General features: G+C 62.4%; 55 protein-coding genes and 1 pseudogene. 27 read left to right on the forward strand and 29 right to left on the reverse strand.

Annotated elements, in window-relative coordinates:
• The 6 genes from ACZ3J7_RS36420 to ACZ3J7_RS36445 all read right to left on the reverse strand — a co-directional run.
• A partial coding sequence (locus tag ACZ3J7_RS36420) for a TMEM164-related integral membrane acyltransferase (protein WP_366054215.1) occupies positions 1-699 on the reverse strand: 699 nt, incomplete at its 3' end.
• Entirely contained in the window at positions 585-1,004 is a 420-nt protein-coding gene (locus ACZ3J7_RS36425) for a QcrA and Rieske domain-containing protein (RefSeq protein ID WP_011331647.1), read from the reverse strand. The genes ACZ3J7_RS36420 and ACZ3J7_RS36425, both read right to left, overlap by 115 nt.
• Positions 1,001-2,263: a ZIP family metal transporter gene (locus ACZ3J7_RS36430; RefSeq protein WP_011331646.1), complete on the reverse strand. Its 1,263-nt coding sequence runs from the start codon at positions 2,261-2,263 to the stop codon at positions 1,001-1,003. Before ACZ3J7_RS36430 ends, ACZ3J7_RS36425 begins: the two co-directional genes overlap by 4 nt.
• Positions 2,260-3,321: a multicopper oxidase domain-containing protein gene (locus tag ACZ3J7_RS36435; RefSeq protein ID WP_011331645.1), complete on the reverse strand. Its 1,062-nt coding sequence runs from the start codon at positions 3,319-3,321 to the stop codon at positions 2,260-2,262. The genes ACZ3J7_RS36430 and ACZ3J7_RS36435 overlap by 4 nt, the downstream gene beginning before the upstream one ends.
• Before the next feature lie 244 nt (positions 3,322-3,565).
• Complete coding sequence (gene lspA / locus ACZ3J7_RS36440) at positions 3,566-4,093, reverse strand: signal peptidase II (protein ID WP_011331644.1); 528 nt, start codon at positions 4,091-4,093, stop codon at positions 3,566-3,568.
• The gene (locus ACZ3J7_RS36445; RefSeq protein WP_003944635.1) at positions 4,090-5,010 is read right to left on the reverse strand and encodes a cation diffusion facilitator family transporter; all 921 of its coding nucleotides are present in this window, start codon (positions 5,008-5,010) and stop codon (positions 4,090-4,092) included. The genes lspA (ACZ3J7_RS36440) and ACZ3J7_RS36445 overlap by 4 nt, the downstream gene beginning before the upstream one ends.
• 179 nt (positions 5,011-5,189) lie before the next feature.
• Here ACZ3J7_RS36445 and ACZ3J7_RS36450 point away from each other — a divergent pair, with 179 nt between their 5' ends.
• The 6 genes from ACZ3J7_RS36450 to ACZ3J7_RS36475 all read left to right on the forward strand — a co-directional run bounded on the left by ACZ3J7_RS36450 (position 5,190) and on the right by ACZ3J7_RS36475 (position 11,940).
• Positions 5,190-7,118 (forward strand): bifunctional copper resistance protein CopD/cytochrome c oxidase assembly protein, encoded by a 1,929-nt coding sequence (locus ACZ3J7_RS36450; RefSeq protein ID WP_011331643.1) that lies wholly within the window; start codon positions 5,190-5,192, stop codon positions 7,116-7,118.
• Between the two features lie 108 nt (positions 7,119-7,226).
• Positions 7,227-8,159, forward strand: a complete 933-nt coding sequence (locus ACZ3J7_RS36455) for a M23 family metallopeptidase (RefSeq protein ID WP_003944586.1) — start codon at positions 7,227-7,229, stop codon at positions 8,157-8,159.
• Positions 8,160-8,191: 32 nt separating this feature from the next.
• Positions 8,192-8,551, forward strand: a complete 360-nt coding sequence (locus ACZ3J7_RS36460; protein ID WP_003944627.1) for a BlaI/MecI/CopY family transcriptional regulator — start codon at positions 8,192-8,194, stop codon at positions 8,549-8,551.
• Positions 8,552-9,502, forward strand: coding sequence for a M56 family metallopeptidase (locus ACZ3J7_RS36465; RefSeq protein ID WP_003944663.1), 951 nt, complete (start codon positions 8,552-8,554; stop codon positions 9,500-9,502). It begins immediately after the preceding gene.
• A 117-nt stretch (positions 9,503-9,619) separates the two neighbouring features.
• On the forward strand, positions 9,620-11,371 hold the full coding sequence (ctaD, locus tag ACZ3J7_RS36470; RefSeq protein WP_011331640.1) for an aa3-type cytochrome oxidase subunit I: 1,752 nt from the start codon (positions 9,620-9,622) through the stop codon (positions 11,369-11,371).
• A 44-nt stretch (positions 11,372-11,415) separates the two neighbouring features.
• On the forward strand, positions 11,416-11,940 hold the full coding sequence (locus ACZ3J7_RS36475; RefSeq protein WP_011331639.1) for a hypothetical protein: 525 nt from the start codon (positions 11,416-11,418) through the stop codon (positions 11,938-11,940).
• Between the two features lie 122 nt (positions 11,941-12,062).
• Here the strand turns inward: ACZ3J7_RS36475 and ACZ3J7_RS36480 are convergent, their stop codons facing one another.
• The 3 genes from ACZ3J7_RS36480 to ACZ3J7_RS36490 form a co-directional block, all read right to left on the reverse strand.
• Positions 12,063-12,254 carry an antitoxin gene (locus ACZ3J7_RS36480; RefSeq protein ID WP_003944616.1) on the reverse strand — a complete coding sequence of 64 codons (192 nt, stop codon included), beginning with the start codon at positions 12,252-12,254 and terminating at the stop codon, positions 12,063-12,065.
• 142 nt (positions 12,255-12,396) lie between these two features.
• Positions 12,397-12,969, reverse strand: coding sequence for a vitamin K epoxide reductase family protein (locus tag ACZ3J7_RS36485; RefSeq protein WP_352101723.1), 573 nt, complete (start codon positions 12,967-12,969; stop codon positions 12,397-12,399).
• 80 nt (positions 12,970-13,049) lie between these two features.
• Entirely contained in the window at positions 13,050-13,706 is a 657-nt protein-coding gene (locus ACZ3J7_RS36490; protein ID WP_003944626.1) for a DsbA family protein, read from the reverse strand.
• A 183-nt stretch (positions 13,707-13,889) separates the two neighbouring features.
• Between ACZ3J7_RS36490 and ACZ3J7_RS36495 the strand changes: the two genes are divergently transcribed.
• Complete coding sequence (locus tag ACZ3J7_RS36495) at positions 13,890-14,432, forward strand: copper resistance CopC family protein (protein ID WP_229757319.1); 543 nt, start codon at positions 13,890-13,892, stop codon at positions 14,430-14,432.
• A gap of 44 nt (positions 14,433-14,476) precedes the next feature.
• Positions 14,477-15,412 (forward strand): cytochrome c oxidase assembly protein, encoded by a 936-nt coding sequence (locus ACZ3J7_RS36500; RefSeq protein WP_037131609.1) that lies wholly within the window; start codon positions 14,477-14,479, stop codon positions 15,410-15,412.
• A 50-nt stretch (positions 15,413-15,462) separates the two neighbouring features.
• Here ACZ3J7_RS36500 and ACZ3J7_RS36505 read toward each other — a convergent pair whose 3' ends face one another.
• The 7 genes from ACZ3J7_RS36505 to ACZ3J7_RS36535 all read right to left on the reverse strand — a co-directional run bounded on the left by ACZ3J7_RS36505 (position 15,463) and on the right by ACZ3J7_RS36535 (position 22,363).
• Positions 15,463-16,206 carry a DUF305 domain-containing protein gene (locus tag ACZ3J7_RS36505; protein ID WP_003944664.1) on the reverse strand — a complete coding sequence of 248 codons (744 nt, stop codon included), beginning with the start codon at positions 16,204-16,206 and terminating at the stop codon, positions 15,463-15,465.
• Entirely contained in the window at positions 16,199-16,993 is a 795-nt protein-coding gene (locus ACZ3J7_RS36510) for a DUF3105 domain-containing protein (RefSeq protein ID WP_041814189.1), read from the reverse strand. Before ACZ3J7_RS36510 ends, ACZ3J7_RS36505 begins: the two co-directional genes overlap by 8 nt.
• A 61-nt stretch (positions 16,994-17,054) precedes the next feature.
• Positions 17,055-18,656 carry an apolipoprotein N-acyltransferase gene (gene lnt / locus ACZ3J7_RS36515; RefSeq protein ID WP_003944595.1) on the reverse strand — a complete coding sequence of 534 codons (1,602 nt, stop codon included), beginning with the start codon at positions 18,654-18,656 and terminating at the stop codon, positions 17,055-17,057.
• On the reverse strand, positions 18,653-20,179 hold the full coding sequence (gene resB, locus ACZ3J7_RS36520) for a cytochrome c biogenesis protein ResB (RefSeq protein ID WP_229757318.1): 1,527 nt from the start codon (positions 20,177-20,179) through the stop codon (positions 18,653-18,655). The genes lnt and resB overlap by 4 nt, the downstream gene beginning before the upstream one ends.
• Before the next feature lie 101 nt (positions 20,180-20,280).
• On the reverse strand, positions 20,281-21,087 hold the full coding sequence (locus tag ACZ3J7_RS36525) for a cytochrome c biogenesis CcdA family protein (RefSeq protein ID WP_003944619.1): 807 nt from the start codon (positions 21,085-21,087) through the stop codon (positions 20,281-20,283).
• Complete coding sequence (locus ACZ3J7_RS36530; protein ID WP_003944594.1) at positions 21,084-21,728, reverse strand: TlpA disulfide reductase family protein; 645 nt, start codon at positions 21,726-21,728, stop codon at positions 21,084-21,086. The genes ACZ3J7_RS36525 and ACZ3J7_RS36530 overlap by 4 nt, the downstream gene beginning before the upstream one ends.
• On the reverse strand, positions 21,725-22,363 hold the full coding sequence (locus tag ACZ3J7_RS36535; protein ID WP_003944602.1) for a TlpA family protein disulfide reductase: 639 nt from the start codon (positions 22,361-22,363) through the stop codon (positions 21,725-21,727). The genes ACZ3J7_RS36530 and ACZ3J7_RS36535 overlap by 4 nt, the downstream gene beginning before the upstream one ends.
• Before the next feature lie 128 nt (positions 22,364-22,491).
• Here ACZ3J7_RS36535 and ACZ3J7_RS36540 point away from each other — a divergent pair, with 128 nt between their 5' ends.
• Positions 22,492-22,857, forward strand: a complete 366-nt coding sequence (locus tag ACZ3J7_RS36540) for a DUF4229 domain-containing protein (protein WP_019747393.1) — start codon at positions 22,492-22,494, stop codon at positions 22,855-22,857.
• A 364-nt stretch (positions 22,858-23,221) separates the two neighbouring features.
• On the opposite strand, the gene ACZ3J7_RS36545 is transcribed toward ACZ3J7_RS36540, so the two are convergent.
• The 3 genes and pseudogenes from ACZ3J7_RS36545 to ACZ3J7_RS36555 form a co-directional block, all read right to left on the reverse strand.
• Positions 23,222-23,560, reverse strand: coding sequence for a hypothetical protein (locus ACZ3J7_RS36545; protein WP_003944633.1), 339 nt, complete (start codon positions 23,558-23,560; stop codon positions 23,222-23,224).
• Positions 23,547-23,972 carry a DUF3703 domain-containing protein gene (locus ACZ3J7_RS36550; protein ID WP_087503898.1) on the reverse strand — a complete coding sequence of 142 codons (426 nt, stop codon included), beginning with the start codon at positions 23,970-23,972 and terminating at the stop codon, positions 23,547-23,549. The genes ACZ3J7_RS36545 and ACZ3J7_RS36550 overlap by 14 nt, the downstream gene beginning before the upstream one ends.
• Before the next feature lie 95 nt (positions 23,973-24,067).
• Positions 24,068-24,562: pseudogene (locus ACZ3J7_RS36555) on the reverse strand (HAD-IC family P-type ATPase); the annotation flags it as partial.
• Positions 24,563-24,959: 397 nt separating this feature from the next.
• On the opposite strand from ACZ3J7_RS36555, the gene ACZ3J7_RS36560 reads away from it, so the two are divergent.
• The 6 genes from ACZ3J7_RS36560 (at position 24,960) to ACZ3J7_RS36585 (ending at position 30,397) form a co-directional block, all read left to right on the forward strand.
• On the forward strand, positions 24,960-27,116 hold the full coding sequence (locus ACZ3J7_RS36560; RefSeq protein WP_037131615.1) for an MMPL family transporter: 2,157 nt from the start codon (positions 24,960-24,962) through the stop codon (positions 27,114-27,116).
• Between the two features lie 26 nt (positions 27,117-27,142).
• Positions 27,143-27,394 carry a YgaP-like transmembrane domain gene (locus ACZ3J7_RS36565; protein WP_003944652.1) on the forward strand — a complete coding sequence of 84 codons (252 nt, stop codon included), beginning with the start codon at positions 27,143-27,145 and terminating at the stop codon, positions 27,392-27,394.
• Between the two features lie 44 nt (positions 27,395-27,438).
• A complete protein-coding gene (locus ACZ3J7_RS36570) occupies positions 27,439-27,855 on the forward strand; it encodes a DUF302 domain-containing protein (RefSeq protein ID WP_011133463.1) in 417 nt (138 codons plus the stop codon).
• Entirely contained in the window at positions 27,855-28,628 is a 774-nt protein-coding gene (locus tag ACZ3J7_RS36575; protein ID WP_003944622.1) for a sulfite exporter TauE/SafE family protein, read from the forward strand. The genes ACZ3J7_RS36570 and ACZ3J7_RS36575 overlap by 1 nt, the downstream gene beginning before the upstream one ends.
• Positions 28,629-28,706: 78 nt before the next feature.
• Positions 28,707-28,976, forward strand: a complete 270-nt coding sequence (locus ACZ3J7_RS36580) for a metal-sensitive transcriptional regulator (RefSeq protein WP_003944639.1) — start codon at positions 28,707-28,709, stop codon at positions 28,974-28,976.
• Positions 28,977-29,029: 53 nt separating this feature from the next.
• Positions 29,030-30,397 carry an MBL fold metallo-hydrolase gene (locus ACZ3J7_RS36585; protein WP_003944677.1) on the forward strand — a complete coding sequence of 456 codons (1,368 nt, stop codon included), beginning with the start codon at positions 29,030-29,032 and terminating at the stop codon, positions 30,395-30,397.
• 362 nt (positions 30,398-30,759) lie between these two features.
• Here ACZ3J7_RS36585 and ACZ3J7_RS36590 read toward each other — a convergent pair whose 3' ends face one another.
• From ACZ3J7_RS36590 to ACZ3J7_RS36605, 4 genes are read right to left on the reverse strand one after another with little or no spacing between them, the layout of a single operon-like run.
• Positions 30,760-31,362: a cadmium resistance transporter gene (locus tag ACZ3J7_RS36590; protein ID WP_003944587.1), complete on the reverse strand. Its 603-nt coding sequence runs from the start codon at positions 31,360-31,362 to the stop codon at positions 30,760-30,762.
• A 49-nt stretch (positions 31,363-31,411) separates the two neighbouring features.
• The gene (gene lspA, locus ACZ3J7_RS36595) at positions 31,412-31,888 is read right to left on the reverse strand and encodes a signal peptidase II (protein WP_003944608.1); all 477 of its coding nucleotides are present in this window, start codon (positions 31,886-31,888) and stop codon (positions 31,412-31,414) included.
• 44 nt (positions 31,889-31,932) lie between these two features.
• Positions 31,933-33,885 (reverse strand): heavy metal translocating P-type ATPase, encoded by a 1,953-nt coding sequence (locus tag ACZ3J7_RS36600; RefSeq protein WP_003944623.1) that lies wholly within the window; start codon positions 33,883-33,885, stop codon positions 31,933-31,935.
• Entirely contained in the window at positions 33,878-34,258 is a 381-nt protein-coding gene (locus tag ACZ3J7_RS36605) for an ArsR/SmtB family transcription factor (RefSeq protein ID WP_003944657.1), read from the reverse strand. Before ACZ3J7_RS36605 ends, ACZ3J7_RS36600 begins: the two co-directional genes overlap by 8 nt.
• Before the next feature lie 303 nt (positions 34,259-34,561).
• Between ACZ3J7_RS36605 and ACZ3J7_RS36610 the strand changes: the two genes are divergently transcribed.
• Entirely contained in the window at positions 34,562-35,020 is a 459-nt protein-coding gene (locus tag ACZ3J7_RS36610; protein WP_003944650.1) for a heavy metal-responsive transcriptional regulator, read from the forward strand.
• Positions 35,021-35,380: 360 nt separating this feature from the next.
• Here the strand turns inward: ACZ3J7_RS36610 and ACZ3J7_RS36615 are convergent, their stop codons facing one another.
• From ACZ3J7_RS36615 to pstS, 6 genes are all read right to left on the reverse strand, one after another.
• A complete protein-coding gene (locus tag ACZ3J7_RS36615; protein WP_011331631.1) occupies positions 35,381-36,445 on the reverse strand; it encodes a helicase associated domain-containing protein in 1,065 nt (354 codons plus the stop codon).
• A 52-nt stretch (positions 36,446-36,497) separates the two neighbouring features.
• Positions 36,498-37,247 (reverse strand): winged helix-turn-helix transcriptional regulator, encoded by a 750-nt coding sequence (locus ACZ3J7_RS36620; RefSeq protein WP_003944618.1) that lies wholly within the window; start codon positions 37,245-37,247, stop codon positions 36,498-36,500.
• A 91-nt stretch (positions 37,248-37,338) separates the two neighbouring features.
• A complete protein-coding gene (pstB, locus tag ACZ3J7_RS36625) occupies positions 37,339-38,115 on the reverse strand; it encodes a phosphate ABC transporter ATP-binding protein PstB (protein ID WP_003944636.1) in 777 nt (258 codons plus the stop codon).
• Between the two features lie 21 nt (positions 38,116-38,136).
• The gene (pstA, locus tag ACZ3J7_RS36630; protein WP_003944617.1) at positions 38,137-39,039 is read right to left on the reverse strand and encodes a phosphate ABC transporter permease PstA; all 903 of its coding nucleotides are present in this window, start codon (positions 39,037-39,039) and stop codon (positions 38,137-38,139) included.
• Positions 39,036-40,016 (reverse strand): phosphate ABC transporter permease subunit PstC, encoded by a 981-nt coding sequence (gene pstC, locus ACZ3J7_RS36635; RefSeq protein WP_298782896.1) that lies wholly within the window; start codon positions 40,014-40,016, stop codon positions 39,036-39,038. The genes pstA and pstC overlap by 4 nt, the downstream gene beginning before the upstream one ends.
• 98 nt (positions 40,017-40,114) lie before the next feature.
• A complete protein-coding gene (gene pstS, locus ACZ3J7_RS36640) occupies positions 40,115-41,242 on the reverse strand; it encodes a phosphate ABC transporter substrate-binding protein PstS (RefSeq protein ID WP_003944624.1) in 1,128 nt (375 codons plus the stop codon).
• A 231-nt stretch (positions 41,243-41,473) separates the two neighbouring features.
• Here pstS and ACZ3J7_RS36645 point away from each other — a divergent pair, with 231 nt between their 5' ends.
• Genes ACZ3J7_RS36645 through arsA form a run of 11 tightly spaced genes read left to right on the forward strand, consistent with a single transcriptional unit; the run spans position 41,474 to position 49,891 of the window.
• Positions 41,474-42,166: an arsenate reductase/protein-tyrosine-phosphatase family protein gene (locus ACZ3J7_RS36645; RefSeq protein ID WP_003944613.1), complete on the forward strand. Its 693-nt coding sequence runs from the start codon at positions 41,474-41,476 to the stop codon at positions 42,164-42,166.
• Positions 42,163-42,834, forward strand: coding sequence for an arsenate reductase ArsC (locus ACZ3J7_RS36650; protein ID WP_011331629.1), 672 nt, complete (start codon positions 42,163-42,165; stop codon positions 42,832-42,834). The genes ACZ3J7_RS36645 and ACZ3J7_RS36650 overlap by 4 nt, the downstream gene beginning before the upstream one ends.
• Positions 42,835-42,870: 36 nt before the next feature.
• Positions 42,871-43,197, forward strand: coding sequence for a DUF3349 domain-containing protein (locus ACZ3J7_RS36655; RefSeq protein WP_003944646.1), 327 nt, complete (start codon positions 42,871-42,873; stop codon positions 43,195-43,197).
• A gap of 24 nt (positions 43,198-43,221) precedes the next feature.
• Positions 43,222-43,605, forward strand: a complete 384-nt coding sequence (locus tag ACZ3J7_RS36660) for an ArsR/SmtB family transcription factor (protein ID WP_037131620.1) — start codon at positions 43,222-43,224, stop codon at positions 43,603-43,605.
• Positions 43,602-44,690, forward strand: a complete 1,089-nt coding sequence (gene arsB, locus ACZ3J7_RS36665; RefSeq protein WP_003944591.1) for an ACR3 family arsenite efflux transporter — start codon at positions 43,602-43,604, stop codon at positions 44,688-44,690. Before ACZ3J7_RS36660 ends, arsB begins: the two co-directional genes overlap by 4 nt.
• Complete coding sequence (locus ACZ3J7_RS36670; RefSeq protein ID WP_003944644.1) at positions 44,687-45,103, forward strand: arsenate reductase ArsC; 417 nt, start codon at positions 44,687-44,689, stop codon at positions 45,101-45,103. The genes arsB and ACZ3J7_RS36670 overlap by 4 nt, the downstream gene beginning before the upstream one ends.
• A gap of 41 nt (positions 45,104-45,144) precedes the next feature.
• Positions 45,145-46,131 (forward strand): thioredoxin-disulfide reductase, encoded by a 987-nt coding sequence (gene trxB, locus ACZ3J7_RS36675; protein WP_003944628.1) that lies wholly within the window; start codon positions 45,145-45,147, stop codon positions 46,129-46,131.
• A gap of 27 nt (positions 46,132-46,158) precedes the next feature.
• Positions 46,159-46,566 (forward strand): arsenate-mycothiol transferase ArsC, encoded by a 408-nt coding sequence (locus ACZ3J7_RS36680; RefSeq protein ID WP_003944607.1) that lies wholly within the window; start codon positions 46,159-46,161, stop codon positions 46,564-46,566.
• A gap of 53 nt (positions 46,567-46,619) precedes the next feature.
• On the forward strand, positions 46,620-47,702 hold the full coding sequence (locus tag ACZ3J7_RS36685) for an ArsO family NAD(P)H-dependent flavin-containing monooxygenase (protein ID WP_003944597.1): 1,083 nt from the start codon (positions 46,620-46,622) through the stop codon (positions 47,700-47,702).
• Between the two features lie 31 nt (positions 47,703-47,733).
• Positions 47,734-48,141: an arsenite efflux transporter metallochaperone ArsD gene (arsD, locus tag ACZ3J7_RS36690; protein ID WP_003944649.1), complete on the forward strand. Its 408-nt coding sequence runs from the start codon at positions 47,734-47,736 to the stop codon at positions 48,139-48,141.
• 16 nt (positions 48,142-48,157) lie between these two features.
• Positions 48,158-49,891 (forward strand): arsenical pump-driving ATPase, encoded by a 1,734-nt coding sequence (gene arsA / locus ACZ3J7_RS36695; protein ID WP_298782917.1) that lies wholly within the window; start codon positions 48,158-48,160, stop codon positions 49,889-49,891.
• Positions 49,892-49,970 lie beyond the last annotated feature (79 nt).

The following is a 49,970-nucleotide window of genomic DNA, read 5'->3' on the forward strand; positions in this document are numbered from 1 at the left end:
GGAAAAACAACTGGCCGCCACCGGGGAGAACCCGTGGCCACCAGCGGGGAGAACTACTGGCCGCCTACGGGGAGAACTTCGTGGCCATTGACAGTGAATCGCCCAGAAGGCAAGAAACTCGTAACCGGGGAAGTCGGGCCCGGCCAGAGCCGGTGAAATCAACGCCTGCGTACTCAATACAAGCCCCCAGTAGTAGGTGAGGGCGAACGGCCAATGTCGGTGCGACCACAATGCGTAGATCGCGGACACTGTCGCGAGATCGGTGAGTTGTAAGGGTACGGATCCTCCTAGCGTGGGTGAGGACAGCGAGTAGAGCACCGCCGAGCCGTATATCACCGCCAGTATTCCGCCGAGGGCGCGGCTGAGGTGGCGAGCTTGCGCTTCGGTCTGTCTACGTCCCGCCCAGATCAGAAACACCGAACCCGCGACAAACAGAGCGATGGCTGCCCAATGCGATGGGCCGTACGCCGAGAACTCGGGTTGTGCAGAATACACATCTCTCACTTCCTCAGCGCCGCCGAACGCACTGTTCCATAACAACCTTCGCAGATAGCTGTCCCAGTTCGGAAGTGCCGTTCTCCGGCTTAGTTGACGATGATCGTGTCCGCGGTGCGAGAAAGGGCGTAGCTGTGCAGTGGCTTCTGAGCAGGTCGTTGCACGACCGAGCCATCGACGATGGAGTATCGGCTGCCATGACATGGGCAGTTGATCGTTCCATCGCTGACCTCGGAGACTACGCATCCCTGGTGGGTACATACCGCAGAGAAGGCTTGGAACACGCCTTCCTGCGGCTGGGTGATCACGACTTGCTCGTCCGCCAGAATGACTCCGCCGCCGACAGGAACCGCTGATATCGGAACCTCGGCACTGCCCAGGGTTACGCCGGGTGCATTGCTGTTGTTCTGGGTGCTACATCCGGCAACGGCGAGACAAGTTGTCGCGCAGGCTGTGAGGAGGACCGTTCTGCGCCCGACCTTGATGTCGGATGGATCGATCGTGCTCATGCGGGGACCACCAAACCAGTGAGAAACATCAGGAGTATTCCGACACCGACGCCGACGAGAACCATCGGATCCAGATCCGAGCGGCCTTGTGTGCGCAAGGACGGTGCAATTTGGATGACGACCTGGATGATTGCGCCGACCCCGACTCCGAGCAGCAACGCAGATACTTCACGGTTGTCGACGCCCGCCCCGATAACAGCACCGAGAATTGCCGGCGCACCCGCGATCAATCCCAACCCCAACAAGGTCAACAGGGGGGTACGTCGCCGAGCCAACGGTGCGATGATCGCGAGTCCCTCTGTTGTGTTGTGCAGGGTGAATCCGATAACGAGGAACGCGCCGAGCGCAAGCTCACCTACCGCATACGCGGATCCGATCGCGAGGCCTTCTCCGAGATTGTGCAATCCGATGCCGATGGAAATCATCAGTGCCAGTCTGAGTTCGGATGCACCTGTCGTACCGGCTGGGCGTCTTCCGCGTAGGTAGCGGTCGATGCACGTGAGCGTCAGGAAGGCGATCGCCGCGCCGAGAACGACGAGAGTGCCGCCGCCGAAGGCTCCGCTCGAGGCTGCTGCCAGCTTGAACCCCTCGCTCGTGCCGTCGAAGATCAAAAAGGCGAGCAGACCGACCGTGACGGCCAGCACGAATCTGACTGCCCTGACGCCGGCGCCCCGCATCACAGGTAGCAAGAGCATCCCGAGCAGGACCGGGATGACTCCGACGTATGTGCCCAATAGAGCCATCAAGCCGAAGAACGCCACTCCCGGGACGGGAGTTGCTACGGCAGCGGGAATTTCGTGTTCGATGACCAACCCTGTGGAGGTGAGCATCGAGACGAGGTACGGCTGTCCGGTGATCCACGGGTAGTCGAGGGTGATCGTCTGGGACTCGAGTCTGCCGATGGGATCTGCAGCGCCTACCAAATCGACGAATGTGTCGTTCACGGCAACTTGCGCGACGGTCACCGCGTCGGGGCCGGTGTTGCGTAGCGTCAACGTGATTCGGCCTGGTTCGAGGGCCGTTCGTTCGACGGAGATGTTCTCGATCGGTGGGCCGGTGCGTTCGGGGAGGCTTTGTCCGGCGAGCATTGCCAGCGCAGTCAGGGCGATGACGATGATCGCGAGTACTGCGGCGCCTCGGAGCCAAAGGCCGGTGCGAGATGCGCCTGTTTGATCGGACTCTGTATGCGCGGAACCCGCAGTGTCAAAGGAATTCTCATGAGTGCTCGTAGGAGAGGGAGGATCTGGGGTGCCGGTCATTCGGTCACCTCGAAGAATCCCATCCAGCCCAGATCGGCGAATTCGGTCTTGTGGGCGTGGAACATGTACTTGCCCAGGTAGGGAAAGCGCAGTTCGCATATTCCGCGCTGACCTTGGGCCTGGATGATCGTGTCCGTGAATTCGCTGGACTCGAGCCGAGTCCCGGTCGGGTAGTAGTCGAAGAAGTTCCCGTGCACGTGGAAGCTGTTGATCGGATCGTATTCGAGGACGTTGACCAGGTAGATGCGAACCAGCTCGCCTCGTTTCACCTGTACCGGTTCGTGCATGTGATGGAACGGGATGCCGTTGACCGCGTAGAGCTGGTTTCCTTGCCCGTCGAATGTGGTGTTGTAGCCGTGCATCACCATCACCATTTCGTCAGCCGCCGGGCGCCCCTGAGCTGGATCGACGATGAATGTGCCGTACATGCCGCGGGCAATGTGCTCTGCAAGTGGATTGACGTGGCAGTGATAGAGATGCAATCCGAAAGGGGTTGCATCGAATTCGTAAGTGAATGATTCGCCCGGCTCGATGATGCCCCGACCTACCCCGGGAATTCCGTCCATGTCAGCGGGATGGATTCCGTGAAAGTGCATCGTGTGAGGGTGCGCGGAACCGTTGACGAACCGCACCCGGAGCCGGTCTCCCTCACTGCATCTCAAGGCGGGACCTGGAATGCGGGAGTTGAAGGTCCACGCGGGAAAATAGACTCCGGGTGCTACCTCGATCTCCTCGTCGGCTGCGAAGATCTCCCACTCGCGTAGCGTTCGACCGTCAGGCAATTCGGAAGTCGTCCCGTAGTCGAAGTCACGCAGCATTGCCGTGGGATGAAACCCGTTGGCAGTGTGGTTCACCTGCTGACCGGCCCGAAAGGTCGCACCGCTCGTGCCGCCGTGACGGACTCCGCCGTCTCCGTCAGGTGCGGCGGTACCCGGGTTGGTGTTTCCGGGATGCTCGGTAGGCGATGCGCCCGCAACTCTTCCTGCGTTCATCATGAGTCCGGCTGATCCGGCGAGCGCCCCACCGATCAACAATTGTCGCCGCGACGGTGCGCTCATGGCCACCCGACCGAAGCATCGACATTCCTGGCAGTCAAAAGAGTCACACCTCAAAGTTTGTCATGCCGAACTTTATTTTCATAGCCCCCAAACTATCCGAACGCATTCGACCGAAAACAGGCGGACCGCGGAAATTTTCGACGAGTGGGGCGTCGTGGTTTCGCCACCTCGAACCGCAGAAGTTCGCAGAGATGGACTGCTTCCCTGTCGACAGCGCTCCGGCTCCCTCCTCGCTCGAATCAGGTCACACGGATTGCGGACGCTGAATCTCACGTTCGGACCCGCGCGCGGATTCGAACAGCAGCGACACGGCGACCAGGATGAATCCACAGGTGAGGTAGGTATCGGCAAGATTGAAGGTGGGCCACCAGCCGGTGTGGAAGTAGTCGGTGACCTTCCCGTCGAGGGCTCGGTCGACCACGTTGGAGGCAGCTCCGGCGACAATCAGAGCGAAACCGATCACGGCCACCCCGCGACTTTGCGGGACACTCCGCCAGGCGTATACGGCGATTCCCATGGTGGCGAGGCCGGTAAAGGCGATGATGACGGCACTCGGCAGCTGATTGCCCAGGCTGAAGGCGACACCACTGTTGTAAGCCAGCCTCAAACTGACGACGCCCAGATCCATCTCGTTGGCCCCGGACAGGTGCTTCCGCGCAACGGGCTCAATCGTCAGGGCGACGACGACCGAAACGAGCACCGTCGTAGCGAAGAGAATTCGTTTCTTGCGATGGGGGGATTTGTCGTTCGTGGTCACCTCGTTGGTACTCACCACGGAAGCTCCTGGCAACGCCCGTCACCCGCGGCGGGTTCTACCTGCAGGGTCGCGTGTACGAGATTGAACTGGGTGGCCAATAGATCCTGGGCAGCAGCGAGAACCTTGGTCGGATCGGACTCCTCGTCGATCGTCAAATGCGCCGACGCAACTTCCATGCCCGATGTGAGCGTCCAGATGTGAAGGTCGTGAGCGTCCTTGACTCCGGGGATCCCCTGCAAGGCTTGCGTCACCTCGGTGATGCTCACGCCGGCGGGGGCGTGCTGGAGCAGGATCCGCAGGGCATGGCGGCCGAGATTGTATGCACGCGGTAGGACGAACAAGCCGATCGCAACACCGATCACCGGATCCGCATACCGCCATCCGAAGATCAGTGTGACCAATCCGCTGATCAGGACTCCAACGGACCCGAGCATGTCAGCCATGACCTCGAGATAGGCGCCCCGGACGTTGATGCTTTCCTTCGCCCCGCTGCGAAGCAGCAAGAATGCCGCGATGTTCATCACGAGGCCGACGACAGCGACGATGCTCACCGGGAGTCCAGGGACCTCAGGCGGATCGGAAAGTCGACCGAGAGCTTCGTAGAGAACCCATCCGGCGACACCGAACAGGAGTAGAGCATTGAACAAGGCAGCGAACACCTCCGCCCGGTACATACCGAACGTGCGATCCGGGCGCGATCGCGCTCTTTGCGCAAGCAAGATAGCGGTCAATGCCATGAGGATGCCGAACACATCGGTGAAGACGTGTGCGGAGTCGGAGAGCAGGGCGAGTGATGACGTGGACAACCCCACGATGACTTGCGTGACGAACGTGACCAGACCGAGCCCGACGGCTATCCATAATTTGCGGACATGTTTACCCGATGCACTCGCAGCTTGTTCCGCAACGCCGTGCCCATGGCCGTGACCCATCTCGATATGCCCTTCTCGCCGATGACTGGAGCGTCGTATTCTCATATGCGCATATTTGCCAACGAGAGAGTTTCAGTAAACCCTGGCTGAAGCACCCATGCAACTATCCGTCATAGTATTTTGGTCCGGAGCACCGATCGCGCGGGCGAGATCCACAATGCTGAGAGGTCCACCCGCAAATGATCGAAACCGAACCGTCCGGCGCCGATACCCTCGTCGTCGGACGACCCATACGGAAAGTATTGGGATGGGGTGTCATAGCTGCAATCACTGCGGCGGCATTGGCGCGCGCATCAACTTCCGAGGCGCTGCGATTGCTCGGACTTCCAGATCCGGGGCCCTTGACGATTTACGGACTCCCGGCGGTGATGGCGTTCGGCGAGGTTGCCGCCGTGATGACCGTAGGCAGTCTACTTTTGGCTGCCGTTCTCGTTCCGCCTCAAGCCTCAGGTGTACTCGATGTCGACGGATATCTGGCGCTACGAACCGCAAGCGTCGCCGCCGCTATCTGGGCGGTATGCGCGGCGCTGCTCGTTCCACTCACCCTCTCGGACAGTTCAGGCCAACCTCTCTCCGTCGTGTTCGCCGATCCAGGGCTGTTCGCTCGCGCGATCTCGGACATCGATGTCACAACTGCATGGGCATGGACCGCAGGACTCACACTCGTACTCGCGATTGCGTGTCGTCTGACCCTGCGATATTCGTGGACACCGTTACTTCTCGCATTCGCTTTGTTCAGCCTGCTCCCCAGGGCATTGTCGGGTCACTCCTCCTCGGGCGGATCCCACGACATCGCCACGAACAGTTTGGTTCTGCATATCCTTGCGGCGTCGATCTGGATGGGAGGAATAGCGGCTCTCGTGCTGCATGCCCGCAGAAAGGGGAGCTATCTCGACTTCGCCGCGCGCCGCTTCTCGGCCGTGGCACTCATGGCGTTCGTCGTCATAGCGATCAGCGGTGTGGTCAACGCTGCCGTGCGGGTGCCGCTCACCGCGGTGTGGAGTAGCACCTACGGTGTCTTGATTCTTGCCAAAGTCGCCGCCTTGGTCCTCACCGGACTGGCAGGTTGGCGCCAACGGACAATCGCGATCGCCGAACTGACGAAGGACCCTAGCGACGGTCGCACCTTCATTCGTCTGGCAGGGGTGGAGTCGGTGGTTCTCGCAGTAACCGTCGGTATCGCCGTCGCCCTGGGCCGCACGCCGCCCCCGGCGCCCACGGAACGACAGGATCCGAGCAGAGTCGAGGAGGTACTCGGGTATGCGCTCGATGGCGTACCGACTGCGGGCCGCTTGCTCGTCGACTGGCGATTCGATCTCATTTTCGGAACTCTCGCCGTGGTGTTGGCTGCGTGCTACGTCGTCGGCGTTTTTCGCCTCCGACAGCAGGGCGTGCAGTGGTCGACGTTCCGATCGGTCAGCTGGGCTCTGGGGTGCCTGGTGTTGCTTGTCGCAACATCGTCGGGAGTGGGTAGATATGCACCCGCAGTGATGAGTATGCATATGGCCGCAACGTCCGCCGTGGCGGTCCTTGCTCCACTCTGTCTGGTCCTGGGCGCCCCGTTCACGCTGTTTAGGCTCTCCGTTCGACGATCGTCCGGAGATGCGCCCGGCCTCAGGGAATGGGCGCAGAGCGTGTACAGAGGCTCCTGGTTCCGATTCATGTCCCAGCCCTATGTGATTGCTGTGATTTTCGCCGGAGCCCTGCCTCTCCTTTACCTGGGGGGGATGTACAGCTCTGTCGCCGGCTCGCACGTCCCCCATCTGGTGATCAACGGAACCCTGCTGATCTGCGGTTTCATGTTCTTCTGGGTCATGGTCGGCGTCGATCCCTTGCCGAGGCGGGCGAGCCTCGCGGTCAGGATGGCCCTGCTCCTGGTGGCGTTCTTGGCCTACGGGGGCCTCGCAGCAGCACTGATCACCACTGACACGGTGATTGCTGATCAGTACTTCGCGTCGTTGCAGCGCGGCTGGCTCGACGACCTCTCGCGAGATCAACGGTTCGGTGCCGGACTGATAATCGCGATCGGAGCAATGCCCCTGGCAATCGCGACAGGGTTCCTCACCGCGTGCTGCTCGCCGAGATGCCACCGCGCGGCACATGAGTAGGAGAAGGTGCATTCGCAGGGGACGTTTCGTCGAGATTCTGAACTTTGTCAACGCTCGCCCAAAAACTATGCGAAATAGTAGTACGCTGTCTGGGACCGTCACCATTCTGTGACCTTCCGCGACGCAAGGAATGCGATCTTGGCCCGACACCGCAAGCCCGACACCGACGATCTCGACTGCCCACTTCGGGAAAGTTATCTTTTCGGCACGCCACACAGCGATCGAGACCTGCCAGTCGACACGATGTATATCTCCACCGCATCTGCAGTCGACCGTGAATCCGTCGCTGGAAGCGTTCAGGCGCGACGCGGCGGTGCTCATCGCCGACAGTCCCGCAGTCGTCCTGGTGGACGGGCTTTGGTTCTCTCTGTCGCCACCGGCGCTTTGCTTGCCGCCGGCACATCCGCCTCACATGCATCGGCAGGGAGCGTCAGTGCTCCCGTCGAGCTCGACCAACAACCGCTGGCACCTCTCGACCAGGCACTGGCATCGGCTCCGGAAATTCTCCAGGTTCCCAAACTGGCCGACCTGGGGAGGCTGGCCGAACAGTTGGCTCGAGGCACCGAACGCGACACCGATCGCGCGTCGAGAGAGGCAACCGATCGCGCGTCGAGAGAGGCAGCTGCACGCCAACCGCTGACGATGGCTCCTGTCAGCGGAACATTGACGTCGAACTACGGGCCGCGTTGGGGGTCGACTCATTACGGGTTGGACATTGCCAATGAGATTGGTACACCTATCGTGTCCGTGACCGACGGTACGGTACTCGAGTCCGGACCTGCGTCGGGTTTCGGACTGTGGGTCCGTATCCTGCAGGATGACGGGACAATCGGGGTCTTCGGACACATCAACGAGACTCTGGTAACCGCGGGTCAAAAGGTGCGTGCCGGAGAATTGATTGCGACGGTAGGAAACAGAGGACAATCAACAGGGCCACATCTGCATTACGAGGTGTGGCAGGCAGACGGCCAGAAGGTCGATCCCATGGCATGGTTGGACGCGCGCGGGGTACAGATTCAGCCTCCGGCCATCAGTGACTGACGCAATCGACGATTTTCGAAGGGGGAAGGAAGATGAAGAGGCTCGGCGGGCTCGAATCCGAAGTGATGGATCTCCTGTGGGATGCAGAAGAGCCGCAGTCTGTGCGGGATCTGGTCGACCGCTTCGAGGGCGGCGCCCCGAAGGCATACACCACGATCTTGACCGTCGTGACGCACCTTCACGAAAAAGGTTGGGTGCAGAGGGAAAAACGAAGCCGCGCGTACATCTATTCGCCATCGCGTAGCCGCGATGAAGCGACCTCACTGGCCATGCGCGAATTACTCGACAACAGCAACGACTCTGTTTCAGCGCTTCTGCACTTCGCGCAAAACGTCTCGGATGACGAATACGAGGCACTGCGGCGAGCGCTGGATCACGGCAAGGTTCGGTAGATGACTCTCGCCGCAGTCCTCTTTCTCGGGGCCGTGCTCATCGGAGCGTTCATGCCCAAGGTGTTGCGGCGTTTCGAATCGACCACTCTGGCTCCTGCAGCGATTCTCGCGGCATGGATCGGCAGTATCGTGGGTCTGGGATTCCTTGCCGTATCGGCAGTAGTGATCCTTCTGTGGCCGAGCCATGCACCAGCGGAAGGGCTCTCCGAGGCCCTCGTGCGATGCTTCACTGCCTTCCAGCACGCGATGGCTCCCTGGATCGGGGAAGCGCTCGCTGTCGGCGGAGTTGCGGTTACCGCGCTCATCGCCGCTCGGAGCTTGTTCTTGGCTCATCGACAACATAAGGGCCGAGCGAAGGTCCGCGACTACCACCGTGATGTCGTATCGATCATCGCCCGCGCAGATCCGGCATCGGATGACGTTCTCTGGCTTGATCATCCGATGCCGATGGCCTACAGCGTCGCTGGACGGCCGGGATTCGTCGTAGCGACCAAAGGTCTCTCCGATTGCTTGACTGCATCCGAGCGTGAAGCGGTGATCGCGCACGAGCGGGCACACTTGCGAGGGCAGCATCACCGGATCATCAATGTGTGCGAAGTCTTCGCGAAGGCGCTGCCGGTGATCCCGCTGTTCAAAGCGGCTCCCGCTGCGGTGCGGCGGCTGGTCGAGCTCGCTGCCGACGATCGAGCTGCACAAGCCACCAGCCCCGATGCCGTCCGGTCGGCATTGCGCGTGGTGGCGACGTCGCCGCTACCTCAGCCGGTGTGGACTCTCGGGCTCGGTGACGACGAGATCGCGGTGCGTTTGGTCAGGCTGCAGGCCGATTCCCGGATTCGCGCCACCAAACTGGTCTGTATCTCTGCTGCGATGCTCCCGATGATCGTTCCCGTCATCGCCGCGTTGACCACCATGGTCGTCTTCTCCGCGTCCGCTCATGCCCTCGTGACCTAAGGCGGCACCGGAGGAACACTCGATCGGTACCTCGAACCCAAAAACTATGCAACGTAGTATTTGGGTTATGCTTCTGTCGCACACTCTATTTGCGTCTCGACAGGAAGCGGGCTGACCATGACCGCAATTGCATCACCCCCCATCGCCGCCCGGCCGTACCCCGCGCGACGGGCGCCGAAGGGATCGGTGCTGCGGAACCTTGTGACGACGACCGATCACAAGACGCTCGGCTTGATGTATTTGGTGACTTCGTTCGCGTTCTTCCTCATCGGCGGGCTCATGGCGCTGATCATGCGCAGCGAACTGGCGATTCCGGGCATGCAATTCCTGTCGAACGAGCAGTACAACCAGTTGTTCACCATGCACGGCACGATCATGCTGCTGCTGTACGCGACGCCGGTGGTGTTCGGATTCGCCAATTTCGTTCTCCCCCTGCAGATCGGTGCGCCGGATGTCGCCTTCCCGCGACTGAACGCGTTCAGCTACTGGCTCTACCTTTTCGGTGCGCTCATCGCTACGGGCGGCTTCGTCACTCCCGGCGGTGCCGCAGATTTCGGCTGGACGGCCTACACACCTCTGAGTTCGGCAGTCAGCTCACCTGGGGTCGGTGCGGATCTGTGGATTGTGGGGCTTCTCGTCTCCGGTCTCGGCACCATTCTCGGCGCGGTCAACATGATCACCACCATTGTCTGCTTACGCGCTCCGGGGATGACGATGTTCCGCATGCCGATCTTCACGTGGAACATCTTCATCACCTCGGTCTTGATTCTGTTGGCCTTCCCGCTGTTGACCGCGGCACTCTTCGCACTGCTTTACGACCGTCGCCTCGGTGGCAACATCTTCGACCCCGCGAATGGCGGAGTCCTGCTGTGGCAGCACCTGTTCTGGTTCTTCGGTCATCCCGAGGTCTACATCATCGCGCTGCCGTTCTTCGGTATCGTCTCGGAGATATTTCCGGTCTTCAGCCGCAAACCGATCTTCGGCTACAGCGGCCTGGTCTACGCGACGCTCGGTATCGCGGCGCTGTCGATCGCAGTGTGGGCGCATCACATGTACGCGACGGGCGCGGTCCTGCTGCCGTACTTCTCGTTCATGACGTTCCTGATCGCCGTGCCGACGGGTGTGAAGATCTTCAACTGGATCGGAACGATGTGGAAGGGGCACTTGACGTTCGAGTCACCGATGCTGTTCTCTCTCGGATTCTTGATCACCTTCCTCTTCGGTGGCCTGTCCGGTGTGCTGCTGGCGAGCCCTCCGCTGGATTTTCAGGTCACGGATACTTACTTCGTTGTCGCCCATTTCCACTATGTGGTTTTCGGTACGGTCGTGTTCGCGACGTACGCCGGTATCTATTTCTGGTTCCCGAAGATGACCGGTCGCATGATGGACGAACGCCTGGGCAAGTGGCACTTCTGGACCACGTTCGTCGGCTTTCACATGACGTTCCTCGTCCAGCACTGGCTCGGTGCCGAAGGTATGCCCCGTCGTTACGCCGACTACCTACCCGCGGATGGATTCACCACCCTCAATACAGTCTCGACCATCGGATCCTTCATTCTCGGAGCCTCCACTCTCCCGTTCATCTGGAACGTCTTCAAGAGCTACAGATTCGGCGAAGTGGTCACCGTCGACGATCCGTGGGGCTACGGAAACTCGCTGGAGTGGGCGACCACTTGCCCGCCGCCGCGGCACAACTTCACGGAGTTGCCGCGCATTCGTAGCGAGCGTCCGGCCTTCGAGTTGCACTACCCGCACATGGTGGCTCGGATGCGGGCAGAAGCACACGTCGGGGTCGGTCATCGGCCGGAGACGACCTCAGAATCGGAGAAGGTACTTACCGGCATGCCCGACGATGACGAGAAGAAGTAGTTCGGCGACGAAGTCCGATGGGAAAGCCAATGTCAACACGAACAATGCCAGTGGTCATCGTCCCGGCAACAGATGCCGCTGCCGCCCTACTGACGGACTGGTTGATCCGAGACGTACTGCCCACCGCTCTCGACGGCGGAGTGGCGAACCATGCCGCTGACCACTTGCGGACCTTGCCGCCGATATCTCGTCGCCACGTCCGACACCCCCGCAAACTTCGGGTCCACACCCGCCGGGTCGGCGAAGCAATCGCGACAATCGAGAACCATCTCCACACCGTCGCGGTTTCCGTCGACGCAGAACGGACCTTCACGCCTTCGATCACGGTCCTTCCCGACCCCGTGCTGAACGCCGCAGCCAGTATCAGTGGTGCCGTGATGGATATCGGGAGTTCCGCGGCGGCATTGGCCAATCGTGCACTCCTTCTGGCTCCGACGACAATCGAGTCGCCGGAAGCGGCGCTCACGACCCAATCGAGGGTAACCGAATCCTATTACGCACTCCTTGCGCGGCTGTGGCACAGCGATTTTCACGCGAGCATCGTCATCCCTCCACCGACCGAACCCTGAGCGCTCCTCGCTTCGGTGTGCTTTTACGAGGGGGGGCACACCGAAGCGAGATTATTCGACACTCATCCTCAGTCGTACGCCTTGGATTCGACGACAATCAGGCGGCACGACAAAGGGGGTGACTACTTCTTCGGAGGGATCGCTCTCTTCGCGGCAAAGGCGGCCCTCTGAATCTGGCTGGTCAGTTTTCCACCGGTTTTGGTTTCGGCCGCAGCGGCGGTTTTGTCGATTGCATTTTCGATCTTGTCCGCGTTCTTCGAGGCGGCCTCCATGCCTTTGTCGACCAGCGCTTTCGCTGCACCCGTGAGTTTCATGTTCGTCTCCTTCTCCTGGCCTCAATTGCCGATGTGCCCGTGGATTGCCGAGCTAAAAACTAAGATCCATAGTAGTTGCGTTGAGCGTGGCTGATCGTGCACCTGCCGAGTTCGGCGGCGGTGGCCCTTTTGCGTCAGACCCTCAGATCAACGTCGACCAATAAGTCCAGAATGCGCTGAGAATCATGCTCGCGACGGACAAGATCCAGATGGTAGGCACGAGAGTGTGATTCTGGGCGCCGACCGTCACGATTCTCGTCACGGGTCGAGAGGAGGCTGAGGCGCTGCGGGTGCAAAGGTGCAAAGAGGCATACCAGAGTGCTGTGATCGTCACCACCCACACGACCATGCAGTACGGGCACAGCGCCTGGATTCTGTACAAGCTTTGGAATATCAGCCAGTGGACCAGTACCGCGCCGGCGAACAATCCGATGACGAGAGACCGCCAATACCATTGAGGAAGTCCGCTTTTCGCGGAAAGCGTTACGATTCCCGTGGTCAGCAAGACGGTGAATGCCACCACGCCGAGGATCGAGTTCGGAAAACCGAAGACCGACGCCTGGGGAGAACTCATCACCGATCCGCAGCTGAGGACGGGGTTGATGCTGCAGGACGGACGATACGAGGGATCGGAGAGAAGTCGAAACTTCTCGATCGTCAGTATCAGAGACGCGATCAATCCGAGCACGCCAGCACCTGAGAGGATCCAACCGATCGCGTAGGAAGAACACGCTGCAGGGAAGGAACCAGCAGTGCGAGCCCCCCTGGTATCGGTCCGGGTGCCACCCGTTGACGTCATCGGGCCAGCGCTGCGTCGATGCGCCCGGTGAGCTCCTCGTATGTGGGCATGGCTGGCAACTGGACGCCGTCGAGGAAAAGTGTCGGCGTGCCCTGCACCCCCAAGTCGATCCCTTCGTTGAAGTCTCGTTCAACCCGCTCGGCAACAGTGGGATCCTTCAGATCCGCTTCGAAGGTAGCCATGTCGAGCCCCAGATCCTGTGCGAACGTACGAAAGAGGGGTTCTTGAGATTCGGACGATTCACCCCACTCGGTCTGTGTGTCGTACATGCGCTGATACATCTCGACGAACTTCCCTTGCCGAGAAGCTGCCTCGACCACTCGCGCTGCGAGTCCGCTGTTCGTGTGGCTGGGGATAGGGAAGTACCGCACGCCAAAGGTAATGCGGTCCGCGTACTCGGTACGTATCCGTTCCATCGTGGGATACATAGCCAGGCATGCCTCGCACTCGAAGTCGAGGAATTCGACCAGAACGACATCGTTGTCGGGGGCAGTGGAAAGCAGATGGGTGTCGGCTCGGAGCACCGTCGCGTCCGAAGCGCCGGCGCTGGTGGTCCCTGTCCCGCTGCGGTTACCGAGCAACAGTGCACCGAGGACGACAGCGAAGACAGCTACCAGGGCTATCGAAAATTTCGCGTTGGTGGTCAACTTCATGGATCCGCCTACCGGGTCGATGTTCGTTCGTGCGCGCAGCCTTCCGGCGACCACACACCCTGACTACTATGCAACATAGTAGTCGGAGGTAGTCTCTCAGCGAGATGCCGGTGTGCATCGATCGCCGGACTCCGCACCGTGATGGTGTGAGCCGAGTAGGAGGAACAGATTTTGAGGCGTGCAATGGTTGTGCTGCTGGTGGCTGCAGGGTGTGCGCTCATCGGCGCAGGCACCGCGCAAGCCCACAGTGCGCTGGTCGGATCGACTCCATCCGCGGATGCAGCTCTCGATGCTGCACCTGTTTCCGTGGAATTGGTGTTCAACCAAGAGATTCAGACGAGTTTTGCGAACGTGACCGTCAGTACGGCCGACGGAACGCAGGTCGGGGCCGGGGATCCGTCAGTGCAGGGAGAGCGCGTCTCTCTCTCCACGACCCCGCAGATGCCTTCGGGCACCTACACCGTGGGGTATCGCGTGATTTCCGAGGACGGCCATCCGATCACAGGGTCCTATACCTTCACGTTGAACGTGGCACCGAACGCGGCGGCACCGTCTCCTGCAGGTGCTCTTCCCTCTGTCACAGTCGCCCCGTCGGCAGCCACCGGTGAAACCGGCGCCGCCGACGGATCCCCACTGCTGCTGCCGATTCTCGGTGGCGCCGTGGCGTTGCTGTTCGTGGTCGGAATGGTGATCGTCCTGCGCGGAGAGAAGCGCTCGAAGCGCTGAACCTGCAGCACAGTCGAGCGAGGACGGAAAGGCCAGGTCAGGTGATGGACTGGATACGACTTCCCGAGGCCGCACCCTCGTTCGGTGAGATGGTCGGCTGGGCTCCGCAGCCATTGCCGATGCTGCCGGTCATCGGAATCTTGATGGCGGCGTGGTACTGCTGGGGCGTCCATCGGGTGAAAGCGTCCGGAAGAGCATGGCCGTGGACGAGGACGGCCAGTTTCGTCTTCGGCTGCGTGCTACTGATTCTCGTCACGGGCCTGGCGGTCGAGGGGTACGGATACGAACTTTTCAGTATCTGGATGTTCCAGCATCTGACCCTCTCCATGGCCATTCCGCCACTTCTGGTTCTGGGCAGTCCTGGACTTCTTTTGCTGCGCTCCACGCCTCATTCAGGTTGGGGAATTCCGATTCTCACAGTTTCCCTGACGGCGCTTCGAAGCCGGACCGCGAAGATCCTGCTGCACCCCGGCGTCACAATTCCACTGTTCCTGTTCAGCTACTACGGCATTTACCTCTCGCCGGTCTTCGACCTGGTAGCGCGGTCCTGGATCGGTCACACAGGTCTCGAGCTCTTCTTCCTGGCCACCGGAGTACTGTTCATCGTCCCGGTGCTCTCCTCGGGGCCGTTGCCCGTCAAACAAAGCAACCTGGGTCGATGTTTCGACCTGTTCGTCGAAATGCCTCTCCACGTTTTCATCGGCGTGATCCTGATGATGGCAACTTCGCCACTCCTGAGTACCTTCACCAATCCGCCAGCCTCCTGGAATGTGGACCTGATGGCGGATCAACAAATGGCCGGCGCACTGGCTTGGTCCTACGGAGAACCGATCGCCTTGATCATCATGGTGGTTTTCGCGATGCGGTGGAAACGCGACGAATCCTTCACCAACGCCGCAGTCGACAAGAAGGTCGCACGCGAAGGCGATGTCGACCTCGATGCCTACAACGAGTTCCTGAGAACTCTTCCGCGCCGGTAAAGGTTTTCGACACGCCACGGTTCCGAGTGGTCCGCGGACGCCTATGGGGTTCAGTTCATCGGGATTGGTTGAGCATCCCTGTCCGCGAGGAGATTTTGCAGAGCTGTCGATTCCGCCTGCTGCGTGACAGCGATTTGTCGCGCGAGATTCGTCACGGCCGGGAGAGCGGCATTGTCGGCGGCGTACTGGGCCATGGGGATACCGCCCTGATGGTGGCGCAACAACAACTGTAGGTAGCGAATCTCGAAGGCAGGGCCGGTTAACGCACGTAGTTCGGCGAGCTCGGCAGAAGTTGCCATACCTGGCATCGATACAGCAGTCGCTTCGGCATCACTTTGCGCGGTGCTCATCCCTGGCATCGAATGATCCATCGATACCGAAGGCATCGGCATCCACTCCATGTACCCACCTGAACTACGGGCGGGGCGGTCCCACAGCGTCAGCCACCCCTGCATCATTCCTATCTGGCTTTGCTGAGTGGTGACGACGTCGAAGGCGAGAGTTCGAATGGCCGGGTCGGTGGCGTTGACCAGGGCAAGAGAGGACATCTCGACTGCTTGCCCGTGATGAACGGACATGTCCTGCGCGAAGCCGATATCCACGGACTCGGCGGATGACGTCCCGGATGAGGTGTCGGCGATCTTCCCTTGTACCCACAGTCCAATGACGATGCCGAGCAGCAAGGCGATGACGATACCGACGACCAACACCGCAGGCGGCGTGTGTCGGCGATCTGCGGGAGAGGCAGCCACTGGCTGGCGTTCGATCTGGTCCGTATCGCGTTGTTCAGCCATTGCCGCGATCTCCGGCTGTGGGCATCGGGGCGGGCGAAGCGGGGGCGACGCCGGCGGCTGGCGGATCCGCCGCGGGGATGGCGTCGGGACCCGGAGGGGATGGATCGAACGGGAAGGGTTCCTTCGGGTCGAATCCGCCCGGAACCGTCGCACAACTGGCACCGGGTTCCGGATGGGTGTTCGGATTCTGTCGGAGTGCGGTGATGAATTGCGCGATACGGGGGTCGTCGGCGCTCTCGACCTTGAGTTGGTGCCCCCATGACTGAAGAGAGATGGGTGCGCCGATGCCGGGGAAGGGGGACATCAGCGAATACGGTTCCCCGTCGACCCGGGAGGCGAGAGTGTCGATGTCGGACGAGTTCAACGCTTCGGGGTCGTACGACACCCAGATCGCGCCGTGTTCGAGGGAGTGCACCACGTTCTCGGTGCGTATCGGCTCCGGATAGACGACTCCGGTACACGTTGCCCAGTACTGATCGTGAGCACCTCCCGATGGCGGATTTTGATCGTATGCAACGCGCTGCGGCGCTTGAATATGACTGCCGGCTGCGTATTCGATCTCGCTCACGCCGTCGATCGACGTCGACGGGTCGGGATTGTCGGCACTCGGAGCGTACTTTTGGGCCTCGTTCTTATCGATTGCGCGAGGCACCACGTTGTACGCGATGACCGAGACCAAACCGACGATGACCAGGACTGCCAGCGATATCGCCCACGGAAATCCTCGGCCACCAGGCACCACGCCGCCTCGCGGCCGTGTGGGGGACTTTTTGCGGCTCTGGGTCATTGGTGAACTCGTTTCGCTTGTGCACTGGCACCGACACTGAATTACTATCATGCATAGTAATTCATGTTCTCGTTCTTTCACCCCGCCGAACCCGGTACATGCCTCTGAAGAGTGCCGAAGTGGCGAGAGAAAGCACGATCGCAGACAACGCGAGTTCCGGAATCGAACCCACACGTGTTGCCAACGTGAGATCGGAGCGAACGGCGATCTCGTCGGTCAATGCTTGTGCTGTGAAGATCTCGCTCTGTTGACGCACCACACCCGTTGGCGTGATGATTGCGCTGACACCGCTGGTTGCTGCGATCAGCACACTGCGGCCGTGTTCGACCGCCCGCACCCGCGACATGGCCAGCTGCTGAAAGGTCATCTCGGTCCGGCCGAAGGTCGCGTTGTTGGTGGGAACCGCGATGACGGTGGCTCCTGCCTTGACGGACTCGGTCACCAGATCGTCGAAGGCCACCTCGTAGCAGGTGGCAACAGCTATGTGGACGCCGTTGAGGTCGACGACGCCGTTCCCGTTCCCGGCAATGAAATTGCCTGCTGCATCGGCATACGACGACACTGCACGAACGATCGATCGGAGCGGCAGGTACTCCCCGAAGGGCACAAGCTGCCGTTTGATGTGTTGCTGCCCAGGGCCGTCCGTCGGATCCCAGACCATGGCACTGTTGATCGATGTTCCTGGCTCGCCCTGCAGGACCGTACCGACCAGGATCGGGGCGCCGATAGAACGGGCTGCTCGGTCCAGTCGATCCGCCGCATCCCGATTCGTCAAAGGATCTATATCCGAAGCGTTTTCGGGCCAGATGACAAGTCGTGGCCGGGCTGCTCGGCCCGCTGTGACCTCAGCTGCGAGTTGTTCGGTGCGGGCAACATGATTGTCGAGCACCGCTCGGCGTTGGGCGTTGAAATCCAGGCCCAGGCGCGGCACATTACCTTGAACGACGGTCGCCGTGACGACTTCGTCCGGGGTTACTTCAGGAGAACTCACCACGAAGGCACTCACGAACACGAGGACGATGGCCGTTCCACCCTTCATCAATGCCTGCCATCGAACACGGGAGGTTCCGGCCAGGGACCAGGCAAGGAGAGTTCCGGTCAGCGCGGTCACAAAGGACAACCCTGGTGCCCCGGCTATCGCCGTCAACGGTAGCAACGGACTGTCTGCTTGCCCGAAAGCTAAACGCCCCCAAGGGAAACCGCCGAACGGAACTCGACTACGAAGCGCTTCTGTGGTTACCCATGCGCCCGCAATCCACACCGGGTAGAGCGGAGCGCGACCGACCGCCACTGCCAGGACGCCGAACACTCCGAATGCGACCGCTTCTATCGACGCCAACGCCAACCACGGGATCGGACCCACGTACGCCCCGACCCACGGAAGCAAGGGCATGAAGAAGCCCAGCCCCGCCGCATAGCCGAATCCGAAACCTGCCCGGAGACTTCGCCCCCGGAGAACAACCGTCAGCAGGGCGATGGCGACAGGTGCGAGAAACCACAGCGTGCGCGGCGGGAAGCTGAGAAACAGCAGCCATCCAGCGCCCACCGAAAACGCGAAACGCAGAGCAATTCCGCCGCTGCGCCGCGCGGGCCGGACATCTTTGGGGCCTGAATCAGTGTGACCGTCGCTGACAAGTGCACATTCGAGGGAAGGGACCTTCACATGCTCACTCTCATCGGCGGAGAACTTCGCTGATCTGCCACCAACTTCTCGCGAAGGTCGTCGAATTCGCCGCCCCACCCGGCATGATCGGTCCTCGCCAATCCGCCGAGTTCGAGATCAACCTGCTCTGGTCCCGCCCCCGGGCGTAGACGGACCCACATCCGTCGCCTCCTGATCACGAGCGAGATCAGAAGTCCGAGCATCATCGTGACCGCAAAAACGAGAACCCACTGTTGCACAGGGTCGTACGACACCTGCAAATTGGCGAATTCCTTTGCGCCGTCGAACCGAACCTGTGTTCCATCGGTGAGAGTCCGCGTCTCTCCAGGGCGGAGGTTCACACGATCTTGTTTGACCAGCCTTCCTTGGTTGATCATTTCCTTGTTCAACGAGAAGATCGATTGCGGGATGCCGGTGTCCAGACCCGTATCGCCCTTGTAGATGTCGATCGCGACCGCAGGGTCACGCGCATCGGGAAACGACGAAGTCAGAAGCGTCCCGCTGAAGGAAGCGGTCGGCGCGAAGAGTCCCTCGATGGCGATCTGATTCTTCCGGCGCTCGTCCGGATTCGGAAACGATCCACCTGGCGGATCGAACCGCAACGCCCCACTGCTCAGGAACGTGACCGCATCGTCCGGTTGAAACTGCATCGTCTCGGTACGGGACTGTCCGTCGGGAAAAGTGACGGTGAACTGCGGCGCGTACCCATGGCCGGTCAGATAAACACGGGCACCGTCGGTACGCAGCGGTTCGTTGACCCGAAGACGATAGTCTTTCCAGGTATTGGTCGCGATATCCTGCCCGCTCTGATACGAAATGTTGGAGGTGAACATTTCGGCCTGACCAGTATCGAGATAATCTGCGGAAAAGTCGTTGACCTTGATGCAAAAGGGCGCGAGACCCGTGCCGTCAGTAGCACTTCCCGCGCGGAACGAGTCGTACACGGCAGGTGACGTATTACAGAAACCGGGGCCGCCGTCGGCAATGACGATCACCGAACCCTCGTACCCCACCAACTTGCCGATCGCGACGGTGACGAGCAACCCGATCAGCGAGAAGTGGAACACCAGATTCCCGGCCTCACGCAGATACCCCTTTTCCGCGGAAACCGATACCTCGGAATCCTTTTCGGACCTGACGGCTACCCGCCAGCCCTTGAGCGACTGCCGCACTCTGGTGAGGGCCTCGTCATGCGAGATGTCAACTACGCCGTGGAAATGGTGCGGCAACCTGGACAGATTCCGAGGTGCTCGTACAGGTTGGCTCCGAAGCGCGCCGAGATGCGCCTGCAGGCGTGGAACAAGACAGCCGATGAGAGAGAGAAACAGCAGGACGTAGATCGCAGTGAACCAGAAGCTGGAAAAGACGTCGAACAACTCCAGCTTGTCGAATAGCGGGCCGAGGGTTGGCTGCGCCGCGATGTACTGGGAAACTTTCTGTACGTTGAGATTTCGCTGAGGCAACATAGCACCGGGAAGTGCTGCGAGTGCCAAGAGGAACAGGAGCACGAGCGCGGTGCTCATCGACGTCAACCGGCGCCAATTGTGGCGCAGTAGTCGAACGCTTTCTCGGATAATCAGTCTCGGTAGGCGGCGGATGCGACCTCCCGCGGTGGCGTTATCTGTCATATCGGCAGCACGACCGAACTGACGAATTCGTTGCGTAACCAGCCGACGAACATGCCCCACACGCCGGTGACCAGTGCGAGCCCGACAGCGACGAGCATTATTCCGCCGACGATCTGAATCGTCCGTGAATGGCGTTTGAGCCACCCGACGCCGCGGAGAGCTTTCGCCGACCCGAACGCAAGCACGATGAACGGCAGTCCCAATCCCAGACAGTAGGCGACAATCAGTATCACGCCCCGCGCTGCTGTCGTGCCTTCAGTTCCGGCCGCCACCGAAATAACTCCGGCGAGGGTGGGGCCGAGACATGGTGTCCAACCCAACGCGAACACGCCCCCCAACAAGGGCGCGCCGGCAAGGGAGGAGATACGCCGCGGGGCGAACCGTGTGTCTTTCTGCAAGGCAGGAATCAAGCCGATGAAGGTCAACCCCATCACGATGGTGATCACACCACCCACCCGTTGGAGCAGGTCTTCGTTGATGCGCAGGGTTCCGATCACCCCGAACACCGACGCGGTGGCGAGAACGAACACCACGGTGAATCCGGCAACGAACATCGTTGCCGCGCCGGTAACCCGCCATCTGCCTGCAGGTTCCGAGGTCTCGTCGCCACGGGTCACCGCTGGAGAATCAGCTCCGGAAATGCCGGCCAGATACGACAGATATCCGGGAACGAGCGGCACCACACACGGCGATGCGAACGACACCAGACCGGCCAGAATGCACGCTGCTACGGCGAGCAGTAACGGGCCGCTCGCGGCGGCGGTCTGGAAGCTGGAGCCGACACCTTGGGCGAGTTCGTTCACCGCTCGGCCGCCACGCGCTCGATGACCGGTTGCAGATCCTCGGTGAGAAGTGCGCGAAGAAACACAGCGGCGACGCGCTGTCTGCGATCCAACACCAAGGTGGAGGGAATCACGCTTGTCGGATAGTTTCCGCCGAGCGCTGTCAAAGTTCTCATCGACGGGTCGTAGATCGAGGGGTAGCTGACGTTGTTGTCGACGACGAAGTCCTGGGCCTTGTCTCGTTGAGGATCTCGAACGTTGATCCCGAGAAACTGAACACCGAGACTTTCGGTTGCTTCGTACGCGCGCTCGAGATCGTCGGCCTCGGACCGGCACGGGGCGCACCATTGCCCCCACAGATTGATCACGACGACCTGACCGGCGTAATCAGTGAGTGAAATATCGCTACCGTCGGCCATGAGGTCAGGTCCGGCCAATACACCGATCATGTTTCGCGATTCGGGCGGGTCGTACAAAATATCGGTTTGTCCTCCCGGTGACACGAAATCGAAATTCGCACCCGAAGCGACTGCATCGGTGCCGGTTGCACATCCACTCGCGGCGACGACGATCGCAGTGAGAATAGCGACCAGTGGGAGGATGCGGGTCGGTTTTCCGAGTACGCGTTGTCTCGATTTGCGAGGGAGTGCGGGGGCATTCATTTCATCAACTCACTTACAGCGGAGCGTATTTGGTCAGTGTTTTCGAAAACCATGGGGGTTGTAATCTGTTCGACGGACCCGTCTTGTTGGACGAGAAAGCTCAGCGGCAGAACTGGCGGCGCCGATAGCGCAATTCCGATGTCGTCGACCGCAGCGAACGAGGGATAGTGCACGCCTGCAGCGGTGAGAAGCGCTAGTGCTGTGGACATGTCGTCCTGGACGTTGATCCCGACTACTCGGATGGAGCCCGGAGTACCTGCATAGTCATTCAGGACCGGGATTTCCGATCGGCACGGCCCGCACCACGAGGCCCAGAGGTTGATCAGGGTCGGCTCCCCGGACAGCGCTGCACCGAGGTCGACCACAGTATTCTCGCCAAGACACGTCGCTTTGATTCCCAGGAGTTCTCCTCCAGCGGGCGGTACTGCCGGGGCCACAGGACAGGGAACCGCTGCTGCCGCGGACTTCGAGGAAAACCCCGAGTCGACGCGATCTTCATCTGCCTGGGCGGCCGGAGGCACTTGAGGCCGGGTCGAGGAATGGGTCTCGGTTGACGTTGATCGAGGCCAGATCGCCACGACGAGAAGACCGATCACAACCAGGAAGAGCAGGAACCACCGAGACTGTGCCTGCATGCACTTCCTCCAAGCGTGGTGCGGTGAACCGGGACAACACTGAACTACTATTGTGCATAGTAGACATATGGTTCGTTCTGTCGCCCCCGCCAACCAGAGGCGGGATCCGAACCCGAGAATCGAGCATCGTGAAACGCCAGTCCGCTCCGAAGGGCCGTATCAATCCACCAGTCAGCCCAGAAATTGCGGCACTGGGTGCCCATCAAGCACCGCAGACGCGCGTGGCGCGGATCAACCGTGTAGCACGGTCAAAGCTCGTGCGTCTGGTGATGTACTACACCGCGGTTCGACTCGCCCTGATCGCCGGCCTCGCAGTGATCATCATGGGAATCAACGCCATACTCGAACTCGAAATCCCCGGTGTGTTAGCACTGTTCGGGGCGGTGCTGCTCGGATTCGCCATCTCTGCGATCGCGTTCCGGTCATTGCGCCGCCGGATCAATGAAGAAGTGATGGTCGTAGATGAAAAACGGCGTGCAATGCGCACCCGGTGAAGGGTTCCCTCCGGTTAGGTGCGCGTGAAAGCTCCAGTAACGAAAATGCCCAGCATCGGTGCCACAACCTGTCTTTTTTGGACGTATGACCGCTCAAAGCTGCCTTCCTGGGTGATGCCGAGGGCGCGCGATCATGCATTGATTGGCATTGGGATGAAGATGTCAGGTGACGGGATCAGGTGCGGAGTCGGCGGTATCCGTGGTGGTCTCGAGTTTCGGAATCGGTACAAGCTGCGGGATCAGGCGGACGAGACTCGAGCAGGCGCAGTACGGAGGACCGTTGAGTCAGCTCGCCCTTGTGAGGAACCCCGGGGCTGCTGCTGGAGACGACCCTGTTGGGACCACCGGTGGGTGGCCGATACTTTCACTCATCGCCCTCTACATCAGCTGTGGGCGCAGCCATACCGAACGCACCCCTCAGTGCAGCAACGGTAGGAGCGCCACCGACCTCGCCCGTGGAATCTCGATAGAGCCTGCATGACACGTTGGGGACCTGGTCCGGTTCGGCAAACGGATCGCGGCCGTCGACGAGCAACGTCGGCGATCCGGTCATGCCCGCAAGCCTTGCGGATCGAGGATCGTCGACGATTACGTGGCGCAGTTCCCAATCGATGGACTCCTCCGCGAGAACGTGCTCGATCCGTTGTTCGAGGAGCTGCACGTTCGGGCAGTCCGGGACTTGCAAAATTTCAAGGTGCATCATGGTGTTCCTCCGTCGGCGTGTGGTTTCGAGTATGCGGCAGTGCAGGACAGCTCGCGGTAAACGAAACCCAGGACTGGTAGGTCTGCATTTTCTCGGCAAGATCGTCAGGTATCGGCATCGGTGTCATAAGACCGGCACGAGTTCGTTCGGTGTTGCCCTCCGGATAGCGGCCCAGTGCGGATCCCGGGGCGGCGACGACGATGATGCGAAGAACCTGCCCGACGGCTTCGCGGCAGTCACGCTGATGTAAGGCCAGGGGAGCATGGCGAGGTGGTTTGTGTGGCCATGGACAGGGCTGGGAGAGGACATGTGTGCGTTCGAGGTGATGCCAACGCTGGGTGTCATCGCTGGTGCGGCCGGCTGCGGTCCTCTTTGCGGGCCGAAACGCGACGGCGCTGTGTCGGTCGTGCAAGCGATGCGCTTCGTGTAGACACTGCGCAATTGTGCGAGCATTCGGTTCATCGGATGCAGAGCCGGCGGCAGGTGCTGCAGGTCTTCGCCCATCAGAGCAACATCGGCGGTCTCGATGGCCACGTCGGAACCCATCGCGCCCATGGCAATGCCCAAGTCGGCGGTGGCCAGGGCGGGGGCGTCGTTGACACCGTCCCCGACCATTGCCGTCGGGCGGTTCGCACGCAAGGTTTCCACGATCCGTGCCTTGTCCTCCGGGCGCAGGTCGGCGTGCACGTCGTCGATCCCGACGTCGGCGGCCAGCGCCTGGGCGGTGCGTTCGTTGTCGCCGGTGAGCATCGCGACGGTGTACCCGCCGCGTCGTAGCCCGGCGATCACCTCATGTGCTTCCGGTCGGAGCTCGTCTCGTACGGCGACTGCCCCGATGACGGTTCCGGCGCGCTCGATCCACGCCACGAGTTCCCGAGACCTCTCACCGATGGCGTGGCCGCCGCACCCGGACTGAGTCGTCTCGACGGATGCGCCGACGTGTGCGTCGGCTACCCAGAAAGCGGTACCTCGCCTGGGCACTCGACGACCCGGACGGCCCACCCCCTCGGGTGGGCGCCCGAGAGGAGCGAACGGCCTACCCGAGCGTATACCCCCAGGGGTACTTGCATACCCCCCTGGGTATATGCAACAGTGGGTAGACGCTCGTCAGAAAGGACTGTCTATGTGTTACCCCGTCCCGTGCCCGATATGCGACAAGATCGCGTGGGCAGGTTGCGATCGACATGTCGACGACGTCACGAAGGATGTTTCACGGCCTCGGCAGTGCACCTGCTCTGCTGAGACCGTTGGTCCTATCGATCGGCGCCAGCGCCTCGCGATCGCTGTTTCGCCGCCAATCCCGGTCGCGAGTGCAAGGGCCTAACCTTCCAATTGGGTCAGGTTTACCGAGGTCTAGCTCGCTCATTTGAATACCCCAGCCCGTATTTTAGGAGAAGTTATGTCTGTGCCCGACACCGTGACGGCCACCGGTCGTGACGATCGTGATCGCGTATCTACACCCGGCATACTCGGACGCCTGGGAAGCGCGATGGTCGCACGCCGCCGATGGGTGTTCGGTGTCTGGCTGATCGCGCTTGTCGCGCTCGGATCTGCAGCGCCGTCGGTTTTTTCGTCACTGGCGGGTGCTGGGTGGCAAGCCAACGGATCCGAATCGGTCCAGGTCCGTGAACTCGCGCAACAGCATTTCGGCGGGAACTCCTCGGCCGCGGTTCAGGTGGTGGTCCATTCGGACACCGCGTCGATCGACGATCCCACCGTGCAGCAGAGACTCATCGACGTCACAGCTGTGTTCGACGGTGACACCCGGTTCGGTGCCGTCATCGCCCCACAGCCTGGTATGACCATCAGCCCCGACGGCCACACCGGCATCCTCATCGCCGGCGCCAACGCAAACGCGGACGACATGGTCAAAGCCGTCGACGATGTCAAAGACGAGCTGACCGCACTCTCCGGCGACGGTATCGAGGTCTATCCCACCGGATCCTCCGCGTTGTGGTCCGACTTCAACAAAGCCAACCACGATGCGATGATTCAGGCTGAACTATTCTCTTGGCCAGTCACTTTGGCGATCATGGTGCTCGCATTCGGCTCCCTCGTCGCTGCCGGGCTGCCGCTGTTGCTCACAGTGGCCGGACTCGTCGCCTCCGCCGGCGGTTTGGTGCTGCTCAACGAGGTCACACCGATCTCGGTATGGGCGATGAATTTCGCGATGATGTTCGCCCTCGCTCTCGGCATCGACTACGCCTTGTTCATCGTCGCCCGCTTCCGCGACGCCCTCCGTACGGCCGATCCACGAGCAGCCGTTGCCGAAACCATGGACACCGCAGGCAAAGCGGTGCTCCTGTCCGGACTTACCGTCCTGGTCAGCCTCTCGGCAGTGCTGCTCGTTCCCGCACCGGCCGTGCGCACCATGGCCGTAGGCATCATGCTGGCCGTCACGTTCGTTCTGATCGCCACCATGACACTTCTTCCGGCCACGCTGGGCGCACTCGGCCCCAAGGTCAACGCAGCATCCCTGCCTTACGCGAAACGCCAACAGCACCGATCCCCGAAGTTCGCTGCGTGGGGCGAATTGCTTCACAAGTACCCATGGCCGTTCGCGCTGGTCTCCGTCGGCATCCTCGTCGCCCTGGCCTTACCTGTCCTGGGACTGAAGGTGGCAATGCCGTCCATCGCTGTCGTTCCCGACGATGCGCCCGTTCGGCAAGGTTACGAGTTGGTTCAGGCCCAGTTCGGTGACGGGGCACCCGGCGCGCTGCAGATAGTTGTCCCGTCTTCCGATGCGGCTGCTACCGCCGCGGCAGCGAGCAGCGTCGACGGGATCTCGATGGTCACCCCGCCCACACCATCAACAGACGATTCGAACTACACACTGCTGCAAGCGTTTCCTGCCGTGGACCCTTCCGCAGAGGCCATGGGCACGATCCTCGGTGACCTACGCGCACAACTACCGGAGTCCGCGCTCGTCGGCGGCGCGCCAGCGGAGAACCTCGACCTGCAGCAAGCCCTGAACGACTACCTACCGTTGGTTATCGGGATCATCCTCGCCCTCGGCTTCATCCTGCTGCTCGTCGCTCTGCAGGTACCACTGATCGCGATCCTCGGCACCGCCGTCAGTTTGCTGTCGACCGCCGCAGCGTTCGGGGTTGCGAAGCTGATCTTCCAAGACGGACACGGATCGTCGCTGCTCGGCTTCACCCCTCAAGGTTTCCTCGACGGCTGGGGGCCGGTGTTCTTCTTCGCGATGATCTTTGCCATCGCCATGGACTACACCGTGTTCCTGCTCGCCACCGCGAAAGAACACTACGAGAAGACCGGGGACCCGAAGGCTGCTCAGGTCGACGGCCTCGCGCACTCCGGACGCGTCATCTTCGCCGCTGCGGCGGTCATGGTCGCCGTGTTCTTCACCTTCGCGCTCTCCGATCCGCTCCCACCCAAGGAAATGGGCATCATCCTCGGCGTCGCGGTGTTGCTCGACGCCTTCCTGATCAGGCTGATCCTGCTCCCGGTCCTGCTCCGGCTGAGCGGTCACGCTGCATGGTGGGCACCGGGCTGGCTGCGCAGAATGTTGCCGTCGATCCGCTTCTCGCACTGACCATTACAACACCTCACGGAGGAATCATGACCGATCCGAACATCACGCATTCGAGCACGTCTGCCGGGTGGCCGATCGAACGTATCGTCCCCGCACTGGCCGCCGGCGTCACCGCGACGGGCCTGACCCTCGGCGAACTCCACGCACCACGGTGGAGGCTGCTCAGCGCCTTCGCCGCCGCGAACCTCGCCCTCTACGCCGCGGTCGGCTGGTGCCCGGCAAGTGCGCTTCTCACCAGAGCGGGCGTACCAAGTCTTCGCCACCCCCGAAGCGGATAGGCACACAATTGCCGCAGTTCGACGAACGGAAGGAATTCTCCACCATGACCATCGCACTCTCGACCACCTTGACCGACACCGACTTCGAGACGGCGGTCACCGCCACCAAAGCAGCACTGTCCGAGCAAGGCTTCGGTGTGCTGACCGAAATTGACATGCAGGCCACCCTGAAAGCCAAACTTGGCACAGACATGGAGAAGTATCTGATCCTAGGCGCGTGCAATCCCACGCTTGCACACCGCGCCGTAGGAATCGTGCGTGAGATCGGCCTGCTACTGCCCTGCAACGTCGTCGTCCGTGCCGACACCACCGCCGGATCGGTCATCGTCGAGGCGATGAACCCGGACCTCATGGTCCAAGTGACGGGCGAACCAGCACTGTCAGATGTCGCGGCCGAGGCCACCACCAAACTCCAAGCCGCCCTGGACACGCTCGGCAGTCGGGATGCAGTGCGCAGTTGATGACGTTGACCCTGGCGCTGGCGCTCGGCCTCACCGTCGGAATCCTGCTCGGTCTCCTCGGAGGCGGTGGATCGATCCTCGCTGTCCCGATCCTCGTGTACGCTCTCGGGTTCCCCCTGCCGGAGGCGATACCGACTTCGCTGTTGGTGATCGGTGTCGCCTCCGCGGTCGGGGTCATCTCCAAGGTGCGGGCGCGGCTCATCGAATGGCGACTCGCGGCAATCTTCGCCGCCACCGGAGTCCTCGGCACCCTGGCCGGCACTGCCCTTGGCAAGCATCTACCTGAAACTGCCGTGATGATCGGCTTTGCGATCGTCATGATCCTCGCGGGGGCACGCATGCTGCGCAGCCCCGACAATCCCGGAACCGCCTGCAGGACGAGCAATTCCGGGATCAACTGGCGCCGATGCGCACCTCGGTCCATACCGACCGGATTCGGCGTCGGTGTCCTTACCGGACTGTTCGGCGTCGGCGGGGGCTTCTTGATCATCCCCGCATTGGTTCTGCTGCTGGGAATCGAGATGAGTGTCGCCGTCGGAACCTCTTTGGTGGTCATCGTCGCCAACTCCGCCGCCGGACTCATCGCTCAGGCCGACGGCCTAGGTGGAAACTGGCCCTTGACGGCAGCGTTCGCAGGTTCAGCCATTGCGGGTTCGTTGGTGGCCGGACGATTCGGTACACGCATCGCCACGGACTCACTTCGGCAGTGGTTCGCCTACCTGGTGTTTGTCGTGGCAGGTTACGTCCTCATCGACACTCTCGTTCTCGGATGATCTACCGTGCACCCCGTTGGATGCCCCCGGGGGTAATCTGGCAATTTCTGGCATCATCATGCATCTGAAGGAGACCCCATGATCGGCGACGAAGACAGCATCGCATTGGTCCTCAACCGCCTCCGCCGCGCACACGGCCAACTCTCGGGAGTGATCGGCATGATCGAGAACGGACGCGATTGCAAAGACGTTGTCACCCAGCTCGCCGCTGTTTCCAGGGCCCTCGACAAAGCTGGCTTCAAGATCGTCGCTACCGGTCTCCGAGAGTGCATGACAGGCGAAGCGGCAGACAACAAAGAACCCATGACCGAAGCAGAACTGGAAAAGCTCTTCCTGGCGCTGGCCTGAACGCCCGCTTCACATCAGGAACGAGGCCGACCGACAACATGTAGGAGCTCCCCATGAGCACGACCGACCCGGACATCGCCATCATTGAAACTTCCAGCCTCGGCGACCGCAGCTATCTGATCAGCCACGACGGTATCGCCGTGGTGATCGATCCACAACGCGACATCGACCGCGTCCGGGCGCTGGCAGCAGAAAAGAACGCTGTCATCACCCACGTGCTGGAAACTCACATCCACAACGACTACGTCACTGGCGGCCTGGAACTTGCGCGCGCCACGGGTGCCGAATACGTCGTCCCGGACGGCGATCCGGTCGAATACGAGCGCCGAGCAGTCGTCGACGGCGATGTCGTCGACGCGGGATCGACGACGTTCGAGGTCATGCACACCCCAGGGCATACTCATCACCACGTCAGTTACGTTCTGCACCGGCGCGGCGAGCCGATCGCAATCTTCACCGGCGGCTCCATGCTCTACGGGTCCACCGGGCGCACTGACCTGCTCGGCTCCGAGCACACTGATGAACTGACCCACGCGCAGTACCATTCGGTCCGCCGTATCGCGGCCGAACTGGCCGCTGAGGTGGAGGTCTACCCCACACATGGGTTCGGTAGCTTCTGTGCCGCAACTCCGACCAGCGGGGACTCATCCACCATCGGTGAACAGCAGCAGTCCAACCCCGCACTGACTCAGGACGAACACACCTATGTCGACGAGCTGATCGCGGGCCTGTCTGCATATCCCGCGTACTACGCCCATATGGGCGTCATCAACACCAAAGGGCCGGCCCCGATCGACCTGTCCATGCCCGAGCCCGTCGATCCAGACGAACTACGTCGCCGCATCGACGCCGGGCAATGGGTCGTTGACCTACGAGCACGCACCGCTTTCGCCGCCGGCCACGTCGATGGCTCTCTCGGGTTCGAACTGTCGACCAGCTTCGTCACCTATCTCGGATGGCTTTATCAGTGGGGCGTGCCGTTGACGCTGATCGGTGAAACAACCGACCAGATCGCCGAGGCGACCCGCGAGCTGGCTCGGATCGGCATCGACAGTCCCTCCGGATCCGCCGTCGGTGAGATTCACTCGCTCGTCGGCGACGGAAAGGTCCGCTCCTACGATGTATCCGACTTCGCCGGACTCGCGGCGGCCACCGGCGAACGTGAGATAAGCGTCCTCGATGCGCGTCAACAGTCCGAGTACGCGGACAGCCACCTTCCTGGTGCCGTGAACATCCCCCTCCACGAGCTACCACACCGACTCGAGGAAGTTTCCGCGGCCGAAGTGTGGGTGCACTGCGCATCCGGTTACCGCGCATCGATCGCCGCTTCACTTCTCGACCGCGAACACCGCACAGTGGTCCTCATCGACGATGACTACGAGCATGCCGTGCAGCTCGGCCTCCACACATCGCCCGCCTGACGAATGCGCCGCCGCTGCGCAAGCCGCACGATGCGAGTGGTTCACGGGGCTGATCTCCCCGATTTCAGCAAACGGCCATCGGATAATTCCGACAGAGGGCAGGAAGCCCAACCCCTGCCCGTGCCGACGTCCGAGAAGGCGGCCACCGCTGGTCCAACGATCATTCGGGCGCCGTCCGAGTTTGTCGTTCTGCCAATTCGCACTGGATCTTCCGCTCGCCTTTGCTTCGGTGGCCGGACCGTTGTGACGCGCCATGCACGGTTCCGGCCGGGATGCGGTGCGCGGAGTCGCAGACATCCGCGTGCCCCGGCGACCGCGAGGAGCCGGGACGGATCAAGGTGCCACCGTGCCAGCAGTGTCGGTCATGCCGCGGCGGCGATCAGGCGGCCGATCACACCGGATTCGAGCAGGATGATGACGCCCAGCCCGATGAAGACTGTGGGCACGAGCCAGTGCTCGACGCGCTCGAGGGTGTCGATGACCTTCTTGTGGGTGCCGAGCATTCTGCCGGCGGCGCACCAGAGTCCGACACAGATCAGGAACACGGCGATGGTAACGATGGTCTGGGGCGCACCGAGAGTGCGGAAGACCGGGGTGTAGACGGCGATGTTGTCGGCGCCGTTGGCGATGGTGATGGCGGCGACGCTGATCGTCCCGGCCGCGACCACTACGGGTTCACCGTCTCCGTCGCTGCGTAAGCCCTGGATCAGTCCCCAGATTCCTAGCGACAGGGGAAGTAATCCGAGTAGTCCAACCCAGTCCTCGGGCACGATCACCAACCCGAGGGCGGCGACCACACTGATCGCGACGAGGGTGATCAGGCCGAGGTACTGGCCGGCAACGATCTGCCATGCCCGCGGCCGTCCTTGACTGGCGGAGGCGACGAACAGGACGGTCAGTACGACGATGTCGTCGATGTTGGTGCCGGCGAACATCGCTACCGCCGCGGCGATGGTGCCGATCATCCTCGCATCCGGCGGCTGCCGCGGCGCGGCCTGATCTCGGGTATTGCTGTCATTTCGAACTCTCCTGTGCGGGCGGGGGATCGGCCGGGTCGTGGGTGGACTCAAAGATCAGTGATGCGACGAGCAGCACGACGCCGCAGGTGATGTAGGTGTCGGCGAGGTTGAAGGTGGGCCACCAGCCGGTGTGGAAATAGTCGGTGACCTTTCCGTCGACGGCACGATCGATCACGTTGGCGGCAGCTCCGGCGAGGATCGCCGACCAACCCACCGTCCCCACCAGTGAAGCGGTGGGGACGGTGCGCCAGGCGTAAATTCCGACGCCGAGAGTGATGGCGGCGGTGACCGCGAGGATGATCCAGGCCGGAAGCTGTTGGCCGATGCTGAACGCGACACCGCTGTTGTACGCCAACTTCAGTTGCAGCAATCCCATATCGACGGTGCGTGCACCGGAAAGGGTACGGCGCGCAACGGGTTCGGCCGACAGTGCGATCGCGATGAGAGCGAGACCGACGACCACGAGAATCACCCGCCGCGTGCTACCTGTGCGGATTGATCGAGCCGCTAATTCGCTCACGTGCGGGCCTCGACCTTCCCCGCCGGTGCGGGTACCGATCCGGTGGGGAAGGCTTGCGCGCGGCCGGCCCGGACACCGTTGGCGATGACCACGATCTCAGCGACCTCGTGCACCAGGACCACGGCGGCCAGGCCGAGGACCCCGAACAAGGCCAACGGCATCAGGACGGTGATGATCGCCAGCGACAGTCCGACGTTCTGCAGCATGATGGTCCGGGAGCGGCGCGCGTGCGCCAACGCCTGCGGCAGGTGCCGCAGGTCTTCGCCCATCAGAGCAACATCGGCGGTCTCGATGGCCACGTCGGATCCCATCGCGCCCATGGCAATGCCCAAGTCGGCGGTGGCCAGGGCGGGGGCGTCGTTGACACCGTCCCCGACCATTGCCGTCGGGCGGCGCGCACGCAAGGTTTCCACGATCCGTGCCTTGTCCTCCGGGCGCAGGTCGGCGTGCACGTCGTCGATGCCGACGTCGGCGGCCAGCGCTTGGGCGGTGCGTTCGTTGTCGCCGGTGAGCATCGCGACGGTGTACCCGCCGCGTCGTAGCCCGGCAACCACCTCACGTGCTTCCGGTCGGAGCTCGTCACGGACGGCGACCGCCCCGATGACCGTTCCGGCGCGCTCGATCAGCACCGCAGTGGCGCCGGCATGCTGCATCCGCTCGATATCCCCTGCCAGCGGACCCGGGTCGATCCAGCCCGGTCGACCGAGGCGCACAGGTATGCCGTCGATGTAGCCGGTCAAGCCCGCCCCTGTGACCGCGTCCACGTCGTCGGCAGGCACATAGTCCTCGACGGCGGCGAGAATCGCGCGAGCGAGAGGGTGCTCGCTACGCGCTTCCAACGCTGCGGCCACCGCGAGAACGTCCCCGCGGTCGGCGCCGTTCGCGGTCGCGACGTCGATCACGGCGGGTTGGTTGCGGGTAAGGGTGCCGGTCTTGTCCAACGCGACGGTGCGGATCCGGCCGAGCGCTTCGAGGGCAGCGCCGCCCTTGACCAGGACGCCGAGCTTGGATGCTGCGCCGATTGCGGCGACAACGGTGACGGGGATCGCGATGGCCAGCGCGCACGGCGACGCGGCGACCAGTACCACCAGGGCTCGTTCGATCCACACCAGCGGATCACCGAGCATGCTACCGACCGCGGCGATAGCCGCGGCGACGATCATCACGCCCGGAACCAGCGGCTTGGCGATCTTGTCGGCGAGGCGTTGCGCCTCGCCCTTGCGGGACTGCTCGGCCTCGACGATCCGCACGATCTTGGCCAGCGAATTGTCCTGCGCATCTGCGGTGACCTCGACTTCGAGGACGCCGGTGCCGTTGATCGACCCGGCGAACACCTCGTCGCCGGGACCGGCTTCGACGGGCATCGACTCTCCGGTGATCGCGGAGGTATCCAGGGCGGTGCGCCCGCTGCGAATGATGCCGTCGGTGGCGATCCGTTCCCCGGGCTTGACGATCATGACCTCACCGAGCTCGAGCTCCGAGGGCGGGACGGTTTCCTCCCGGCCGCCGCGGAGCACTGTCGCGGTGTCCGGGACCAGGGACAGCAGGGCGCGCAGGCCACGGCGAGTGCGGGTGACGGCATACTCTTCGAGTCCCTCGCTGATCGCGAACAAGAATGCGAGCATGGCTGCTTCGCCGACCTCGCCGAGCAGTACCGCGCCGACGGCCGCGATCGTCATCAGGGTGCCGACGCCGATCTTGCCCTTGGCCAGGCGTGTGAGAGTGGACGGGACGAAGGTGTAGCCGGCAATGATCAGCGCGCCCGCTTCGAAGCCGATCCCGAGAGCATCAGGCCCGCCGGCCAGCCGGACTGTCAGGGCCGCGATCAGCAGCACGCCCGCTGCTGCGGCCGCCCGGATCTCGGTAACCTGCCACCACTTTTCGATCTCGTGTTCTTCCTCGCCCTCGGCGCGGGGTTCGTCGTGGCCGCAGCCGCACGCGTCACTCACGGCTATCTCCGGTGTCGGTGCCGTAATTCGGGCACAGGGCAACCGCGTTCCCTGTCGCGGCAAGCAGCGTCTCCGCCGAGGCGAGTAGGTCCATCAACTCCGGTCGGGCCAGCGAGTAGAACACCTGCCGACCTTCTGGTCTGCCGTCGACCAGACCGCAATCACGTAGGCATGCGACATGTGCGGACACCGTCGACTGGGCGAGGCCGAGTTCACCGATCAAATCCGCAACCCGCGCTTCTCCTTCGGCGAGACGGCGCACGATCGACAACCGGGTGCCATCCGAGAGACTGTGGAACAGTGCCACTGCCGCATCCAGACTGGACCCGCTGCCGGTTGCAGCGAGGCATCCCGACTCGTTATTCATCGTCATAAAACGATGATAGCAATGTAGGGCGATTCGAGGAAGGGTGATGCACCGGACTTGGAAGTGAATGCGGTACGCCAGCCGAACGGTGGCCGGCCGACGTACCTCACCAGGAACGGCGAAGTGACATCGGTAGATTCCGAGTTGCTCGCCACGGCATCACATGGGGGGACAGCAAGGACCCATCGCTCGACACAGCCAGTCGCACAACATCTCCAGTGGGTTCATTTCACACCTCCTTCTGAGCGTTCGCCGTCAGCGCGACGACGAGCGGTCCGAGTCACCTGCGGTTCCCGAACGTCATCCATAATGGACATTCCAGTGCGATGGAAGGTCAAGGATCTCGTGAAAATTGGTGAACTGGCCGCTCGGAGTGGCGTTGCCCCGAAGACGCTGCGTTTCTACGAGGACAGTGGGGTGATTCCCGTCCCGGTCCGAAAGTCCAACGGCTACCGGGATTTCGGTCCGGAATCTCTTTCGCGTTTGCGGTTCGTCCGCAGCGCCCAGTCTGCAGGTCTCACCTTGCGAGAGATCCGCCAGATCCTCACCACCCATGACCGCGGGGCGGCTCCTTGTGAGCAGGTCGTGGAGATGCTCTCGGAGCATCTCTCCCAGGTTCGTGGCAAGATCCGCGAACTTGCCACCCTCGAAACAAACCTTGTTGCGCTGCTGGGTCGAGCGGAAAGTGGGATTCCGCCGGAAACCGACGATGTCGGTGTGTGCTGGATCCTGGAATCTGAGCCTCAGGACGGTGTTGCTGAATCGTGAAATCGATTGCGGGTGCACCCCCCTGTTTCAGCAGGTTCGGCGCTCAGCAATGTGATGAGGTGAGCGAAGCGGTTGTAGCGGTGTTGCCGGTGTGTTGATCAGTCCGGTGCAGAAGTAGTGGTGTCGGGATCTGTCGGGAACATCGATTCGGCGGATTCTCCGGGTGCGGGAATTGACAGGCGCCGCCACTCGGGGGCCGAGGTCACCATTGAGCGTTTCCGGAACTTTCGTTCCCAGGGAGCCATGTGCACTTCGCCTTGCCTTGGAAAGCAGGAATCCTCTGCGAAACCTGCATCGCTGTGATCCAAGGTTGCTGGCGAGCATGAGTGGGGTTGTCTTGCGACGGTTCACTTGCCGGGTTTACTCGTGCTGTTTGTCGTCGATCCAGCGCCAACCTGGAAGTTGTTCGAGTCGTGCGGAGCGGGCGTCGGACAGAATTCCTCGGTGGTGGTGTTTTCGTTGGGTGCTGACCCATTCGCCGAGGGGATAAGTTCCGGTGACCGCGCTCTTGGATGGTCGAGCATGACCGGAGTTCGCGACGAACTGAGTCAATACGGAAAACCCTCTCTCCCATTGTGTTTGGAAAGGATCCCAGTCCCAGCCGGGCAGCGCTTCGAGGGCGGCGATTTTCTCGATCGCCAGGGTGCCGGTTTTGTAGTCGCGGCGCCGGTGGTGGACCCACTGTCCGAGGGAGAACCCGTCGAGGATCTCTGATTGTCGGGGGGAGGCTGTTCCGTGGATGGCGGTGTAGGCCTTAAGGGCCGAGATCCCCTGTATCCACGCGTCGCTCTCGCGGCCCCATCGCCACCCTGGGAGCTTGTTCAGTTCGGCGATACGATCCGGGGGCAGGGTGCCGGCGCGATGCTCTTCTCGGCAGCGGAACACCCATTTGCCCACGTCGAAGCTGTTGGCGCGCGCTGAGCGAGGGACATCGGCACCATCGTGCTCTCGGAGGTACATCTCGAGTGCAGAGCGCCCGGTTTCCCAACGAACGGTGTCGTTGTCCCACATCCAGGCGGGTAGGGCTTCGAGCATGAGAATCTGGGTGTCGGTGAGCTCGCCATTCTGGTGGGCTGTGCGCTGGGCGTTCGCCCATGCGACCAGATCGATACCATCGATCACGAGAGTCGACGACAGGTCCGTGTCGGGGCGCGCGGCGAGCTCGTCCGATAATGCGGACAGTGCTGCTCGCCAACTTTTGCGTCGCGGTTTCCCCCAGGTCCAGCCGGGTAGGTTTTCGAGGAGGTCGGCTTCACCGGCGGAGAGTGTGCCGTCCCAGTATGCGATCCGTCGACGTGCCACCCAGCCGCCGAGATCGATTCCGAACGCATGGACTCGACCTGCCGGGCCGGCATGACCTTTGAGTTCGACGAACTTCGTCAGTGCTCGGAATCCTGATTCCCAGTCGTCGGTGGGTGCGCCCATCACACGACCTGGGAGTTCTTCCGGGTTCTGCTACCGCAGGGAGCTGATGGGTTCATGCACACAAGGAAGGAGCGAGGCGGTAGCCGGCGCCGCGGATGGTGCGAATGAACTGTCCGTGCTGGGTGTCCGAGCCGAGTTTTTCACGTAGCCGCTTCACGTGCACCGCGACGGTGTTCGTTTCGGCGCTGTGACCCCAGACTGCGAGGCTGATCTCGCTTTGGCTGGCGACGTGGCCGCGGCGTTTGATCAAGTAGACGAGCAGTTCGAACTCCCGCTGCGTCAACTGCACTTCGCGGTTTCCGACGCGGGTCTCGTAGCCACTGGGGTTGACCCGGATCGGTCCGGCGGTGACGACACTGTCTTCGGCGAGGGAGAGCGCGGTGATGCCGGCGAACGGAGCAATGGTGGTGATGTCGTACGGGCGGGCAACGACCGCCGACGCGCCCGCGGCGAGGACTTCGCGCACGATGCGCTCGTCGCCCGACTTGGCTGCACCGACCAGGATCGGAACATCGGACCGGCTTCGAATCGTGGCCACCACTCGGGCGGCGTCGACGTTGTCGGTGTGAGCAGCCAAGATCAGGACGGTCGGCACCTCTGCACCCACCGCCAGTAGAGTCTCGGCACCGTCACGGCACCAGTCGGTGCGAATCCCCATGTGGTCGGCGGCCGCCATGAACTGCGCAGCGGTGGCTGGGTCCGGCTCCGCCAGAAGCAGACGCGTATGCGAATCGGCCAAGGAGTAGCCGTAATGCGCTCCCGCAGCGACCTCCCGGTCCGGCTGACGCAATTCGATAGTCAACTGTCGACCCCCTATTTCAGAACGTACCCATTGTCTCACCTGAAGTAGCCGGTGAGGAGGAGGTCGACTGCCCGCACAGCCACAGTGTCGCTCAGCCGAAGCGACCGGAGATGTAGTCCTCGGTGGCTTTTTGTGTCGGGTTCGAGAAGATCTTCTCGGTGTCGTCGATCTCGACGAGTCGACCGGGCTTGCCGGTTGCCTCGAGGTTGAAGAAAGCCGTCTGGTCACTCACACGCGCAGCCTGCTGCATGTTGTGCGTGACGATGACGATGGTGAAGTCCTTCTTCAGCTCGGTCATCAGGTCCTCGATCGCGAGAGTCGAGATCGGGTCGAGCGCGGAGCACGGCTCGTCCATGAGCAGGACGTCGGGCGAGACGGCGATGGCACGCGCGATGCACAGACGCTGCTGCTGACCGCCTGAGAGGCCACCACCGGGCTTGTCGAGGCGATCCTTGACCTCGTTCCACAGGTTGGCGCCGCGCAGCGAACGCTCGGCCACCTCGTCGAGCTTTTTCCTGTTGCGTTCACCGCTCAGTTTCAGGCCGGCGACGACGTTGTCCTTGATGGACATGGTCGGGAAGGGGTTGGGTCGCTGGAAGACCATGCCGATGGTCTTGCGAACGCCTACCGAATCGACGCTGGAATCGTAGATGTCCTCGCCGTCGAGCAGGACCGAACCCTCGACGCGCGCACCGGGAATTACTTCGTGCATGCGGTTGAGAGTGCGCAGGACCGTCGACTTTCCGCAGCCGGACGGACCGATGAACGCGGTCACGCTCCGGGGCGGGACGGACAGGCCCACATCGGCGACAGCGTGAAACTTGCCGTAGTAGATGTTGAGATCTTTGATGTCGAGGCGCTTGGCCATGTCTGGTGTTCCTGTCCGTTTCTAGCGCTTGTTGGTGAGGAAGCGGGTCGCGAGCGCCGCAAGAAGGTTGAGGAGTGCCATGACGATGATCAGCGTCAGGGCTGCGCCCCACACTCGGAGCTGGCCTGCAGGCTGCGGGTTGATCAGCTCGGTGTAGATCAGCAGCGGGAGCGAGGCCATGTTGCCTTCGAAGACGTCGAAATTGATCGAGCGGGAGTAGCCGACGAGCACGAGGACCGGAGCTGTTTCACCCATGACTCGGGCGATGGAGAGCAAGACTCCGCTGATGATGCCCGGCATCGCGGTCGGGATGACGATGCGCATGATCGTCTTCCACTTCGGGACGCCCAGTGCGTAGGAGGCTTCCCGAAGCTCGTCCGGGACGAGCTTGAGCATTTCCTCGGTGTTGCGTACGACGACCGGCAGCATCAGCAGCACCAGCGCCAGCGAGACGGCAAAAGCGCTCTGTTCGAATCCGAGGGTGGCGATCCACAGGCTGAAAACGAACAACGCCGCAACGATCGAGGGCACACCTGCGAGAACGTCGACCATGAAGGTCACTGTGCGAGCGAAGGCTCCGCGCCCGTATTCGACCAGGTAGATCGCGGCCATGATGCCGAGCGGGACGGAGATGAGCGCTGCGATCGCTGCTTGGATCAAGGTGCCGTACAGCGCGTGGTAGATGCCGCCGGCGAACTGTTCCGGAAGCACACCCTGCAGAGAATTCGTCCACCAACCGGAGGAGGTGATGGCGCGCCATCCCTTTTCGATGACGGTGAACAGCACCCACACCAGAGGAATCAGCGCGATACCGAAGGCAGCGTAGAACAGTACGGTGGCGATACCGTTCTTGGCTTTGCGGCTGGTGCTGATGCTTTGGAACGTCGGCGCCTTGGCCGGCGCATCGAGGAGATCGGCGCTCATCCGTTGACCTTGCCTTTCGCGACCATGCGAGCGAGTGCGTTGACGACGAAGGTCAATGCGAAGAGGACGAAACCAGCGGCGATGTACGCGCCGGTCGGAAGGGGAGCACTGAACTCTGCCGCTGCAGAGGCGATCTTCGAGGCGAAGGTGTAACCGCCGTCGAAGAGCGACCAGGTCGAGGCATTGGCAGCCGAACGCAAGATGATCAGCACGGCCACGGTTTCACCGAGAGCGCGACCCAGACCGAGCATCGACGCGGCGATGATGCCGCTGCGCCCGAAAGGCAGCACGGTCATACGCACGACTTCCCATTTGGTGGCGCCGAGGGCCTGTGCCGCTTCGATCTGCGAGCGCGGTGTCTGGCGGAAGACCTCACGGGTGACGGAGGTGATGATCGGCAAGATCATCACCGCGAGAACAATTCCTGCGGTGAAGATGGTTCCGCCGCCGGTCAAGGAGACGTTGCCTTCGCTGAAGAGGAAGAACCAGCCGAGGTTGTCGTTGAGGAACTCCGCGACCGGGCTGAGCTTGGGGGCGAGGATGAAAATTCCCCAGAGACCGAACACGATCGAGGGCACTGCGGCGAGGAGATCGACGATCGAGCCGAAAGCGTGGGAGAGACGCGCTGGCGCGTACTGCGTCAAGAACACAGCGATACCCAGTGCGATCGGCACCGCAATCGCCAGAGCGAACACCGAACTGAGCACGGTGACCGTCAGTAGGTCACGGATACCGAAACGCAGATTCGATGCATCGCTGGTGACGAATTCGGTGCTGGTGAAGAAGTTCGCGTTGTTCGCCTGCAGCGACGGGATGGCGCGAATGAGCAGGAAGATGGCGATCAGGCCGATGGAGACGACGATCGTGGCACCGGCACCGGTGGCCAGCCACCGGAATAACTTGTCACCGAACTGGTGTTTTCCGGTCGAAAGAGACGAGGGAATGGTCGGGGAAGTCTTGCCGCTGTGATCAGGCATGCCGGGTATCTTTCCGCCCGCCCCCGGAGCCGCCGCAGTGGGCGTCTCCGGGGAGCGGGTTACGTCGTCGGGGTGCAGAGCCATCGCTGATCAGGCAATCAGGAGATCGCGTTGACTGCGGTGGTCAGCTTCTGCTGGAACGCGCTCGGGAGCGGGATGTACCCGTTTTCCTCGAGACCGTTCTGGCCGGCGCCGATCGTGGACTGCAGGAACGCGCGGACAGCGGTGCCGACCTCGGCGTCGGGGTACTTCGAGCACACGATCTCGTAGGTAGCCAGCACGATCGGGTACGCGCCGGTCTCGGCGGGCTTGTAGAAGGTGGACGTGTCGAGCACGAGGTCGTTGCCCTCACCCTTGATGGTGGCGCCGGCGATGGTCTTGCCGACGGTCTCGGTGGTGATCTCGACCGGTTCGGGACCGGCGGAGGTCACGATCTTGGCGGTCTGCAGGTCCTGAGCCTTGGCGAAGGACCACTCGTTGTAGGTGATCGCGCCTTCGGTGCTCTTGATGGCGGCGGAGGTGCCCTCGTTGCCCTTGGCGCCCTCACCGACGCCACCGACGAACGACTTACCCGCGCCCTTGCCCCAGGCGCCGTCCGAGGCTGCGTCGAGGTACTTCTGGAAGTTGTCGGTGGTGCCCGACTCGTCGTTGCGGTAGATCACGTTGATCTTCTCCGACGGCAGCGAAGCGCCCTCGTTGAGAGCCTTGATCGCCGGATCGTCCCAGGTGGTGATCGCACCGTTGAAGATCTTGGCAGCGGTGGGGCCGTCGAGGACGAGATCGTCGACACCCTTGACGTTGTAGGTCACCGCGAGCGGACCGAACACGACGGGAAGGTTCCAGGCGTCGCTGGCGCAGCGTTCCTTCGCACGGTCGTACTCGCCCTTGTCCTTGCTGAGCGGCGAATCGGAACCACCGATGTCGGTCTGGTTTCCGATGAACTCACTCACACCGGCGCCGGAGCCGTTGGACGTGTAGTTGAGAGTCTGCCCGCTGCACGCCTGCTCGAACGCATTCACGAAACGCGTCATGGCGTTGGCCTGGGCGGTAGAACCACTGCCCTTGAGTGCCGACTTGCCGCCGCACTCGACATTCGAGGTCGAGCCCGCGCCCGTAGATCCGGTCGAACCCGTCGCGCCGGTGTTGTTGTCGCTGCCGCACGCTGAAAGCAGGAGGGTGCTGGCCGCCAGCACACTGAGGGCGGCGCCAGATCGCTTGAGCTTCACGTAGTTCCTTCGAAGTATCGGGGTTGCTCGCGCGGCGCGCGGCCACCGAGATCGAGTGACACTGAGCAGCGCTGATTGCCGCTCGGGTGATGAACCTAGAGGCCGGGGATGAACGGATATCGCTGCGAAAATGAACGGAACATGAATCCATGGGCGAAAGTTGAATGAACAGCCCGGCTACCGGCAGGTATTGCTTGACAATCCCAAATTAACTCAGTGAGTATTGACTCAATGACTATTGAGCAAAAGTTCTCGCTCGAACAACGCGCCGCTCTCTATGGCGCCCTGGCCGATCCGGCACGGTTGTCGATCGTCGACATGCTCGTCCTCGGCGACGCATCGCCCTCGGAACTGCAACGCCGACTCTCCATCTCCTCGAACCTGCTCGCCCACCACCTCGGGGTCCTCGAACGCGCTGGTCTCGTGCACCGATCGAGATCCGAAGGTGACAAGCGCCGTACCTACCTACGACTCCAGCCCACCGCGCTGGAGGTGCTCGTTCCTACCTCGTCGCCCTTGACCGCGACGCGGATCGTGTTCGTGTGCACCCACAATTCCGCGCGCTCGCAACTGGCCGCGGCGTTGTGGAACAAGCAATCCCACATCCCGGCAGCATCGGCCGGCACCCACCCCGCTCCCCGAATTCACAGCGGCGCCCTCGCCGCCGCCCGCCGCCACGACCTACCTCTCGACGCCACGCGCCCGGCCGATGTCGCCGATGTCCTCGCACCCGGGGACATGGTCATCGCCGTGTGCGACAACGCCCACGAAGAAATGCGCGAAAACCCGAACTCTCTTCACTGGTCGATTCCGGACCCTGCCCGCACCGGCAGTGCCGCAGCGTTCGACCGAGCCTTCGACGACATCGACCACCGAGTCGCTCGACTCGCCCCCCATTGCCTCCCGAACGGAGAACTCTCATGACCGACAACCTCAGCACCACAACACATCACCGCGACGACCTGACCATCGATCAACGGTTAGCCCTCAAAAGCGCCGCCGCACACCTGGCCACGGAATTCACCGACGTCTTCAACACCGAAACCATCGAGCGGTTCCTGCATTCGTCCTACGACCAGTTCGCCGGCCGCGCCTCCGTCGTCAACTACCTCCCTCTCCTGGCCGAACGCTTCGCCCGGCAGCGACTACGCGCCCTGGCCAAGGTCGAAGGACTCTCCAACGACGGCAAACCCACCGTGTTGTTCTTGTGCACGCACAACGCCGGACGCTCCCAGATGGCCATGGGATTCTTCGAAAAACTCGCCGGGGAACGTGCCGTCGCATGGTCCGGCGGATCCGAACCCGGCACCAGCGTCAACGAAGCAGCCATCGAAGCAATGGCCGAACGTGGCATCGACATCAGCGGTGAATACCCCAAGCCATGGACTGACGAAGTGGTCCGCGCAGCCGACGTCGTCATCACGATGGGCTGCGGAGATGCATGCCCGATCTTCCCCGGACGCCGCTACGAAGAATGGGTCCTTCCCGACCCCGCAGGTCTCGGAGTCGACGCGATCCGCCCGATCCGTGACGAGATCGAACGGCGAGTACTCACATTGCTCGACGAGATCGACATCGCCGCCCAGCACTGATGCTCGTCGATGAATTCCTTGCGAAGAAGGTCTCTCATGTTCATTCCGGCAGTGGTCACCGCTTTTGTGCACTGGCTTCGCAGCGGCTACCCGCAGGACGCACCGAGATACGGTCACAGCCCGCTACTGGCTCTGATGGATCAACGGCTCTCACCTGCGCAGATCAGTGAGATCGTGATCGCGCTCGACGGGGAGCCGGCCACCGAGGCCATCGACATCCAAGTGGCCATCACGGCTGTCGCACGGCGGATGCCCTCACCCGCCGATCTGAGTGCCGTATGCGCGGCCATCGAGAAATCCGCGTCCAGGGAAGGGGCCTTCCCGTGCTGCAGAACCAGAGGCGTGCCCCATGTTGCGAACTGATTTGATCGATGTCAATATTGATGTATGTCGAATCAAGATGTGGCGGAGACCGGCGCCTGTTGTTCGCCACTCAACCGTGAACCGTTGACCGAAGACTGGGCTGGTGATCTGGCCCGGATGTTCAAAGCGCTCGGCGATCCCGTCCGGCTGCGACTGCTGAGCCTGGTGGCCAGCCACGAGGGCGGTGAAGCCTGCGTCTGCGACATCTCCGACACCTTCGACTTGTCCCAGCCGACGATTTCGCATCACCTCAAGGTGTTGCGCCAGGCCGGACTCCTCGACTGCGAACGTCGCGGGACCTGGGTGTACTACTGGGTGATACCCGCAGCCCTGCAACAACTTTCCGCCGTTCTGCTCGTGGAAGCATCATCCACTGCCGCCGACGTCCCACAGGAGACCGCCGTATGAGCGCCCCGTCCAGTACCGAACACCCCGAAGTCGTCGGAAAACTCTCCACCCTCGACCGCTATCTGGCGGTCTGGATCGGCGTGGCCATGGTCGTCGGCCTGCTGGTTGGACGCTGGATCCCCGGCGTGAACACTGCCCTGGACAAGGTGCAGATCGACGGCATCTCGTTACCGATCGCCCTCGGCCTGCTGATCATGATGTACCCGGTGTTGGCGAAAGTTCGCTACGACCGCCTCGACACTGTCACCGGGGACAAGAAACTCCTCGCCGGCTCCCTGTTCCTGAACTGGGTTCTCGGCCCGGCGCTGATGTTCGCCCTCGCCTGGCTGTTTCTGCCTGACCTGCCGGAATACCGAACCGGTTTGATCATCGTCGGCATCGCTCGCTGCATCGCGATGGTGATCATCTGGAACGACCTGGCCTGCGGAGACCGCGAAGCCGCCGCGGTGCTGGTCGCCATCAACTCGGTGTTCCAGGTGATCATGTTCGCCGTGCTCGGTTGGTTCTACCTCTCGGTCCTGCCCGGGTGGCTCGGCCTCGAACAGACCACCATCGACACCTCGCCCTGGCAGATCGCGAAATCGGTCCTGATCTTCCTCGGTATCCCGCTGCTGGCAGGTTTTCTGTCCCGCTTCTTCGGTGAACGCGCCAAAGACCGCGACTGGTACGACAACAAGTTCATCCCCAAGATCAGCCCCTGGGCGCTCTACGGTCTGCTGTTCACCATCGTCGTGCTCTTCTCGATGCAGGGCGAACAGATCACCTCCCAGCCCTGGGACGTCGTCCGGATCGCGCTGCCCTTGCTCGCGTACTTCGCGCTCATGTGGGGCGGAGGCTACGTCCTCGGCGCCGCAATCGGATTGGGCTATGAACGCACGACGACCCTGGCGTTCACCGCCGCGGGCAACAACTTCGAACTCGCGATCGCCGTAGCCATCGCCACCTACGGCGCCACCTCGGGGCAAGCTCTTGCCGGCGTAGTCGGCCCGCTGATCGAGGTACCGGTGCTCGTCGGGCTGGTCTATGTCTCCCTTGCTCTACGCAAACGCTTCACACCCACTGACGGAAAGGTTTCAGCCCCATGACCGACAAGCCCAGCGTCCTGTTCGTCTGTGTCCACAACGCCGGCCGATCGCAGATGGCCGCGGGATTCCTGAGCCACCTCGCCGGCGATGCCATCGAGGTCCGCTCCGCCGGATCTGCCCCCGCGGAGACCATCAACTCCGCCGCGGTCGAGGCGATGGCCGAGCTCGGAATCGACATCTCTGCCCAGACCCCGAAGATCCTCACCACCGACGCCGTGCAGGATTCGGATGTCGTGATCACGATGGGATGCGGCGACACCTGCCCGATCTTCCCCGGCAAGAGCTACCGCGACTGGGTCCTCGACGATCCCGCCGGCCAAGGCATCGACGCGGTTCGCCCGATCCGCGACGAGATCAAAACCCGCGTCCAAGCCTTGATCAGCGAACTCACCGCCCCGTCGGTATCGCGCTGACCGCTCGTACTGCCCGTATTCGATCCCGTGAAAGAGACACTATGACCATCCCGTCCGCGGTCCATGACGTCATCATTGTCGGTTCCGGACCGGCCGGCTACACCGCTGGTGTCTACACCGCGCGCGCTGAGCTCGCGCCCCTGCTCTTCGAGGGAACCCAGTTCGGTGGCGCCCTCATGACCACCACCGAGGTCGAGAACTTCCCCGGATTCCGCGAAGGAATCATGGGCCCCGATCTGATGGAACAGATGCGCGAGCAGGCACTGCGCTTCGACACCGACATCCGCACCGAGGACGTCGAGGAGATCGATCTCAGCGGCCCGATCAAGACGGTCGTCGCGAACGGCGAAACCTACGCCGCGCACGCGATCATCCTCGCCATGGGCGCAGCAGCCCGCTACCTGGGCATTCCCGGTGAAGAACGCCTCCTCGGCCGCGGCGTCAGCGCCTGCGCCACCTGCGACGGCTTCTTCTTCCGTGACCAGGACATCGTCGTGGTCGGCGGCGGCGATTCCGCGATGGAAGAAGCAACCTTCCTCACCCGCTTCGCTCGCTCGGTCACCCTGGTGCACCGCCGCGAGGAGTTCCGCGCCTCACGGATCATGCTCGAGCGCGCCAAGGCCAACGAGAAGATCCGCTTCCTGACCAACGCAGAGCCCGTCGAGGTGCTCGGTGAGAACAGCGTCACCGGCCTCGTCGTGCGCGACACCGTCACCGGTGAAACTTCCACACTCGAGATCACCGGCATGTTCGTCGCCATCGGCCACGACCCGCGCAGTGAGCTCGTCAAGGACCAGGTCGATCTCGACGACGCCGGATACGTGCGCGTCGCTCCCGGTTCCACCGCGACCTCCGTCGACGGCGTCTTCGCTGCCGGTGACCTGGTCGATCACACGTACCGTCAGGCGATCACCGCTGCCGGCACCGGATGCTCCGCAGCAATCGACGCCGAACGCTGGCTGGCCGACCGCGGCGACATCACCGCCAACACGCTCGACGCAGCCGGCCACACCGTAGACGCCGTCTGACTCCCACACCCAGCGAAAGGAACTTCGATGAGCAAGCCTTCAGTGCTGTTCGTGTGCGTCAAGAACGGCGGCAAATCCCAGATGGCCGCCGGCCTCATGCGCAAAGCCGCCGGCGACCAGGTGGACGTGTACTCGGCCGGCACCAAACCCGGCGACGCGGTCAACGCCCTGTCCGCCGAAACGCTCCTCGAGGTCGGGGTGGACATCTCCGGTGAGACCCCGACGTTGATCGATCCGCAACTGGTGCGCAATGTCGACCTCGTCGTCACCCTGGGCAGCGAAGCGAAGGTCGATCCCGTCGCCGGTACCGACTTCGAGAACTGGGACACCGACGAGCCGTCCGAACGCGGCATCGACGGAATCGAACGAATGCGGCTGGTCCGCGACGACATCGCTGCCCGCGTCGACGCCCTGGCCGGGCGTCTGACCACGTAATCGACGTATCACCCCGGCTGTCAGCAGAAGATCTGGATAAGGAAAGGACACTCGTGCACTCGCAAGGGACACCGATCACGGTCGACGTTGTCGTGATCGGTGGTGGTCAAGCCGGAATGGCCGCCGGGTACTACCTGCGCCGCTCCGGCCGCGACTTCGTCATCCTCGACGCCGAAACAGCGCCCGGTGGATCCTGGCAGCACTACTGGGACTCACTGCACCTGTTCTCACCAGCCGAATACTCCTCGCTGCCCGGCTGGCCGATGCCGGGCTGGAGTCCCGGTTTCCCGCCCGCCTCACACGTCGTGGATTACCTCACCGCCTACGAGACCCGATACGACCTACCGGTCCGCCGCCCGGTCCGCGTCACGTCCGTGACCCGCTCCGGTGACGGGTATCTCGTCGAATCCGATCACGGCAGCTGGTCCGCGCGGGCCGTCGTCAACACCACCGGGACGTGGCGGCAACCATTCTGGCCGATCTACCCCGGTATCCGCGAGTTCACCGGCACCCAAATCCATACCACCAGCTACCGTTCGCCGACCCCGTTCGCCGGTAGCAAGGTCGCCGTGGTCGGCGGCGGAAACTCTGCCGCGCAGATCGTCGCCGAAGTCTCCACCGTCGCCGAGACACTCTGGCTGACGAGCCGGGAACCGCGGTTCCTGCCCGACGACGTCGACGGCCGGATCCTTTTCGACGTCGCCCGTGAACATGCCCGTGAAATCGCTTCAGGTGAAACCGATTCCGGTGGCATCGCCGGCCTCGGCGACATCGTGATGGTGCCCCCGGTCCAAGCCGCCCGCGAGCGCGGCGTGATGGTGGCGCACCCGATGTTCGACCGCCTCACCGCCACCGGATTGGGATTCGGCGATCACGTCGAACAGGTGGACGCCATTATCTGGTGCACCGGATTCCGCCCCGCGCTACGGCACCTTCAGCCCCTTGGACTCCGAGACGGCGACACCGGACGCATCGAACTCGACGGAGCGCACGTCGCCGGTGAACCCGGATTGATTTTCCTCGGATACGGCGACTGGACCGGTCCCGCATCGGCCACCCTGATCGGAGTCGGCCGCACCGCCCGCGACGCCATCACCGCACTCGACGACGACCTCTTCACAGTCCCGGCCATCTGAGCAACATCCGAAACAAAACAGAGGACACATCATGAGCACCATCGAAGTATTCGAACCCGCCCTGTGCTGCAACACCGGCGTCTGCGGCGACGACGTCGACCAAGCGCTGATCACCTTCACCGCCGACCTCGACTGGGTCGCGAGCAACGGCGGCACCATCACCCGTCACAACCTCGCCAACGACCCCCTTGCCTTCGCCGGAAACGACACCGTCGCAGCATTCCTCAAAATCTCAGGCTCCGAAGGACTCCCGCTGGCGATCGTCGACGGAGTCACCGCCCTGACCGGTACTTATCCCACCCGCAACCAGCTCGCGAAATGGGCCGGCATCACCGAAGCCGGAGCCGCGGACGCGCCGGCCGGGATCGCCATGCTCGGACTCGCCGACGGCTCAGCATGCTGCTCCACCGACGACGCCGACTCCACCACCTGCTGCTGAAAGCACCCACAACGCAATGAAGTTCCTGAACGATGCACCCCGATTCCTGTTCTTCACCGGCAAAGGCGGTGTCGGAAAGACCTCCATCGCCTGCGCGAGCGCGATCACCCTCGCCCGCGCCGGGAAGAAAGTGCTGCTCGTGAGCACCGATCCCGCCTCCAACGTCGGGCAGGTCTTCGGCGTGAGCATCGGCAACACCATCACCGACATTCCCGCCGCTCCCGGATTGTCGGCGCTCGAGATCAACCCGGAACAAGCCGCCGCCGCCTATCGCGAGCGGATCATCGGCCCCGTCCGCGGACTGCTCCCCGAGAAGGAGATCGCGGCGATCGCCGAACAGCTCTCTGGGTCCTGCACCACCGAAATAGCGTCGTTCAACGAGTTCACCGGACTGCTCTCCTGCCAAGGCGACATCACCGCCGACTTCGACCATGTCCTCTTCGACACCGCTCCGACGGGGCACACCATCCGGCTGCTGCAGCTTCCCGGATCGTGGACCGAGTTCCTCGACGACGGTAGGGGCGACGCATCGTGCCTGGGGCCGCTGTCCGGGCTCGAGAAGCAGCGAGCCATCTACGCTGACGCTGTTGCCGCGCTCGCAGATCCGCAGCGGACCCGCCTCGTCCTGGTCTCGCGCGCCCAGCGTTCGACGCTCGCCGAAATTACCCGCACCCACCGCGAACTCGCCGACATCGGACTGACCCATCAGCATGTCGTGATCAACGGTGTCCTCCCGGCACCGGGCGACGACACCGATCCACTCGCGACCGCGATCTACCGGCGTGAACAAGCCGCGATAGCCGGCCTGCCCGACGAATTGGCGCAGCTGCCCACCGATCAGGTCCCGCTCAAAGCGACCAATATCGTCGGCATCGACGCACTCGAAAGCCTCTTCACCCCCGACCTCAGCCCGGTATCCGCCGCCTCAGCGGACCCGGCCCTGCAGCTACCCAGTGCTCCGCTCTCATCCCTGATCGACGAACTCGACACCGACGATCACGGCCTGATCATGTGCATGGGCAAAGGCGGAGTCGGCAAGACCACCATCGCAGCCGCCATCGCTGTCGCCCTCGCCGAACGCGGCCACCAGGTGCACCTGACCACCACCGACCCGGCCGCACATCTGACAGAAACCTTGAACGGGGAACTCGACAACCTCCAGGTCTCCCGAATCGACCCCGCCGAAGCCACCGAGCAGTACCGCACCCGGGTTCTGACCACCAAAGGCAAGAACCTCGACGAACGCGGACGCGCGAACCTCGCCGAAGACCTCCGATCACCCTGCACCGAGGAAGTGGCGGTCTTTCAGGCGTTTTCGCGGGTGATTCACGAATCGAGCCGCAAATTCGTCGTCGTCGACACCGCCCCGACCGGGCACACTTTGTTGTTGCTCGACGCCACCGGCTCCTACCACCGGGAAATCGCCCGCCAAATGGGTGAGAACACGAACTTCACCACCCCGCTCATGCGGCTCCAGGACCCGAACGCCACGAAAGTCCTACTCGTGACCCTCGCTGAAACCACACCTGTCCTCGAGGCCGCCGGTCTGCAAGCCGACCTGCAACGCGCAGGCATTCACCCTTGGGCGTGGGTGGTCAACAACTCCCTCGCGGCAGCCGAACCGACCTCGACGCTCCTGCAGCAACGCGCAGCCGGAGAGATCACCGAAATCGACAGCATCACAAACAAATACAGCCAGCGAACCGCCATCGTCCCGATGCTCGCCGAAGAACCGGGACTATCTCGTTAACGGTGTTTCGGCCGTTTTCATCAGTAGGTTTCTGATCCGGGCCAACGATCCGCGAACGTGATCGCGAAGGCATTGAGAG

Source organism: Kitasatospora sp. NPDC015121 (genome assembly GCF_055562955.1).

Bases quoted from the DNA above. Each gene is read 5' to 3' on its own strand.
- ACZ3J7_RS36660 (WP_037131620.1), top strand. From the start codon at position 43,222: ATGTCGAATCAAGATGTGGCGGAGACCGGCGCCTGTTGTTCGCCACTC.
- ACZ3J7_RS36510 (WP_041814189.1), bottom strand. From the start codon at position 16,993: ATGACCCAGAGCCGCAAAAAGTCCCCCACACGGCCGCGAGGCGGCGTG.
- pstA (WP_003944617.1), bottom strand. From the start codon at position 39,039: ATGAGCGCCGATCTCCTCGATGCGCCGGCCAAGGCGCCGACGTTCCAA.
- ACZ3J7_RS36680 (WP_003944607.1), top strand. From the start codon at position 46,159: ATGAGCAAGCCTTCAGTGCTGTTCGTGTGCGTCAAGAACGGCGGCAAA.
- arsA (WP_298782917.1), top strand. From the start codon at position 48,158: ATGAAGTTCCTGAACGATGCACCCCGATTCCTGTTCTTCACCGGCAAA.
- pstC (WP_298782896.1), bottom strand. From the start codon at position 40,016: ATGCCTGATCACAGCGGCAAGACTTCCCCGACCATTCCCTCGTCTCTT.
- ACZ3J7_RS36535 (WP_003944602.1), bottom strand. From the start codon at position 22,363: ATGCAGGCACAGTCTCGGTGGTTCCTGCTCTTCCTGGTTGTGATCGGT.
- ACZ3J7_RS36435 (WP_011331645.1), bottom strand. From the start codon at position 3,321: ATGAGCGCACCGTCGCGGCGACAATTGTTGATCGGTGGGGCGCTCGCC.
- ACZ3J7_RS36650 (WP_011331629.1), top strand. From the start codon at position 42,163: ATGACCGACAACCTCAGCACCACAACACATCACCGCGACGACCTGACC.
- arsD (WP_003944649.1), top strand. From the start codon at position 47,734: ATGAGCACCATCGAAGTATTCGAACCCGCCCTGTGCTGCAACACCGGC.
- ACZ3J7_RS36500 (WP_037131609.1), top strand. From the start codon at position 14,477: ATGGACTGGATACGACTTCCCGAGGCCGCACCCTCGTTCGGTGAGATG.
- resB (WP_229757318.1), bottom strand. From the start codon at position 20,179: ATGAGCACCGCGCTCGTGCTCCTGTTCCTCTTGGCACTCGCAGCACTT.
- ACZ3J7_RS36530 (WP_003944594.1), bottom strand. From the start codon at position 21,728: ATGAATGCCCCCGCACTCCCTCGCAAATCGAGACAACGCGTACTCGGA.
- ACZ3J7_RS36480 (WP_003944616.1), bottom strand. From the start codon at position 12,254: ATGAAACTCACGGGTGCAGCGAAAGCGCTGGTCGACAAAGGCATGGAG.
- ACZ3J7_RS36445 (WP_003944635.1), bottom strand. From the start codon at position 5,010: ATGGGTCACGGCCATGGGCACGGCGTTGCGGAACAAGCTGCGAGTGCA.
- ACZ3J7_RS36465 (WP_003944663.1), top strand. From the start codon at position 8,552: ATGACTCTCGCCGCAGTCCTCTTTCTCGGGGCCGTGCTCATCGGAGCG.
- ctaD (WP_011331640.1), top strand. From the start codon at position 9,620: ATGACCGCAATTGCATCACCCCCCATCGCCGCCCGGCCGTACCCCGCG.
- ACZ3J7_RS36585 (WP_003944677.1), top strand. From the start codon at position 29,030: ATGAGCACGACCGACCCGGACATCGCCATCATTGAAACTTCCAGCCTC.
- ACZ3J7_RS36645 (WP_003944613.1), top strand. From the start codon at position 41,474: ATGACTATTGAGCAAAAGTTCTCGCTCGAACAACGCGCCGCTCTCTAT.
- ACZ3J7_RS36575 (WP_003944622.1), top strand. From the start codon at position 27,855: ATGACGTTGACCCTGGCGCTGGCGCTCGGCCTCACCGTCGGAATCCTG.
- ACZ3J7_RS36670 (WP_003944644.1), top strand. From the start codon at position 44,687: ATGACCGACAAGCCCAGCGTCCTGTTCGTCTGTGTCCACAACGCCGGC.
- ACZ3J7_RS36580 (WP_003944639.1), top strand. From the start codon at position 28,707: ATGATCGGCGACGAAGACAGCATCGCATTGGTCCTCAACCGCCTCCGC.
- pstB (WP_003944636.1), bottom strand. From the start codon at position 38,115: ATGGCCAAGCGCCTCGACATCAAAGATCTCAACATCTACTACGGCAAG.
- ACZ3J7_RS36495 (WP_229757319.1), top strand. From the start codon at position 13,890: ATGGTTGTGCTGCTGGTGGCTGCAGGGTGTGCGCTCATCGGCGCAGGC.
- ACZ3J7_RS36605 (WP_003944657.1), bottom strand. From the start codon at position 34,258: ATGACGATGAATAACGAGTCGGGATGCCTCGCTGCAACCGGCAGCGGG.
- ACZ3J7_RS36655 (WP_003944646.1), top strand. From the start codon at position 42,871: ATGTTCATTCCGGCAGTGGTCACCGCTTTTGTGCACTGGCTTCGCAGC.
- ACZ3J7_RS36490 (WP_003944626.1), bottom strand. From the start codon at position 13,706: ATGAAGTTGACCACCAACGCGAAATTTTCGATAGCCCTGGTAGCTGTC.
- ACZ3J7_RS36425 (WP_011331647.1), bottom strand. From the start codon at position 1,004: ATGAGCACGATCGATCCATCCGACATCAAGGTCGGGCGCAGAACGGTC.
- ACZ3J7_RS36475 (WP_011331639.1), top strand. From the start codon at position 11,416: ATGCCAGTGGTCATCGTCCCGGCAACAGATGCCGCTGCCGCCCTACTG.
- ACZ3J7_RS36460 (WP_003944627.1), top strand. From the start codon at position 8,192: ATGAAGAGGCTCGGCGGGCTCGAATCCGAAGTGATGGATCTCCTGTGG.
- ACZ3J7_RS36560 (WP_037131615.1), top strand. From the start codon at position 24,960: ATGTCTGTGCCCGACACCGTGACGGCCACCGGTCGTGACGATCGTGAT.
- ACZ3J7_RS36430 (WP_011331646.1), bottom strand. From the start codon at position 2,263: ATGACCGGCACCCCAGATCCTCCCTCTCCTACGAGCACTCATGAGAAT.
- ACZ3J7_RS36565 (WP_003944652.1), top strand. From the start codon at position 27,143: ATGACCGATCCGAACATCACGCATTCGAGCACGTCTGCCGGGTGGCCG.
- ACZ3J7_RS36590 (WP_003944587.1), bottom strand. From the start codon at position 31,362: ATGATCGGCACCATCGCCGCGGCGGTAGCGATGTTCGCCGGCACCAAC.
- ACZ3J7_RS36545 (WP_003944633.1), bottom strand. From the start codon at position 23,560: ATGATGCACCTTGAAATTTTGCAAGTCCCGGACTGCCCGAACGTGCAG.
- trxB (WP_003944628.1), top strand. From the start codon at position 45,145: ATGACCATCCCGTCCGCGGTCCATGACGTCATCATTGTCGGTTCCGGA.
- ACZ3J7_RS36505 (WP_003944664.1), bottom strand. From the start codon at position 16,206: ATGGCTGAACAACGCGATACGGACCAGATCGAACGCCAGCCAGTGGCT.
- ACZ3J7_RS36570 (WP_011133463.1), top strand. From the start codon at position 27,439: ATGACCATCGCACTCTCGACCACCTTGACCGACACCGACTTCGAGACG.
- ACZ3J7_RS36610 (WP_003944650.1), top strand. From the start codon at position 34,562: ATGGACATTCCAGTGCGATGGAAGGTCAAGGATCTCGTGAAAATTGGT.
- arsB (WP_003944591.1), top strand. From the start codon at position 43,602: ATGAGCGCCCCGTCCAGTACCGAACACCCCGAAGTCGTCGGAAAACTC.
- ACZ3J7_RS36615 (WP_011331631.1), bottom strand. From the start codon at position 36,445: ATGGGCGCACCCACCGACGACTGGGAATCAGGATTCCGAGCACTGACG.
- ACZ3J7_RS36450 (WP_011331643.1), top strand. From the start codon at position 5,190: ATGATCGAAACCGAACCGTCCGGCGCCGATACCCTCGTCGTCGGACGA.